52 protein-coding genes, 2 tRNA genes and 1 other RNA gene (2 of these 55 running past the window's edge) are annotated in these 56,363 nt (G+C 62.8%); 23 read left to right on the forward strand and 32 right to left on the reverse strand.

Going from position 1 to position 56,363, the window contains the following annotated elements:
- The 4 genes from proC to metW form a co-directional block, all read left to right on the forward strand.
- A protein-coding gene (proC, locus tag OCT39_RS15180) for a pyrroline-5-carboxylate reductase (RefSeq protein ID WP_263585282.1) crosses the window boundary here: on the forward strand, positions 1–750 show its 3' portion. 75 nt of this gene lie to the left of the window's left edge; the window shows 750 of its 825 coding nt (coding positions 76–825); the start codon falls outside the window, past its left edge; it ends in the stop codon at positions 748–750.
- Positions 751–947: 197 nt separating this feature from the next.
- Positions 948–1,541 (forward strand): YggT family protein, encoded by a 594-nt coding sequence (locus OCT39_RS15185; protein ID WP_263585283.1) that lies wholly within the window; start codon positions 948–950, stop codon positions 1,539–1,541.
- A 37-nt stretch (positions 1,542–1,578) separates the two neighbouring features.
- Entirely contained in the window at positions 1,579–2,775 is a 1,197-nt protein-coding gene (gene metX, locus OCT39_RS15190; RefSeq protein ID WP_263585284.1) for a homoserine O-succinyltransferase MetX, read from the forward strand.
- Positions 2,775–3,368, forward strand: coding sequence for a methionine biosynthesis protein MetW (gene metW / locus OCT39_RS15195; RefSeq protein WP_263587354.1), 594 nt, complete (start codon positions 2,775–2,777; stop codon positions 3,366–3,368). The genes metX and metW overlap by 1 nt, the downstream gene beginning before the upstream one ends.
- Here metW and sfsA read toward each other — a convergent pair.
- Both sfsA and OCT39_RS15205 read right to left on the reverse strand, forming a co-directional pair.
- Positions 3,365–4,096: a DNA/RNA nuclease SfsA gene (gene sfsA / locus OCT39_RS15200; RefSeq protein ID WP_263585285.1), complete on the reverse strand. Its 732-nt coding sequence runs from the start codon at positions 4,094–4,096 to the stop codon at positions 3,365–3,367. The two genes, metW and sfsA, sit on opposite strands and share 4 nt — an antisense overlap.
- A complete protein-coding gene (locus tag OCT39_RS15205) occupies positions 4,093–5,253 on the reverse strand; it encodes an aminotransferase class I/II-fold pyridoxal phosphate-dependent enzyme (RefSeq protein ID WP_263585286.1) in 1,161 nt (386 codons plus the stop codon). Before OCT39_RS15205 ends, sfsA begins: the two co-directional genes overlap by 4 nt.
- Positions 5,254–5,435: 182 nt before the next feature.
- Here OCT39_RS15205 and dksA point away from each other — a divergent pair, with 182 nt between their 5' ends.
- The 10 genes from dksA (at position 5,436) to OCT39_RS15255 (ending at position 17,351) form a co-directional block, all read left to right on the forward strand.
- Positions 5,436–5,873 carry an RNA polymerase-binding protein DksA gene (gene dksA / locus OCT39_RS15210; RefSeq protein ID WP_263585287.1) on the forward strand — a complete coding sequence of 146 codons (438 nt, stop codon included), beginning with the start codon at positions 5,436–5,438 and terminating at the stop codon, positions 5,871–5,873.
- Between the two features lie 93 nt (positions 5,874–5,966).
- On the forward strand, positions 5,967–6,878 hold the full coding sequence (gene gluQRS / locus OCT39_RS15215) for a tRNA glutamyl-Q(34) synthetase GluQRS (RefSeq protein ID WP_263585288.1): 912 nt from the start codon (positions 5,967–5,969) through the stop codon (positions 6,876–6,878).
- 1 nt (position 6,879) lies between these two features.
- The gene (locus OCT39_RS15220) at positions 6,880–7,056 is read left to right on the forward strand and encodes a hypothetical protein (RefSeq protein ID WP_263585289.1); all 177 of its coding nucleotides are present in this window, start codon (positions 6,880–6,882) and stop codon (positions 7,054–7,056) included.
- Positions 7,046–9,991 (forward strand): ATP-binding protein, encoded by a 2,946-nt coding sequence (locus tag OCT39_RS15225; protein ID WP_263585290.1) that lies wholly within the window; start codon positions 7,046–7,048, stop codon positions 9,989–9,991. Before OCT39_RS15220 ends, OCT39_RS15225 begins: the two co-directional genes overlap by 11 nt.
- Positions 9,969–11,345: a sigma-54-dependent transcriptional regulator gene (locus OCT39_RS15230; protein WP_263585291.1), complete on the forward strand. Its 1,377-nt coding sequence runs from the start codon at positions 9,969–9,971 to the stop codon at positions 11,343–11,345. The genes OCT39_RS15225 and OCT39_RS15230 overlap by 23 nt, the downstream gene beginning before the upstream one ends.
- 943 nt (positions 11,346–12,288) lie before the next feature.
- The gene (gene pcnB, locus OCT39_RS15235) at positions 12,289–13,674 is read left to right on the forward strand and encodes a polynucleotide adenylyltransferase PcnB (protein ID WP_263585292.1); all 1,386 of its coding nucleotides are present in this window, start codon (positions 12,289–12,291) and stop codon (positions 13,672–13,674) included.
- Positions 13,674–14,177: a 2-amino-4-hydroxy-6-hydroxymethyldihydropteridine diphosphokinase gene (gene folK, locus OCT39_RS15240; protein WP_263585293.1), complete on the forward strand. Its 504-nt coding sequence runs from the start codon at positions 13,674–13,676 to the stop codon at positions 14,175–14,177. The genes pcnB and folK overlap by 1 nt, the downstream gene beginning before the upstream one ends.
- Positions 14,178–14,279: 102 nt before the next feature.
- Entirely contained in the window at positions 14,280–15,071 is a 792-nt protein-coding gene (panB, locus tag OCT39_RS15245) for a 3-methyl-2-oxobutanoate hydroxymethyltransferase (RefSeq protein WP_263585294.1), read from the forward strand.
- Between the two features lie 53 nt (positions 15,072–15,124).
- Positions 15,125–15,973, forward strand: a complete 849-nt coding sequence (gene panC, locus OCT39_RS15250) for a pantoate--beta-alanine ligase (protein WP_263585295.1) — start codon at positions 15,125–15,127, stop codon at positions 15,971–15,973.
- Between the two features lie 199 nt (positions 15,974–16,172).
- A complete protein-coding gene (locus OCT39_RS15255) occupies positions 16,173–17,351 on the forward strand; it encodes an acetyl-CoA C-acetyltransferase (protein ID WP_263585296.1) in 1,179 nt (392 codons plus the stop codon).
- Positions 17,352–17,543: 192 nt separating this feature from the next.
- On the opposite strand, the gene OCT39_RS15260 is transcribed toward OCT39_RS15255, so the two are convergent.
- From OCT39_RS15260 to rlmE, 16 genes are all read right to left on the reverse strand, one after another.
- On the reverse strand, positions 17,544–18,710 hold the full coding sequence (locus OCT39_RS15260; RefSeq protein WP_263585297.1) for an MFS transporter: 1,167 nt from the start codon (positions 18,708–18,710) through the stop codon (positions 17,544–17,546).
- A gap of 82 nt (positions 18,711–18,792) precedes the next feature.
- The gene (gene pnp, locus OCT39_RS15265) at positions 18,793–20,955 is read right to left on the reverse strand and encodes a polyribonucleotide nucleotidyltransferase (protein ID WP_263585298.1); all 2,163 of its coding nucleotides are present in this window, start codon (positions 20,953–20,955) and stop codon (positions 18,793–18,795) included.
- A gap of 186 nt (positions 20,956–21,141) precedes the next feature.
- The gene (gene rpsO / locus OCT39_RS15270) at positions 21,142–21,411 is read right to left on the reverse strand and encodes a 30S ribosomal protein S15 (RefSeq protein ID WP_074397689.1); all 270 of its coding nucleotides are present in this window, start codon (positions 21,409–21,411) and stop codon (positions 21,142–21,144) included.
- 116 nt (positions 21,412–21,527) lie between these two features.
- Positions 21,528–22,448 (reverse strand): tRNA pseudouridine(55) synthase TruB, encoded by a 921-nt coding sequence (truB, locus tag OCT39_RS15275; protein ID WP_263585299.1) that lies wholly within the window; start codon positions 22,446–22,448, stop codon positions 21,528–21,530.
- Positions 22,448–22,855: a 30S ribosome-binding factor RbfA gene (rbfA, locus tag OCT39_RS15280; protein ID WP_263585300.1), complete on the reverse strand. Its 408-nt coding sequence runs from the start codon at positions 22,853–22,855 to the stop codon at positions 22,448–22,450. The genes truB and rbfA overlap by 1 nt, the downstream gene beginning before the upstream one ends.
- 18 nt (positions 22,856–22,873) lie before the next feature.
- Positions 22,874–25,408 carry a translation initiation factor IF-2 gene (gene infB, locus OCT39_RS15285; RefSeq protein ID WP_263585301.1) on the reverse strand — a complete coding sequence of 845 codons (2,535 nt, stop codon included), beginning with the start codon at positions 25,406–25,408 and terminating at the stop codon, positions 22,874–22,876.
- 26 nt (positions 25,409–25,434) lie between these two features.
- Positions 25,435–26,949, reverse strand: a complete 1,515-nt coding sequence (gene nusA, locus OCT39_RS15290) for a transcription termination factor NusA (RefSeq protein ID WP_252108391.1) — start codon at positions 26,947–26,949, stop codon at positions 25,435–25,437.
- 76 nt (positions 26,950–27,025) lie between these two features.
- Positions 27,026–27,487 (reverse strand): ribosome maturation factor RimP, encoded by a 462-nt coding sequence (rimP, locus tag OCT39_RS15295; RefSeq protein WP_252108389.1) that lies wholly within the window; start codon positions 27,485–27,487, stop codon positions 27,026–27,028.
- A 311-nt stretch (positions 27,488–27,798) separates the two neighbouring features.
- Positions 27,799–27,875 (reverse strand) — tRNA-Met (locus OCT39_RS15300).
- A 133-nt stretch (positions 27,876–28,008) separates the two neighbouring features.
- Positions 28,009–28,095 (reverse strand) — tRNA-Leu (locus OCT39_RS15305).
- Positions 28,096–28,129: 34 nt separating this feature from the next.
- Positions 28,130–28,489, reverse strand: coding sequence for a preprotein translocase subunit SecG (gene secG / locus OCT39_RS15310; protein WP_252108387.1), 360 nt, complete (start codon positions 28,487–28,489; stop codon positions 28,130–28,132).
- A gap of 4 nt (positions 28,490–28,493) precedes the next feature.
- Positions 28,494–29,243, reverse strand: coding sequence for a triose-phosphate isomerase (gene tpiA, locus OCT39_RS15315; RefSeq protein WP_263585302.1), 750 nt, complete (start codon positions 29,241–29,243; stop codon positions 28,494–28,496).
- A 97-nt stretch (positions 29,244–29,340) separates the two neighbouring features.
- The gene (gene glmM, locus OCT39_RS15320) at positions 29,341–30,690 is read right to left on the reverse strand and encodes a phosphoglucosamine mutase (RefSeq protein ID WP_263585303.1); all 1,350 of its coding nucleotides are present in this window, start codon (positions 30,688–30,690) and stop codon (positions 29,341–29,343) included.
- Entirely contained in the window at positions 30,687–31,592 is a 906-nt protein-coding gene (gene folP, locus OCT39_RS15325) for a dihydropteroate synthase (protein ID WP_263585304.1), read from the reverse strand. Before folP ends, glmM begins: the two co-directional genes overlap by 4 nt.
- A gap of 100 nt (positions 31,593–31,692) precedes the next feature.
- Positions 31,693–33,690, reverse strand: a complete 1,998-nt coding sequence (ftsH, locus tag OCT39_RS15330) for an ATP-dependent zinc metalloprotease FtsH (RefSeq protein ID WP_263585305.1) — start codon at positions 33,688–33,690, stop codon at positions 31,693–31,695.
- A gap of 193 nt (positions 33,691–33,883) precedes the next feature.
- Entirely contained in the window at positions 33,884–34,531 is a 648-nt protein-coding gene (gene rlmE / locus OCT39_RS15335) for a 23S rRNA (uridine(2552)-2'-O)-methyltransferase RlmE (protein WP_263585306.1), read from the reverse strand.
- Between the two features lie 122 nt (positions 34,532–34,653).
- Between rlmE and OCT39_RS15340 the strand changes: the two genes are divergently transcribed.
- A complete protein-coding gene (locus OCT39_RS15340) occupies positions 34,654–34,980 on the forward strand; it encodes a YhbY family RNA-binding protein (RefSeq protein WP_263585307.1) in 327 nt (108 codons plus the stop codon).
- Between the two features lie 132 nt (positions 34,981–35,112).
- Here the strand turns inward: OCT39_RS15340 and greA are convergent, their stop codons facing one another.
- The 3 genes from greA to carA all read right to left on the reverse strand — a co-directional run bounded on the left by greA (position 35,113) and on the right by carA (position 40,023).
- Complete coding sequence (gene greA / locus OCT39_RS15345; RefSeq protein WP_252108378.1) at positions 35,113–35,589, reverse strand: transcription elongation factor GreA; 477 nt, start codon at positions 35,587–35,589, stop codon at positions 35,113–35,115.
- Positions 35,586–38,816 (reverse strand): carbamoyl-phosphate synthase large subunit, encoded by a 3,231-nt coding sequence (gene carB / locus OCT39_RS15350; protein ID WP_263585308.1) that lies wholly within the window; start codon positions 38,814–38,816, stop codon positions 35,586–35,588. The genes greA and carB overlap by 4 nt, the downstream gene beginning before the upstream one ends.
- Positions 38,817–38,877: 61 nt before the next feature.
- On the reverse strand, positions 38,878–40,023 hold the full coding sequence (carA, locus tag OCT39_RS15355; protein WP_263587355.1) for a glutamine-hydrolyzing carbamoyl-phosphate synthase small subunit: 1,146 nt from the start codon (positions 40,021–40,023) through the stop codon (positions 38,878–38,880).
- A gap of 28 nt (positions 40,024–40,051) precedes the next feature.
- Here carA and OCT39_RS15360 point away from each other — a divergent pair, with 28 nt between their 5' ends.
- Positions 40,052–40,219 carry a hypothetical protein gene (locus tag OCT39_RS15360; protein ID WP_263585309.1) on the forward strand — a complete coding sequence of 56 codons (168 nt, stop codon included), beginning with the start codon at positions 40,052–40,054 and terminating at the stop codon, positions 40,217–40,219.
- Between the two features lie 127 nt (positions 40,220–40,346).
- Here OCT39_RS15360 and dapB read toward each other — a convergent pair whose 3' ends face one another.
- Both dapB and OCT39_RS15370 read right to left on the reverse strand, forming a co-directional pair.
- On the reverse strand, positions 40,347–41,159 hold the full coding sequence (gene dapB / locus OCT39_RS15365) for a 4-hydroxy-tetrahydrodipicolinate reductase (protein ID WP_263585310.1): 813 nt from the start codon (positions 41,157–41,159) through the stop codon (positions 40,347–40,349).
- 73 nt (positions 41,160–41,232) lie between these two features.
- Positions 41,233–41,517: a DUF2218 domain-containing protein gene (locus OCT39_RS15370; protein ID WP_263585311.1), complete on the reverse strand. Its 285-nt coding sequence runs from the start codon at positions 41,515–41,517 to the stop codon at positions 41,233–41,235.
- Positions 41,518–41,767: 250 nt separating this feature from the next.
- Here OCT39_RS15370 and OCT39_RS15375 point away from each other — a divergent pair, with 250 nt between their 5' ends.
- From OCT39_RS15375 to OCT39_RS15385, 3 genes are read left to right on the forward strand one after another with little or no spacing between them, the layout of a single operon-like run.
- Positions 41,768–42,922, forward strand: coding sequence for an ABC transporter substrate-binding protein (locus OCT39_RS15375; RefSeq protein WP_263585312.1), 1,155 nt, complete (start codon positions 41,768–41,770; stop codon positions 42,920–42,922).
- Complete coding sequence (locus tag OCT39_RS15380) at positions 42,915–43,982, forward strand: FecCD family ABC transporter permease (RefSeq protein ID WP_263587356.1); 1,068 nt, start codon at positions 42,915–42,917, stop codon at positions 43,980–43,982. The genes OCT39_RS15375 and OCT39_RS15380 overlap by 8 nt, the downstream gene beginning before the upstream one ends.
- Positions 43,983–43,989: 7 nt before the next feature.
- A complete protein-coding gene (locus OCT39_RS15385; RefSeq protein ID WP_263585313.1) occupies positions 43,990–44,739 on the forward strand; it encodes an ABC transporter ATP-binding protein in 750 nt (249 codons plus the stop codon).
- On the opposite strand, the gene OCT39_RS15390 is transcribed toward OCT39_RS15385, so the two are convergent.
- The 4 genes from OCT39_RS15390 to grpE form a co-directional block, all read right to left on the reverse strand.
- Positions 44,717–45,616: a DMT family transporter gene (locus OCT39_RS15390; protein ID WP_263585314.1), complete on the reverse strand. Its 900-nt coding sequence runs from the start codon at positions 45,614–45,616 to the stop codon at positions 44,717–44,719. The genes OCT39_RS15385 and OCT39_RS15390 overlap by 23 nt on opposite strands.
- 123 nt (positions 45,617–45,739) lie before the next feature.
- Positions 45,740–46,888 (reverse strand): molecular chaperone DnaJ, encoded by a 1,149-nt coding sequence (gene dnaJ / locus OCT39_RS15395; RefSeq protein ID WP_263585315.1) that lies wholly within the window; start codon positions 46,886–46,888, stop codon positions 45,740–45,742.
- 124 nt (positions 46,889–47,012) lie between these two features.
- On the reverse strand, positions 47,013–48,947 hold the full coding sequence (gene dnaK, locus OCT39_RS15400) for a molecular chaperone DnaK (protein ID WP_263585316.1): 1,935 nt from the start codon (positions 48,945–48,947) through the stop codon (positions 47,013–47,015).
- Positions 48,948–49,078: 131 nt separating this feature from the next.
- Positions 49,079–49,723 (reverse strand): nucleotide exchange factor GrpE, encoded by a 645-nt coding sequence (gene grpE, locus OCT39_RS15405; RefSeq protein WP_263585317.1) that lies wholly within the window; start codon positions 49,721–49,723, stop codon positions 49,079–49,081.
- A gap of 212 nt (positions 49,724–49,935) precedes the next feature.
- Between grpE and recN the strand changes: the two genes are divergently transcribed.
- The gene (gene recN, locus OCT39_RS15410; RefSeq protein WP_263585318.1) at positions 49,936–51,609 is read left to right on the forward strand and encodes a DNA repair protein RecN; all 1,674 of its coding nucleotides are present in this window, start codon (positions 49,936–49,938) and stop codon (positions 51,607–51,609) included.
- Positions 51,610–51,712: 103 nt separating this feature from the next.
- On the opposite strand, the gene fur is transcribed toward recN, so the two are convergent.
- Positions 51,713–52,123 (reverse strand): ferric iron uptake transcriptional regulator, encoded by a 411-nt coding sequence (gene fur / locus OCT39_RS15415; RefSeq protein ID WP_263585319.1) that lies wholly within the window; start codon positions 52,121–52,123, stop codon positions 51,713–51,715.
- Between the two features lie 72 nt (positions 52,124–52,195).
- On the opposite strand from fur, the gene OCT39_RS15420 reads away from it, so the two are divergent.
- A complete protein-coding gene (locus OCT39_RS15420; protein ID WP_263585320.1) occupies positions 52,196–52,696 on the forward strand; it encodes an outer membrane protein assembly factor BamE in 501 nt (166 codons plus the stop codon).
- Positions 52,697–52,702: 6 nt separating this feature from the next.
- Here OCT39_RS15420 and OCT39_RS15425 read toward each other — a convergent pair whose 3' ends face one another.
- Together OCT39_RS15425 and OCT39_RS15430 are read right to left on the reverse strand one after the other, a co-directional pair.
- Positions 52,703–53,014, reverse strand: coding sequence for an RnfH family protein (locus tag OCT39_RS15425; RefSeq protein ID WP_263585321.1), 312 nt, complete (start codon positions 53,012–53,014; stop codon positions 52,703–52,705).
- Complete coding sequence (locus OCT39_RS15430) at positions 53,004–53,438, reverse strand: type II toxin-antitoxin system RatA family toxin (RefSeq protein ID WP_263585322.1); 435 nt, start codon at positions 53,436–53,438, stop codon at positions 53,004–53,006. The genes OCT39_RS15425 and OCT39_RS15430 overlap by 11 nt, the downstream gene beginning before the upstream one ends.
- A 124-nt stretch (positions 53,439–53,562) precedes the next feature.
- Here OCT39_RS15430 and smpB point away from each other — a divergent pair, with 124 nt between their 5' ends.
- Together smpB and ssrA are read left to right on the forward strand one after the other, a co-directional pair.
- Entirely contained in the window at positions 53,563–54,054 is a 492-nt protein-coding gene (gene smpB / locus OCT39_RS15435; RefSeq protein WP_263585323.1) for an SsrA-binding protein SmpB, read from the forward strand.
- A 40-nt stretch (positions 54,055–54,094) separates the two neighbouring features.
- Positions 54,095–54,474: a transfer-messenger RNA gene (ssrA, locus tag OCT39_RS15440) on the forward strand.
- A gap of 155 nt (positions 54,475–54,629) precedes the next feature.
- Here the strand turns inward: ssrA and OCT39_RS15445 are convergent.
- Both OCT39_RS15445 and OCT39_RS15450 read right to left on the reverse strand, forming a co-directional pair.
- Positions 54,630–55,592, reverse strand: coding sequence for a 2-hydroxyacid dehydrogenase (locus tag OCT39_RS15445; protein ID WP_263585324.1), 963 nt, complete (start codon positions 55,590–55,592; stop codon positions 54,630–54,632).
- A 22-nt stretch (positions 55,593–55,614) separates the two neighbouring features.
- Positions 55,615–56,363, reverse strand: the 3' portion of a protein-coding gene (locus OCT39_RS15450) for a tripartite tricarboxylate transporter permease (RefSeq protein ID WP_263585325.1). It continues 712 nt past the right edge of the window; the window shows 749 of its 1,461 coding nt (coding positions 713–1,461); its start codon lies off the right edge, out of view — the gene reads right to left on this strand; its stop codon occupies positions 55,615–55,617.

The following is a 56,363-nucleotide window of genomic DNA, read 5'->3' on the forward strand; positions in this document are numbered from 1 at the left end:
TTTTCCGCGGCACAGATCACCGCCACCGCGCCGAAAGAGGAGGAGCTTGCGCCGCTTCGCGAGACCCTGGGCATTCACACCCATACCGACAACCTCGAGGCGGTCAAAAATGCGGACGTGGTGATCCTCGCGGTCAAGCCGCAGATCATGCAGGACGTATGCGCGGCGCTGAGAGAAACCGTACAGGCAAGCAAGCCGCTGGTCATTTCGATTGCTGCGGGCCTTGAAGCCGCTACAATCGACGGCTGGCTTGGCGGCGAGACGGCGCTGGTGCGCTGCATGCCCAACACGCCCTCGCTGGTTGGCGTCGGCGCCAGCGGTCTCTACGCCAACGCCAACGTCAGTGACGACCAGCGCCGCTTGGCCGGCGAGCTCATGGAAGCGGTAGGCATCGTCGAATGGGTCGAAGACGAAGCGCTCTTGAGTGCGGTCACCGCGGTATCCGGCAGCGCCCCGGCCTACTTCTTTTTGATGTTCGAGGCGATGGAAGAGGCCGCAGTGGCCCAGGGGCTGCCGGCGGCGACCGCGCGGCGCCTGGCGATTCAAACCGCGCTGGGCGCGGCGACCATGGCCGCGCAAAGCGAACACGACCCGGCCACGCTCAAGCGCAACGTCATGTCGCCCGGCGGCACTACCGAACGGGCGATCGAGCACATGGAGTCGGCGAAGCTGCGTGAAACGATCAAAGCGGCCATGCAGTCCTGCGCCGACCGCGCCGATGACATGGCCCGCGAGCTGCGCGGCCACTAGGGTTTGTCTGAAAAGTCGACGAGCGAAGTCAAGACAAGGCAAAAATTGGCGAAAAAACGGAGTTTACACCGTGTAAATGAGTATTCTGAGCCAATTTTTAACGCCGGATTGTCGAGCGCAGTCACTTTTCAGACGGAGCCTAAGCGGCGCCAAACCTTCCACACTAAGCACGACTTAACGCAACGGAGACGCAAGCAATGGGCAGCCAAGTGGGTAGCGCCGGGTTGATGATCGTCAACACGCTCATCAACATCTATTTATTTCTTTTAATGCTGCGTTTTCTGCTGCAGGCCTCGCGCGCGGACTACTACAACCCGATGAGCCAGTCGGTGGTCAAGATCACCCAGCCGGTGGTCGGGCCCTTCCAGGCCTTTTTAGGGCCAGTGGCCGGGCGCTTCGATCTGGCCACACTGGCGGCGGCGTTCGTGCTGAAGGTGGTCAGCATCATCGCCATTTTCATGCTGTTTGGCCTGGGCATGCCGCCGGTGGTGCAGCTTGTCATCGCCGGCATCGCGTCCCTTGCCAACGCTATTTTGAAGATCTACTTCTTCGCCCTGATCGTGATGATCATTCTGAGCTGGGTGGCGCCCAACGCAAGCCACCCGGGCGCGCTTTTGGTGATGCAGCTGGTCGAGCCGATCATGGCGCCGGTGCGCAAGGTGATTCCGCCGCTGGGCATGATCGATCTCTCGCCGATCGTGGTGTTCATCGCCATCAATTTGATCGATGGACTCGTCGTGGGCTCGCTGATTCGCCAGGCGGGCGCGCCCGGCGCGCTGGTCGGGCTGTGAGCGCCTTCACTCGGATTTTGCAGGATTGACGCCATTGATGCCTGAATTGGATACGCGCCCCGGGCGCGACTACCCGCCGGACTCCGTCGGGCTGGTCACACCCCACGTGGCCCGCTTCGACACGCCGCTGCCGCTCGCCTGCGGCCGGGTGCTGCCGGCGTACGAGCTGATTTTCGAGACCTACGGCACGTTGAACGCCGAGCGCACCAACGCCGTGCTGATCTGCCACGCGCTTTCGGGCCACCATCACGCCGCGGGCTACCACCATCTGGACGATAAAAAGCCCGGCTGGTGGGACGCGCACATCGGCCCGGGCAAGCCGATCGACACCAACCGTTTTTTCGTCGTATCGCTGAACAACCTGGGCGGCTGCCACGGAAGCACCGGGCCCGTTAGCCACAACCCGGACACCGGCCGTCAGTGGGGGCCGGACTTCCCCATGGTGACGGTGAGCGATTGGGTGGCAAGCCAGGCGCGCCTGGCGGATCACTTGGGGATCGAGCGGTGGGCGGCGGCGGTCGGCGGAAGCCTGGGCGGCATGCAGGTGCTGCAGTGGACGATCACCCATCCAGAGCGGGTCGCCAACGCGGTGATCATCGCGGCCACGCCCAGACTCTCGGCGCAGAACATCGCCTTCAACGAGGTCGCCCGCCAGGCGATTCGCTCGGACCCGGAGTTTTTCGACGGCTGGTACGCCGAGCACGACACGGTGCCCAAACGGGGTTTGAAGCTTGCGCGCATGGTGGGTCACATCACCTATCTCTCCGAAGACGCCATGGGCACCAAGTTCGGCCGCGATTTGCGTAGCGAGGATCTCAACTTCGGCTTCGACGTCGAGTTTCAGGTCGAATCCTACCTGCGCTACCAGGGCGACGCCTTCTCCACCGCCTTCGATGCCAACACCTATCTGTTGATGACCAAGGCGCTGGACTACTTCGACCCCTCGGCGCTGCACGGCGGCGAGCTGGCCAGGGCCGTAGCGCCGGCGCAGTGCCCGTTTTTGATCGTCAGCTTCACCACCGACTGGCGCTTTCCGCCTTCGCGATCAAAAGAGCTGGTCGATGCGCTGATTCACGCGGGCAAGCCGGTCAGCTACGCCAACATCGAATCCCCCCACGGCCACGACGCCTTTTTGCTGCCCGAGCCGCGCTACGAGGCGCTGTTTAGCGCCTTCATGGCGCGCGCCGCCGAGGAGCTCGGGCTCGATGCCACTCGCCAGGAGCCCCGGTCATGATGCGCACCGACCTCGAGCAGATTTTCGACTGGATTCCCAAAGGCGCGCACGTGCTGGATCTGGCCTGCGGCGACGGCGCGCTGCTCGAGCGCCTGGGCCGCGAGAAAGCGGTGACCGGCTATGGCCTGGAGATCGACCCGGCGGGCATCACTGCGTGCGTGGCGCGCGGCGTCTCGGTGATCGAGCACAACCTGGACGATGGCCTTGGCAACTTCTGCGACCAGAGCTATGACCAGGTGATCATGACCCAGGCGCTGCAGGCGCTGCGCCGACCGGACAAGATGCTCGACGAAATGCTGCGGGTGGCCAACGAAGGCATCATCACTTTTCCGAACTTCGCCTACTGGCGCCACCGGGTGTATCTGGGCCTGCGCGGCTACATGCCGGTGTCGAAGTCGCTGCCCCACGCCTGGTACGACACGCCCAACATTCACCTCTCCACCTTCAACGACTTCGAGCAGCTATGTCGCGAGAAGGGGCTGGTGATCGTCGACCGCGCCGTGGGTGTCGGTGAGCATCGCGGCCACTGGACGTCCAAGTGGTGGCCCAACCTCTTCGGCGAGATCGCCATCTTCCGCGTCCGTCGACGTTAAAGGCGCACGTCCAGGGCGCGCTCGATGAAGATCGATGTCGGCGCGCCCGCCTCCCATCCGATGCCGATACCGTAGGCCAGCACTTCCACCCCCTGCGCCACCGCCGCGTGCAAGCCCGCGGCGTAGGCCGGGTCGATGTGCGTGGCCGGGCCGACATCGTCGATGCCCTGGTGCGCCACGCAAAACACCAGCACCGCGCGCTCGCCGCGCCGCGCCAGCGCCTCGAGCGACTGAAGATGCTTGAGTCCGCGGGTGCTGACCGAGGCCGGAAAGTAGCCGTGGCCGTCGTCCTCAAGGAGCGTCACTTGCTTGACCTCGAGATAGGCGCGGCGCCCGCTCCTTGAGTCCTCGAGCAGAAAGTCGAGCCGCGAGTCGTCGACCGTCACCTCGCGGCGGCGCGTATCGAACCCGGCCAGCGCGTCGAGCTTACCGTCCTCGAGCGCCGTCTCGACGATGCGGTTGGCGCGTCCGGTGTGGATCGAGGCCAGCGCCACCTGGCCGCTCGCCTCCGGCAGCTCGATCAGCTCCCAGGTCCAGGCCAGTTTGCGCTTGGGGTTGTCGCTTGGCGAGAGCCACACCCGACACCCCGGCACGTTGACGCTTTTCATCGAGCCGGTGTTGGGGCAGTGGGCAGTCACCTCGCGGCCGTCGTCCAGCCGCACATCGGCAAAAAAGCGCTTGTAGCGGCGCAGCAGGATGCCCGGCACCAGGGCGTCATGGTAAATCATGCGCGCGCCACGAAGCGGGCCAGGCGCACCAGCGCTTCCTCCAGGCGCGCCACGTCCGCGGTGAAGGCGATGCGCACGAAGCGCTCGCCGCCCTCGACGGCGAAATCGATGCCCGGCGTGATCGCCACGTTCTCCTCTTCGAGCAGCCGCTGGCAAAACGTTTGGCTATCGCGGCTGTAGCGCGAAATATCGATCCACACGTAGAACGCGCCCTGGGGCGCCACGTCCGGCGCCAAACCCAGCGAGGCCAGACCGTCTAGCAGCACTCGGCGGCGCTCTTTCAGCACGGCGCGGCGACGCTCCAGCTCCTCACGGCACTCAGGCGTGAAGGCCGCAAGCGCGGCGTGCTGGGCGGGCGTGGATGCCGCCAGAAAGACGTTTTGGGCCAGCCGCGTCAAGGGCTCGATCGCGCGCTCCGGCGCCACCAGCCAACCCAAGCGCCAGCCGGTCATGCCAAAGTACTTCGAGAAGCTATTGACGACGAATGCCTCGCTTGAAAGCGCCGTGGCCGAAAGCGGCGCACCGTCAAAGTTGAGCCCCTGATAGATCTCGTCGACCAGAAGCTCGCCGCCGCGAGCCGCAACCGCCTCGCACACGCCGGCAAGCCCCGCCCGGCTCAGGGTGTGGCCGGTGGGGTTTGACGGCGTGGCGAGCATGGCCAAGCGCGTGGCCGGCTGCCAGTGACGCTCGACCAGCCCGGCATCGAGCTGCCAGCCGGTGTCGGCGCCGACCGGGATGGCGTCTACCTCGGCGCCGGCCAGCGCCATGAAGTGGCGGTTGCAGGGGTAGTTCGGGTCTGCCATCAACACCCGGTCACCCGGGCTAACCAGCAGTTGGCTTGCAAGCAGCAGCGCTCCGGACGCGCCGGGGGTGACGATGATGCGCGCCGGATCCACCTCGGCCCCGAAGTGATCCCGGTAGTGACCGCTGATCGCCTCGCGCAGCGCCGGCAATCCCGCGGCGGGGGTATAGCGGGTTTTCGCGTCGGCCAGGGCAGCCTGACCGGCGGCAAGAATCGGCGCAGGCGTGGGGAAGTCCGGCTCGCCCACTTCCAGATGGATGACATCGAAGCCCTGGGCCTCGCGGGCCTGGGCCATTTCCAGCAGGTGCATCACGCGAAACGGCGCGACCTGGTCGAGGCGGGGATTCCAGCCCATTTAAACTCCTTGAGCGCTCTATCGATGAGAGGTAGTAAAGTGCGTTAAGAAACTAGACGTTCGTCGTAGACAGCCGGTTGTGCTTGCATGGCGATGCATTTTAGGCTAAACAAGCATCCCTTTGGCGTGAAATCGTGGTGTTGTCGCGATGGAACACAGTCACTCGAGCAAGGGGCACTCCCATGTCTGTAGCGGAACAAAAACCGGAAGCGTCCACATCCTTCACTCCGTACGAGCCGGCGCCGGGTGAAGAGTACATGAACGACAAGCAGCTTGCGCACTTTCGCCAGCTGCTGCTCAACTGGAAGCAGGACCTCATGGAAGAGGTGGACCGCACCGTGCGCCACCTGCAGGAAGACGCCAATAACTACGCCGACCCCGCCGACCGGGCGACCCAGGAAGAGGGCTTTAGCCTGGAGCTGCGCACCCGGGACCGCGAGCGTAAGCTTTTGAAAAAGATCAACGAGACCATCGAGAACATCGACGAGGACGACTACGGCTTCTGCGAGGCCTGCGGCGTCGAGATCGGCATTCGCCGTTTGGAAGCGCGCCCCACCGCCACGCTCTGCGTGGACTGCAAGACGCTTGCCGAGCTCAAGGAGAAGCAGCTCGGCGGCTAAGCACCGCCTCGATGTCCTGAAAGCGGGCACCCTCATGGGTGCCCGCTTTTTTATGGCTTGCCGGGTCATTTCACCTGCCGCATCATGCCCCTCATGACCACTTTTTCTCACTACCGGGGCCGCTTTGCGCCCACGCCCTCCGGCCCGCTGCACTTTGGCTCGTTAGTGGCCGCGCTTGGAAGCTACCTGGACGCCCGCGCCGTGGGCGGGCAGTGGCTCGTGCGCATCGAGGACATCGACCCGCCGCGCTGCCCGCCGGGCACCGACACCACCATTTTGCGCCAGCTCGAGGCGTTCGGCCTGCACTGGGACGGCCCCGTCGTTTGGCAAAGCGCGCGCAGCGACGCCTATCAGGCGGCACTCGAGCGCCTTCGCCAACAGGGGTTGAGCTACCCGTGCACCTGCTCGCGCAAGCAGTGGCAGACGCACCCCATTTACCCCGGCTGGTGTCGCGACGGCCTTTGCGAGCCAGATAAACCCGTGGCCTGGCGGCTTCGAACCGATCTCGGCCAGCGCCCGATCATATGGCCGGACCGCCTCCTTGGCGCGCAGCGCTTCGACCCGGCGGATCTGGGCGACGTGGTGCTCAAGCGCAAGGACGGCCTCTGGGCATACCAGCTCGCCGTGGTGGTAGACGATGCCGATCAACACATCAGCGATATCGTGCGCGGGGTCGATCTGCTCGACAACACGCCCTGGCAGATGCAGCTTCAAGGCGCGCTTGGCTACCCGGTGCCCCGCTACCTGCACCTGCCGCTGGTGATGTCACAGGATGGCCAGAAACTCTCCAAGCAGAATCTGGCGCCGGCGCTTGCAAGCGAGCCGGTCGCCATCGCCCGCCAGCTTTTCCAGGCGATCGAAACGCTCGACCAGGCGCCGCCCGTCGAGCTCAAGGGCGCCGCGCCCGCCGAGCAGCTCGCCTGGGCGGTGGCGCACTGGCGCGTCGAGCGCATAGCGCCTGCTCGCGAGCGCCCCGCTCCCGACGCGCACCAAGAAGAGAGGTGACATGTACGTCTATCGTCTGCTGCTGTTTCTGGTGTTCGGTGGCTATCTTTTGTCGCCGGTGCTGATGGGCGGCTGGAACGAGCCGGGCACCGTGTGGTACCGGCCGTTTTTGATCTGGGGCGCGTTGATCGCGCTGACGCTGTGGCTCGAGCAGAAAAGGAAGCTGGATGAGCGCTGAGCTGATCGTCGTTCTCGGCCTGGGCCTTGGTTATTTCGCGTTTTTGCTCGGCTGCGGGGTAGCGATCGAGCGCGGGCGGATCCCGGTACGCGTGACGCGCCATCCGCTGGTCTATACCCTGGCACTCGGCATCTACGCCAGCGCCTGGGCGGTGTACGCCAGCATCGAGTTCGCCTCGAAGGCAGGCTTTGGCTATCTCGCCTACTACCTGGGCGCGGCCGGTGCATTTTTGCTCGCCCCGGTGCTGCTGGTGCCGATCCAGCGCATCACCCGCACCTACCAGCTCTCCTCGATCGCCGATCTGTTCGCGTTTCGCTTTCGCTCGCGCTGGGTGGGGTCGCTGGTCACGCTGTTGAGCCTTTTAGCGGTGCTGCCGCTTCTGGGCATTCAGGTCAAAACCCTGAGCGAGGCGGTCTTTGAGCTGACGCAAAGCCGCCACAGCGACGGTATCGCGCTGCTGTTTTGCGCCGCTATCGCGCTCGGCGCGATTCTCTGCGGCGCGCGCCACCGCCACCAGCACCGTCACGATACGCTGCTGGGCATCCTGGCGCTGGAATCACTCATCAAACTCGCGGCGATGCTGGCACTCGGCGGCGTGGCGCTTTGGTGGGTGTTCAGCGGCCCCCAGGATCTGCAGCAGTGGCTCGACGGCCCGGGAGCCGCGCTACAGGCCGCCACCCCCCGGCTCGAATCCGCCCAGTGGCGTACGCTGCTGCTGCTGTTCTTCGCGGGCGCCTTCATGATGCCGCATCTTTTTCAGATCACCTTCGCCGAGAACCTGTCGCGCCATACGCTGTTGCAGGCGAGCTGGACGCTGCCGCTTTATCTACTGCTGCTGGCGCTGCCGGTGCCGCTGGTGTGGTGGGCGGCGCAGTCGGTTGCAAGCGACATACCGCTGCCCGCGTACGCCGCTTATCTGCTTTCGAGCCACTGGGGCGTTGGTGCGCTCGCCTTTGTCGCCGGGCTTGCTGCGGCCAGCGGTACCATGATCATGATGGCGCTGTCGCTTTCGGGCATGGTGCTCAACCACGGCGTGCTCGTCGCCCGGCCGCCGGAGGCGCGCAGCAACCTCTACGGCTGGCTGTTGTGGCTTCGCCGCGCGCTGATCGTGGCGGTGGTGGCCAGCGGCTGGCTTTTTGCCGAAGGCATCAGCCGCGATCACACCCTGACCGATCTGGGGCTGGCCGCGTTCGTCGGCATCGCCCAGTGCCTACCGGGGATGCTGGCGCTGCTCTACTGGCCCGGCGCCAACCGCAACGGCATGGTCGCAGGCCTCATTGGCGGCGCGCTGATCTGGCTCTGGGGGCTTTGGCTGCCGCTGCTGGTAAGCACCCCCTTGCCGGCGCTGGTCTTCAGCGACCTGATGCCTCCCGATGCGCCAGACTGGTACACCACCACGCTGATCTCGCTTTCGGTCAACATCGTGCTTTTGATCGTGGTGTCGCTTTTCACCCGCACCTCGGAAGGCGAGCGCAGCGCCGCCGAGGCCTGCTCGGTGGACGCGGTGATCCGCTCCAAGCGTCTGCCGCTGGAAGCCGCCAGCGCCCGCGACTTCCACGCACCGCTGGCCCAGGCGCTGGGCGACGAAGCCGCCGACCGCGAGGTCGCTCGCGCGCTCAAGGCACTCAACCTCGGCCCGGAGGAGCGCCGTCCCTACGCCCTGCGCCGGCTGCGCGACCGCATTCAGGCGAACCTTTCCGGACTGATGGGCCCGTCGGTGGCCCGCGACATCGTCGACCGCTACCTGCCCTACCGCCACGACGACACACCGGGCACCGACGACATCCACTTCGTCGAGAGCCGGCTCGAGGCCTACCGCTCGCGGCTCACCGGCCTTGCCCGCGAGCTCGATGGGCTTCGCCGCCACCACCGCCAGACGCTCGCTTACCTGCCGGTCGGGCTCTGCGTACTCGGCGACGACGACGAACTCACGCTCTGGAACCAGGCGCTGTCCGAGCTTTCCGGCATCAGCGGCGAAAGCGTCATCGGTGCCCATCGAGACAGCCTGCCCGCCCCCTGGCCGGCGCTTCTCGCCCAGGCGCTCAGCGCCACCGGCGCGCCGCTCTATAAACAGCCGGTCAATCTGCACGGCCGCGATCACTTTCTCACGCTGCACAAGGCGGCGTTGAGCGGACTCGATAGCCGTGGCGGCAGCGTGATCCTCGTCGAGGATCACACCGAAATGAAGTGGCTGGAAGAGGAGCTGGTGCACGCCGCAAGGCTTGCCTCGATCGGCCAGCTCGCCGCCGGGGTTGCCCACGAGATCGGCAACCCGATCACCGGGATTTCGTCGCTGGCGCAGAACCTGCGCTTTGACACCGACGACCCGGCGCTGCTGGAAACCGCCGACCATATCCAGACGCTGACCGAGCGCGTGAGCAAGATCGTCAACTCACTGGTCGGCTTCGCCCACGGCGGGCGCCAGGCGCTGGCCCCGCCTGCCGAGCCGGTCGCACCGAACCAAATCACCGACGATGCGCTGCACTTGATCCATCTGGCACGCTCGGGCGAGGATGTCACTTTTGAGAACGCCTGCCCGGCCGCGCTCATGGTCCAGGGGGATCGCCAGCGCTTGACCCAGGTGATGGTGAACCTGCTGGGTAACGCCCGCGACGCCTGCCAGACGCCGGGGCGGGTCACCGTCGAGGCCGGCGAGCAAAACGGGCTCGTGTGGTGGCGGGTGACCGACGACGGCGAGGGCATTGCGCCGAGCGTGAAGGATCACCTGTTCGAGCCCTTCACCACCACCAAAGCGCCGGGGGAAGGCACCGGGCTTGGGCTGTCGGTGGCGTACCAAATCATCAGCGAACACCAGGGCCGGATCGAGTGCGCCTCGCCCCCCAGCGGACAATCGCGCGGCACCGCCATCACGCTGTGGCTGCCGCTTTACCAACAGGATGATCGACCCTCACATGGCCAGGATACTGATTGTTGAAGACGAAGCGATTATTCGCAGCGCCCTGAAGCGCCTTCTGGAGCGAAGCCAGTTCGAGGTCGTCGAGGTAGACAGCGTCGAGCAGGCCCAAACGCATGCCCTATCGGAGTTCGATCTCATCATCAGCGACCTGCGCCTGCCCGGCGCCCCGGGCACCGCGCTGATCGAGGCCGCCGCCCCGGCGCCGGTTTTGATGATGACCAGCTACGCCAGCATGCGCTCGGCCATCGAGGCGCTCAAGCTCGGCGCGGTGGACTACGTCGCCAAGCCCTTTGATCACGACGAACTGCTCGAAACCGTTCAGGACATTCTGCACAAGCGCGCGATGGCCTCGGGCAGCGCCCCTTCGATCACCGACGAACGCGGCACCCAGTCCATGATGATCGGCGACTGCGCCGCCATGCAGCACGTCTACACGCGCATCAAAAAGACCGCGCCGGCGGACGTCAGCGTGCTGATCCAGGGCGAGTCCGGTACCGGCAAGGAACTGGTCGCCAGAGCGCTTCACCAGCAGAGCAAGCGCGCCAAGGCCCCCTTGATCTGCGTCAACTGCGCCGCGATTCCCGAAACGCTGATCGAATCCGAGCTGTTCGGCCACGAAAAAGGCGCCTTCACCGGGGCCAGCGCCGCCCGCACGGGGCTGGTCGAAGCCGCCGACGGCGGCACGCTGTTTCTCGACGAAATCGGCGAGCTTCCTTTGGATGCCCAGGCGCGGCTTCTTCGCGTGCTGCAGGAGGGCGAAATCCGCAAGATCGGCTCCGTCGAAACCCGCCATGTCGATATACGCCTGATCACCGCGACCCACCGCGACCTGCGCGCGCTGTCCAAAAGCGGCGAGTTTCGTCTGGACCTTTACTACCGCTTGAACGTCATGCAGATCGCCCTGCCTCCGCTTCGCGAGCGCGACGAGGACGTGCTGAAAATCGCCGACATCCTGTTGGAGAAGGCCTGCAAGCGCCACGAACGCCAGGGCCTACGGCTCTCCCGAGCCGCGCGCCAGGATCTGCAGGACTACCCCTGGCCTGGCAACGTGCGCGAGCTGGAAAACGCGCTGGAGCGCGGCGTGATTCTCGCCGAGGGCCATTTGATTCACCCGGACGATCTGGGCCTTGGTCCGGTGACTCACCGCTCGGCGCCGGCGCCCGCTGCGCCGGATGCAAAGGAAGCGCTCGAGGACGAAGAGGATCTGTCGCTCGAGGACTACTTCCAGCATTTCGTACTGGAGCACCAGGATCAGATGAGCGAAACCGAGCTTGCACAAAAACTGGGCATCAGCCGCAAAAACCTGTGGGAGCGGCGCCAGCGGCTGGGCATTCCGCGCAAAAAGACCGCCAGGCGCCCGGATCAGGCCTGAAGGCGGCGCCTTCCTGGAACCGCGCTACATCGCTTACAACTAACGTCCAATAGCCTGATTTGAAAAAGAAATATCCTGAATTTCGGTTTCACCCCCTGTTACCTTCCCACACATCCAGGGTTAAAAAACGCCGTTTTGCAGGTAACACTTCAATCGCCTGGCCCGCCCAAAATTTTCTGAAATTTTACAAGCCGATGAAATAGCACTTTTTTTCAACAAGTGGCACGGCAGGTGCAGTATTACTCGGCAAGAAGAATAAATCGGGCAGCGGTTTGATAGCGCTCATAACAATAACAACGAGCCGTACCGCGAAAACCTCGCCACAACAAAAACAACAGGGCGAGGGTGAGACAAGGCACTAACAACAACAACGGGCTAATGTCTCAAAAGTGCTGGCGCTGAGAATGGCGCAACAATAACAACAATCGATAGCAAAGCCCGAAAATGGACGCGACGTACGCAAGAGACGACGAACAACAACAAGCGTTTCGAGCCGTACACCCCCGGAGCCAATAACAACTCGCCGGGAGAGAAAAGTTCGCGGTTGGATTATTGTTTTGAATACGAGGCGGTCAAGGCTCGCTACACGAGGCCCAACAAGTACAGTTTTTGACTGCGGTGCGTATTCAGGGCGATGTGCCATCATGAAGAAAAACAGCAGCATGGATGCTGAACTAAACGAATTGACAGGGGAGGCCCACTTGGCCTCCCCTTTCCGCGTCTGGCCCCTGTGTTTTTTTACGTTGCATCGAGGATCATGTCGCAAATATCGCCCTAAAAGGCTTTAAAACGCTGCGATCCGCCGGCCAACCCGCGGTGGTTTTAGGCAATCCTGGTTTCAATGCTTTGCAAGGCGTTGGGGGTCGGCTACACTCGTCGACTTATCATTTACCAAATCTTTTGTTAAATACCCTACGTTTTAACTGCGAGTCGATACCATCGCATGTTTAGAGGACTTACCCGTTTTTTACCTGGTTCGGGAGAGCAATTGAAAAAGCTGCTCGATTCCCCAGACAGCCCCGTCGAGGCCCTGACGCCCCAAGTCATCCCCCGCTCCGAGCACCCTGTGTCGCGCAAGCAGATCAGCGATGCCGCCTTGAAAGTTCTTTATCGATTGGACGGCGCGGGCTTTGAGGCCTACCTGGTCGGCGGCTGCATTCGCGATGCGCTGCTGGGTGAAACGCCCAAGGATTTCGACGTCGCCACCAACGCAACGCCGGAACAAGTGCGCGACCTTTTCCGCAACTCGCGGCTGATCGGCCGGCGCTTTCGCATCGTTCACGTACGCTTCGGGCGCGAGATCATCGAAGTCACGACCTTTCGCGGCAAGCCTCAAGACGAGCACGGCGACAATATCGCTCAGCAGTCCGACGATGGGCTGCTGCTTCGCGACAACGTCTGGGGCAGCATCGAAGAGGACGCGCTGCGTCGCGACTTCACCGTCAATGCGCTTTATTACAGCATCGCCGACTTCTCGATCCACGACTTCGCCGGCGGCATCGGCGACATCAACGCGCGCACGCTGCGCCTGATCGGCGATCCGGCGACCCGCTATCGCGAGGACCCGGTACGCATGCTGCGCGCGGTGCGCTTTGCCGCCAAGCTCGGCTTCGAGATCGCCCCGGACACCGAAGCGCCGATGTACGATCTCGCCCCGCTTTTGTTACAGATACCGCCGGCGCGGCTGTTCGATGAAGCGCTCAAGCTTTTCATGTCCGGCCAGGGGCTGCTCACGTTCCAACTGCTCAGCCACTACGGCCTGTTCGGCATGCTCTTCCCGGAAGCCGAAGAGGCGATGGCGGACGCGGCCTGGGTCGAAACGCTGATCGAGCAGGCGCTGAGAAACACCGACCAGCGCATCGCCAACGACCGCCCCGTCACCCCGGCGTTTCTGTTCGCCGCGTTTTTGTGGGGGCCGGTAGCGCTTCGCGCCGCTACGCTTGAAAACGAGGGCATGCCCGCGGTTCCCGCGCTGCAAACCGCGTCCCAACAGGTGGTCATGCGCCAGCTCCAGCACATCTCGATTCCCAAACGCTTCGGCATGCCGATGCGTGAGATCTGGGAGCTCCAGGCGCGCCTGCCCCAGCGCCGCGGCAAGCGCGCGTTCCAGAGTCGCGAACATCCGCGCTTTCGCGCCGCCTTCGATCTGCTGCTGTTGCGCGAGCAGGCCGGCGAGATTCCCCGCGGCTTGGGCGACTGGTGGGAAGCGTTCCAGCAGGGCGACGAGCACGAACAGCGCCGTCTTCTGCAAAAGGTCGGCGGCGACCCGGCAAGCCAGGGCGACCGGCGGCGCAAGAAGCGCCGCAAGCCGTCGCGCAAGCCTGACTAATGGGTGGCCTACAAACCGCGCGGGCCTATATTGGCCTTGGCAGCAACCTCGACGATCCGGTGCGCCAGGTAAGCCTGGCGATGAAAGAGCTTGACGAGCTGCCACTGACGTCCGTCAAGGCCGCATCGTCGCTCTACTCGAGCCGCCCGGTCGGGCCGCAGGATCAGCCGGATTTCGTCAACGCGGTCGTCGAACTCGAGACCACGCTTTCGCCCCTTGCGCTTCTGGATCAGCTTCAGGCCCTCGAGCAGCGCCACCGCCGCCGTCGGCTCCGGCACTGGGGCCCACGCACCCTCGACCTGGATCTGTTGCTCTTCGACGATGCCCGCATCGAGCACCCACGCCTGAAGGTGCCGCACCCGCACATGCGTGAGCGCGCCTTCGTGCTGGTGCCGTTACAAGAGCTCGACCCCTCGCTCGCCGTGTTCGAGCAAGCGCCCGACCACTGGCTCCAACGCCTCGATGACCCCGGCCTTCAAAGGATCGGAAACAGTCGGGGCTAGACCTTTTGCCCGCTCGACACCGCGCGCTTTCCCGAGTAACAATCGGGCTCTCTATTGCGAACCGACGAGTGCCCTAGCGCTCCCCAGGACAGAGAGCTCGCCATGAAACCCGTTACCCTCAGCACGCTCGGCGCCCTGAAGCGCGCCAACGAGCCGTTTAGCTGCCTGACCGCCTATGATGTCTCCTTTGCCCGTGCGGCCAGCCGCGCCGGCATCGAGGTGCTGCTGGTGGGCGACTCGCTGGGCATGGTGCTGCAAGGCCATACCAGTACCCTTCCCGTAACCGTCGACGACATCTGCTACCACACCGCGTGCGCCGCCCGCGGAAAGGGCGAGAGCCTGTTGATGGTGGATGTGCCCTTCATGAGCAATGCCACGATTGAGAGCCTTTTGAAGGATGCCGGGCGGCTGATGCGCGCCGGCGCCGAAATGGTCAAGGTCGAAGGCGAGGCGTGGATGGCCGAGGGCGTGCGCGAGCTGACTCGCCGAGGCGTGCCGGTGTGCGCGCATCTGGGGCTAACGCCGCAAACCGTGCACCAGCTCGGCGGCTACAAGGTACAGGGGCGCGATGGCGCGACGGCAAAGCGAATCCTCGACGATGCCAAAACGCTGGTGGACGCTGGCGCTTCGATCATCCTGCTCGAGTGCGTGCCGGCAAGCCTTGGCAAGACCGTGACCGAGGCGCTGTCGGTGCCGGTGATCGGCATCGGCGCCGGGCCCGATACCGACGGGCAGATACTGGTAATGCACGACGTGCTCGGCGTCACCCACGGCCATACCCCGCGCTTCGTCAAAAACTTCATGATGGATGCCGACAGCATTCCGGGGGCCTTCGAGCGCTACCACGCGGCGGTGAAAAGCCGCGCTTTTCCCGCCGCCGAGCACTGCTTCTAACGCGGCCTTGCCCCATTGTTAACTTTTCAGCTTCACTGTCAGGCGACTTCATCATGCGCACACTGCACGACCTGGGCGATTTACGCGCCACGCTGACCCAGCACCGCCGCGCCGGCAAGCGCATCGCGCTGGTGCCCACCATGGGCAATCTTCACGCCGGCCACGTGGCGCTGGTGGAAACCGCGCGCCGCCACGCCGATGTCGTGGTGGCGAGTCTGTTCGTCAACCCGATGCAGTTCGGCCCCAGCGAAGATCTCGACGCCTACCCGCGCACCCTCGAAGCGGACCAGGTCAAACTTACTGAGGCCGACTGTGACGTGCTGTTCGCCCCGTCCACCGCCGCGCTCTACCCCAACGGGCTCCAGGGCCAGACCCGCGTGCAGGTGCCTCTGGTGTCCGAAGGGCTCTGCGGAGGCGCACGCCCTGGCCACTTCGATGGCGTGGCGACCGTCGTGACACTGCTGTTCAACCTGGTGCAGCCAGACATCGCCCTGTTCGGCGAGAAGGATTACCAGCAGCTGGCGGTCATTCGAAAGCTCACGGCGGATCTGCACCTGCCAATCGAGATTCTCGGCGTGGCGACTCAGCGTGCCGAGGACGGGCTGGCACTGTCGTCGCGCAACGGCTATTTAAGCGAGGCCGAGCGCGCCACCGCCCCGGCGCTTTACCAAACGCTCATGTCGGCCAGGGCGGCTCTCGAGCGTGGCGAGCCGGCGCCCAACGTGCTGGACCGGGCGATTGAGGCGCTCGGGGCGGCCGGCTTTGCGCCGGACTACGTGGAGCTCAAAAGCGCCGAGCTCGGCCCGGTCACGCCGCAAACGCGCGAGGCCATTTTGCTGGCCGCGGCCAAGCTCGGCCCGGCGCGGCTGATCGACAACGTCCGCGTCACGCTGGGCCAATAGCCTACTCAACCCGGCGGCGCGCGAGCCAAAGGCGTATTGTCGCAACGCACAACTTTCCCTATGCTGAAAGAACACGCTTGAAACAACCAGGTTGAAACAATCAGGCGCTTAAAATAACCAAACGCTTGAAACAGCTAACGCTTGAAACAAACGAGCGCGTTCACAGGCCCACGGCCTTATTCATATCGGGAGTTCTGTCATGCAAGAAGTGGTCATTGTCGCCGCGCGGCGCACCGCGGTGGGTAGCTTCGGCGGCTCGCTCGCGGGTATTCCTGCAAGTGTTCTCGGCTCATACGTCATCAAGGACATCCTCGCCTCCACCGGCGTCCCACCGGAGCAGGTCAACGAAGTGCTGCTCGGTCAGGTGCTGACCGCGGGCGTGGGCCAGAACCCGGCGCGCCAGGCCTCGATCAAGGCGGGGCTGCCGGACGCCGTCCCGGCGATGACCATCAACAAGGTGTGCGGCTCCGGTCTCAAGGCCGTTCATCTGGCGACCCAGGCGATTCTCTGCGGCGACGCCGACCTGATCATTGCCGGCGGCCAGGAGAACATGTCGCTTTCTCCCCACGTGCTGCCGAATTCGCGTAATGGTCAGCGCATGGGCGACTGGAAGGCGATCGACACCATGGTGCATGACGGCCTGTGGGATGCCTTCAACGACTACCACATGGGCATCACCGCAGAAAATCTGGCCGAAAAGTACGGCATCACTCGCGAGCAGATGGACGAATTCGCTGCCCAGTCGCAGCAGAACGCCTCCAACGCGATCAAGGAAGGCAAGTTCAAAAGCCAGATCGTGCCGGTCGAAATCCCCCAGCGCCGGGGCGATCCAATCGTGTTCGATACCGATGAGAATCCGCGCGAAGTGACCGCCGAGAAGCTCGCCGGCATGAAGCCCGCGTTCAAGAAGGATGGCACCGTGACGGCGGGCAACGCCTCGTCGCTCAACGACGGCGCCGCGGTGGTCATGGTCTGCTCCGCCGAGAAGGCGAAAGAGCTGGGACTCGAGCCGCTGGTACGTATCAAGGCCTACGCCAACGCCGGCGTGGATCCGGCGATCATGGGCATCGGCCCGGCACCGGCGACCCGGCGCTGCCTGGAGAAAGCGGGCTGGAGCCTTGAGGACCTGGACCTGGTCGAGGCCAACGAAGCCTTTGCCGCTCAGGCGATGTCGGTCAACAAGGAGCTTGGCTGGGACGTCTCGAAAGTGAACGTCAACGGCGGCGCCATCGCCCTTGGCCACCCCATCGGCGCCTCGGGCTGTCGCGTACTGGTTTCGCTGATTCACGAGATGATCGCCCGCGATGCCAAAAAGGGCCTCGCCACTCTTTGCATCGGCGGCGGTCAGGGCGTGGCGCTGGCGATCGAGCGTCCTTAAGCTTCTGTGCTCCGGCCAGAAGCGACCCTACGCGAGGGCGCTGTGAATACGTCCCTGTACGCTACTTTCGCCCTCCCTGGCGAAAGACCCTCGCTACGGGTCACTTCTGGCCTCAACTGACAGTGTGCCAGTACAGATAAAACAAATAACCCCGCTTGAAAGCGGGGTTTTCTATTGCCTGCACGTTGCGGATCAGCGAATCCGCCCCCCGTTGACCAGCCGCGACGGCGTGCGCCCGACCAGCACCACGCCGACCAGAAACAGCGCCGCGGCGGCCCACATGGTTGTGGGCAGGCTGGTGGCGTCGACCACTCGCCCGCCGATCAGCGCCCCAAGGCCGATCGACATGTTGAACACGAACGCCATCAGCGCGGTGGCCGCCTCGGTATTCGGCGCGGTACGCAGTATCCAGGTCTGAATGCTCACCGAGATACTGCCAAAGATCGCCCCCCACACCATCAAAAGCAGAACGCCGCTGATCGGACGGGTGCCCAGAAGCGGAAAGCTCGCCACTACCAGCAGCAACAGCACCGGAATGGCCAGCACGGCGGCGTAGGGGTTGCGCGCGGCCTTCATGCCCGCCACCACGTTGCCGATGAGGCCGGCGGCGCCGTAGAGCAACAGCAGCGTGCTGACATTGCGCTGTTCGATGCCGCTGATGTTCTGCAAAATCGGGCTGATGAAGGTGTAGGCGACGAAGTGGCCCACGACCACGCAGGCAGTGGTGAGTACCGCAACGCGCACGCCGCGGTTGAACACCTGCTGGAAGAGCATGCCAAGGCTTACCGGCTCGCGAGGCGGCAGCGTCGGCAGCCACAACCAGATCAGCCCGGCGGTCAGCAGGCTAAAAGCGCCGAGCCCGCCGAACACCCAGCGCCAGCTGCTGATATCACCCAGCAGCGTGCCCAGCGGCACGCCGAGCACCGAGGCCGCGGTCACGCCGCCGAAAATGATCGTCATCGCGCGGGCGACCTTCTCCTCGGGCACCAGCCTCGGTGCGATACTGCCGGCGATGGCCCAAAAACCGCCGATGCTCATGCCGATCAGCGCACGTGCGGCCAGCAGCAGCCCAAAGCTTTCCGCCATCGCCGAGAGCACGCTTCCAAGCGTCATGATGATCATCAGGCCGGTGAGCATCACCCGCCGGTCGAGCCGACCCACCGCCACCGGCAGAAGCGGTGCCGAGAGCGCCGCCACCACCCCGGGCACCGTGACCATCAGCCCGGCGGTGCCCTCGGTAACGCCCAGATCCAACGCCACCTGGGAGAGCAACCCGATCGGCAGCTGCTCGGCGGTCACCAGTAGAAAGATGCCGCTCATGACCGCAATGACCGCCCACCACCTTGCTTGCTGCTCCATGCCCTCTCCTGTCCTGCGTATCCAAACGATTCCGCCCCCGCAGCCAGGGGCTGCGGGGGCGGAGTGAGCACCGCGGCGAGAATTACTCGGCGGCGTTTTCGCTTTCAGCGGTAAAGGCCGCCTTCTCTTCCTCAGTGATCTCCTTGATGGAGAGCTTCACGCGGTTGCGGTTGTCGATATCGAGGACCTTGACCACCACATCGTCGCCTTCGTTGAGGAAGTCGCGCACGTTATTGACGCGTTCGGCAACGATCTGCGAGATGTGTACCAGCCCGTCGGTGCCCGGCATGATGTTCACGAACGCGCCGAAGTCGGCGATCCGAACCACCTTGCCGTTGTAGAGCTTGCCGATCTCGGCTTCGGCGGTGATCGCCAGTACCGTATCGATCGCGGCCTTGGCCGCTTTCTTGTCTTCGGCGTAGATGCGCACGGTGCCATCATCGTCGAGATCGATCGACGCGCCGGTGTCTTCGCAGATCTTGCGAATGGTGGCGCCGCCCTTGCCGATGACGTCGCGAATCTTCTCCGGGTCGATCTTGATGGTGGCCATCGACGGGGCGTTCTCGGACACCTCGGTGCGGCTGTGGTTGATCACGGCGTTCATCTGCTCGAGGATCGCGATGCGCGCATGGTGGGCCTGCTGCAGCGCGGTTTCCATGATCTCTTCGTTGATGCCTTCGATCTTGATGTCCATCTGCAGAGCGGTGACGCCCTCTTCGGAACCCGCGACCTTGAAGTCCATGTCGCCCAGGTGGTCTTCGTCACCCAGGATATCGGTCAGCACCGCGTAACCTTCCGGGTCCTTGACCAGGCCCATGGCGATACCGGCGACCGGCGCCTTCAGCGGCACGCCCGCATCCATCAGCGCCAGTGAGGAGCCGCACACCGAGGCCATGGAGCTCGAGCCGTTGGACTCGGTGATCTCGGAGACCACGCGAATGGTGTAGGGGAACTCCTCTTCGGACGGCAGCATCGCCTGCACGCCACGGCGCGCCAAACGGCCGTGGCCGATTTCACGGCGCTTCGGCCCGCCCATGAAGCCCGCTTCGCCCACCGAGTAGGGGGGGAAGTTGTAGTGCAGCATGAAGCGGTCCTTGCGCTCGCCTTCCAGCGACTCGATCAGCTGTGAGTCGCGCAGCGTGCCGAGGGTGGCCACCGCGATCGCTTGGGTTTCGCCGCGAGTGAACACCGCCGAGCCGTGGGTCTTGGGCAACACGCCGACTTCGATGGAAAGCGGACGCACGGTGGTGTTGTCGCGGCCGTCGATACGCGGCTCGCCTTTCACCACGCGCGAGCGCACCACGCGCTTCTCGAGGCTCGAGAAGGCACCCTTTACTTCGTCGCGGTCGAACTTGTCGTTGACCGGTTCACCTTCGACGGCGCCCAGCGCTTCGATGGCCTGCTCTTTCAGCCCGGCCAGCGCGTCCTGGCGCTCCATCTTGTCGGTGATGCGGTAGGCCTCGCCCACCTTCGTTTCGAACTGCTCGGCCATGGCGCTCTTGAGCGCGGCGTTCTCTTGGGCAGCCTGCCACTCCCAGCGCGGCTTGCCGGCTTCCCGGGTCAGCTCGTCGATGGCGCTGATGGCGACCTGCATCTCCTGATGGCCGTAAAGTACGGCGCCGAGCATCTCGTCTTCGAGTAGCTCCTGGGCTTCGGACTCGACCATCAGCACGGCGTTTTGGGTACCGGCGACGACCATGTTGAGCTCGGAGGTGGCGAGCTCTTCGACGGTCGGGTTCAAAAAGTAACCCTGCTCTTCGCTGAAGCCGACGCGCGCCGCGCCGATCGGGCCGTTGAACGGCACGCCGGAGATCGAAAGCGCCGCCGAGGTGCCGAGCATGGCGGCGATATCCGGGTCGTGGTTACGATCGGTGGAGAGAACGGTACAGATCACTTGCACTTCGTTCATGAAGCCTTTCGGAAAGAGCGGACGAATCGGCCGGTCGATCAGGCGCGAGGTGAGCGTCTCTTTCTCGGTGGGGCGCCCTTCACGCTTGAAGAAACCGCCGGGAATCTTGCCGACCGCGTAGGTCTTTTCCTGGTAATGCACCGACAGAGGGAAGAACGCCTGATGGGGGTTCACTTCCTTCTTTGCCACCACGGTGCACAGCACCACGGTGTCGTCCATGGTGACCATGACGGCACCGCTTGCCTGGCGGGCGATGCGCCCGGTTTCCAGGGTGACGGTGCTGCGACCAAACTCAAACGTCTTTTTTACCGGATTCACGGCGACTTCCTTTAACATGAAATAGCTACTTGTCTTTTCTGGGGTCGTTTTGACTGCCACTATTCTAGGCGCTGTCGCCGTCAACGGCTACCAGAAACCCGAAATAGGCCGCGCACCGGACAGGCATAAAAAAACGGGCCGCCCAGAAGGCGGCCCGTTTCGACTGCACGCAGCGCTTGCCACCCCAAAGAGCGGCAAAGCGTCTTAGCGACGCAGGCCCAGACGCTGAATCAGAGACTGATAGCGTTCGAAATCCTTGCGCTTGAGGTAGTCCAGCAGCTTACGACGCTGGTTTACCATCCGGATCAGACCACGACGGGAGTGGTGATCCTGCTTGTTGGTTTTGAAGTGGTCCTGCAGGCCGTTGATGTTGGCGCTCAGCAGGGCAACCTGCACTTCGGGGGAACCGGTGTCGCTCTCGCCGCGGCCGTATTCGTTGACGATCTCGGCCTTTTTCTCAGCGGTTAGTGCCATCTGTCTCTCCAGTCAGCAATATGCTTAACATTGAATGGGTGAGACCACGCATATTTGCAGTCTCAAGGCTATTTTCGCGCAGATCGCCGCATCCTTGCAACGATTCTCCGACGAATTTACGAACGAGCGACCGTACTCAACAGCCGCTTCGGGGCCACTTCCTGCGGCCCCTTTACAACGCCGAGCCCGATAAACGCGTCGGCGTGATAAAGACGTGCCAAATTCTCCAGGCCCAGCGCCGTGGCGTCGAGCGCCGCGGGCTGGCCGCGAGAAAGACGCTGGTGACCGGTATCGTCTACCGTCAGCGCCGGCAAATGGTCGACCAGCACGTCCACGGGCATGAGCTTCGCCTCGCGGGTGGGCTGATCGGCGAGCGCCTCGATCTCCTCGAGCGTCCACATCGCTTCGCTATCAAACGGCCCGGTCCTGAGCCGTCTCAAGGCGCTGATGTGGGCGCCACACCCGAGTGCCGCGCCGATATCTTCGGCCAGCGTTCGAATGTAGGTACCCTTGCTACAGCTTACTTCGAGCTCGATGGCCGCGCCGTCGAAGCCGATCAAGCGCGCCTCGTGAATGCACACGCGCCGCGCCTTGCGCTCGACCTCCTTGCCTTCCCGGGCAAGCTCGTAGAGCTTTCTACCCTGGTGCTTGAGCGCCGAGTACATCGGCGGCACCTGGTCGATCTCGCCACGAAAGCGCGCGATCGCGGCCTCGATATCGTGCTCGGTGAGCGCGGGCACGTCGCGACGCTCCAGCACCTCGCCTTCGGCGTCGCCGGTATCGGTCATCACCCCGAGTTCGACTCGGGTACGATACATCTTGTCGGCTTCCAGCAGGTGGGCGGAAAACTTGGTCGCCTCGCCCAGGCAAATCGGTAAAAGGCCCGTCGCCATAGGGTCGAGGGTGCCGGTGTGCCCCGCCTTTTGCGCCTCAAACAGACGGCGTACGCGCTGCAGCGCGTGGTTGCTGGAAAGGCCCTTGGGCTTATCCAGCAGCATCACGCCGTTGACCGGCAACCCCTTGCGGCGACGCGCCATTAGCGCGGCTCCTCGCCCTGGGCGTCTTCGCCTTCCTCACCCTGACGCGCGCGGTCAGTGGAGACCGCCTCGTCGATCAGCGAGGAGAGCTGCTGACCGCGCACCACGCTTTCATCGAAATGAAAGCGCAGCTCCGGTACATGGCGAAGCTGGATGCGCCTGGCGATCTGGCTTCGCAAAAAACCGCTGGCGCGCTTGAGCACCTGCAGGTTCTCCTTGATACGCTCGGGCGACTGTTCACCCAACAGGGTGACGTAGATGTCGGCGTAGCCCAGATCGCGGCTGACGGTCGCGCCGCTGACCGTCACCATGCCAAGGCGCGGGTCCTTGATTTCACGCTGGATGAGTACCGCCAGCTCCTTCTGGAGCTGGTCGGCTACCCGGTCGGTACGCTTGAATTCGCGCATGATTGCTCCTCGCGGCCCTTACAGGGTGCGCTCGACCTTGACCTGGTCGAAGACTTCGATCTTGTCGCCGACCTGGACGTCGTTGTAGTTCTTCACGCCGATACCACACTCGACGCCGTTACGAACTTCCTGCACGTCGTCCTTGTAGCGGCGCAGCGACTCGAGCTCGCCTTCATAGATGACCACGTTTTCACGCAGTACGCGGATACGCTTGCTGCGTGACACGGTGCCTTCGACGACCATACAGCCGGCTACCGCACCGATCTTCGGCGCACGGAACACGTCGCGCACTTCGGCAACGCCAACGATCTCTTCTTTCCACTCCGGCGCGAGCATACCGCTCATCGCCTGCTTGACCTCGTCGATCAGGTGGTAGATGACGCTGTAGTAGCGCAGATCCAGACCTTCACGTTCGATGATCTCGCGGGCAGCGGCGTCGGCACGGACGTTGAAGCCGACCACGATCGCCTCGGAGGCGAGCGCCAGGTTGGCGTCGGTACCGGTGATACCACCCACGCCGGAAGACACCACGGCCACCTGAACTTCATCGGTGGAGAGCTCTTCGAGCGCCCCACGGATCGCTTCAAGCGAGCCCTGCACGTCGGCCTTCAGTACGATGTTGACCTTGGCCACTTCGTCCTGACCCATCTGGCTGAACATGTTCTCGAGCTTGGCTTTCTGCTGACGCGCCAGGCGTACTTCGCGGTACTTGCCTTGACGGAAGTTGGCCACTTCGCGCGCCTTGCGTTCGTCCGCCACGACCATGAAGTCATCACCGGCGTCCGGCGTACCGTCCAGGCCCTGAATTTCCACGGGCATGGCCGGACCCACTTCCTCGACCTGTTGGCCGAGCTCGTTGGTCAGCGCGCGCACGCGGCCATAGTGCAGGCCGGCCAGCACGATGTCGCCGCGCTTGAGCGTGCCGTTTTGTACCAGCACCGTGGCGACCGGACCGCGGCCCTTGTCCAGGCGCGATTCGACGACCACACCCTTACCAGGCGCCGACGGAACGGCCTTGAGCTCGAGCACTTCGGACACCAGCTGGATCGCTTCCAGCAGCTCTTCGATGCCATCACCGGTTTTCGCGGAGACGTGAACGAACTGTGTATCGCCGCCCCAGTCCTCGGAAATCACGCCGTGCTGGGAGAGCTCGTTACGGATACGGTCGAAATCCGCGCCGGTCTTGTCGATCTTGTTCACCGCCACGACCATGGGGACTTCGGCGGCCTTGGAGTGCTCGATCGCCTCGATGGTCTGCGGCATGACGCCGTCGTCCGCCGCCACCACCAGGATCACCACGTCGGTCGCCTTGGCACCGCGAGCACGCATGGCGGTAAACGCCGCGTGGCCCGGGGTATCCAGGAAGGTGACGCCGCCGTGGTTGTCTTCCACGTGGTAGGCACCGATGTGCTGGGTGATACCGCCGGCTTCGCCGGTGGCGACCTTGGCACGACGAATGTAGTCGAGCAAAGACGTCTTACCGTGGTCGACGTGCCCCATGACGGTCACGACCGGCGAACGAGTGATCTCTTCACCTTCGTAGGAGATACCCTCGATCATTTCGGTTTCGAGCGCATCGTCCTTGACCAGCTTGACCTTGTGGCCCATCTCCTCGACGACGATCGCGGCGGTGTCCTGATCGATGGTCTGGTTGATGGTCACGGCCGCGCCCATGGTGAACATGGCCTTGATCACTTCGTTGGCCTTGATCGACATCTTGTCGGCAAGCTCGGCAACGCTGATCGACTCGGGGATCGAGACTTCACGCACGATCGGCTGCGTCGGCTTCTGGAAGCCGTGCTTGCCGTTGCCGCTGCCGCCCGGGCCACGGCGGCCGCCGCGGCGTTCGGAGCGCTTGGCCTTTTTGGCCCCGCCGCCGCGCTTACGCTCTTCGCGATCGCCGCGATCATCGTCCTCGTCACGCCCCTTCTTCTTCGCCGCGGCTTTCTTCGGCGGCGCGGTGCGACGGTCGGTACGGCCTTCCTTCGGCGGTGCCGGAGGCATCTCTTCCGAGGGCGCGCTGTCGTCGATCTGAAGCTCCGGCACGTCGATCTCGGGAGCGACGGCTTTGTTGGAGGCTTCGGCCTGCTTTTGACGCTCGGCTTCTTCAGCGCGGGCTTTTTCGGCGGCGGCGCGCTCTTCGGCTTCACGCGCTTGCTGTACCTTGCGCTCGGCTTCGGCTTCGGCCATGTCACCGACCAGCTGACGCGGGCCGCTGTGGACCGGCTCCTGGGCTTTCGGCTTCTCTTCTTCGGCGCGCTTGACGTAGGTCTTTTTCTTTCTGACCTGAACTTCGATCGTCTTACCGCGCTCGCCGGTTTTGATGCGGCTGCGCGTCTTGCGCGTCAGGGTGATCCGGTTTTTACCCGCATCGGCGGCGTCGCTGCCGCCGTGGCTTTTCTTCAAAAAGCTCAAGAGCGTCTGCTTGTCCTCTTCGGACACCGCATCGCTTTCCGAGGCGTGCTTGAGTCCCGCCTCTTTCATCTGCTCTAGCAAGCGGGGCACGTCGCGGCCCACCTTTACTGCAAAATCTTTAACTGTCATATCCGACATTGTGACCCTCCAAGCCCGTGACCTGTTTACTGTGTGTTCGAAGCCGCTTCGCTATCGTCTTCAAACCAGGGCGCACGGGCAGTCATGATCAGTGCCGCTGCGCGCGCTTCGTCTAACTCCTCGATATCGACCAGATCGTCGACAGACTGTTCGGCGAGATCCTCCATGGTAACGATGCCCTTGCTGGCGAGAATGAAGGCCAGATGGCGCTCCATGCCCTCCATTTCAAGCAGATCGTCCGCCGGCTGCGCACCATCGAGTGCTTCTTCCGAGGCGATCGCCATGGTGAGTAGCTCGTCCTTGGCACGTGCGCGCAGCTCTTCGACCAGCTCTTCATCGAACTCTTCGATTTCGAGCATCTCTTCAAGCGGCACGTAGGCGACTTCTTCCAGCGTCGTGAACCCTTCTTCGACCAGCAGGCGGGCAACGTCTTCGTCCACGCTCAGGTGGTGAACGAAGGAGTCCACGAGGCTATCGATTTCCTGCTCGCGCTTGGACTCGGCTTCGTCCTCGGTCATGACGTTGATCCGCCAGCCGGTGAGCTCCGAGGCCAGGCGCACGTTCTGACCGCTGCGGCCGATGGCCTGGGCGAGGTTGTCCTGGGCGACGGCAACGTCCATGGCGTGGGCGTCTTCGTCCACCAGAATGGAGGCGACGTCCGCCGGGGCCATGGCATTGATGACCAACTGAGCCGGGTTATCGTCCCACAGCACGATATCCACGCGTTCGTTTTGCAGCTCCGAGGAGACCGCCTGAACGCGCGAACCGCGCATGCCGACACAGGCGCCGACCGGGTCGATGCGCCGGTCGTTGGTCTTGACCGCGATCTTGGCCCGCGAGCCCGGATCGCGCGCCGCGCCCTTGATCTCGATGAGCTGCTCGGCGATTTCCGGCACCTCGATCTTGAACAGCTCGATGATGAACTGCGGATTGGTGCGCGAGAGTTGAAGCTGGGCACCGCGCGCGTCGGCGTCGACCTTGACCAGCAGCGCCCGTACCCGCTCGTTCATGCGGTAGCGTTCGCCGTGGATCATTTCGTTACGCGCCAAAAACGCCTCGGCGTTCTCGCCCAGATCGATGATCAAACCGTCGCGAGTGGTCTTTTTGACGATACCGGCAACCAGCTCGCCTTCGCGGTCGGCGTACTGGCGCACGACTTCGGCGCGCTCGGCTTCGCGCACTTTCTGCACGATGACCTGCTTGGCGGTTTGCGCGGCGATACGGCCAAAGACGGCGTTCTCGATCTTCTCTTCGACGATGTCACCCAACGCCAGCGGCGGATCGCGCTGCTCGGCGATGGTCTGCTTGATTTCGTAATCCGGGGTTTCGAACTCGTCGTCCTCGACCACCGTCCAGAAACGGTAGGTATCGTAGTCACCGCTGCGGCGATCGATCGATACGCGCACGTTGGCTTCTTCGTGTTCGAAACGCTTGCGTGAGGCGCTGGCAAGCGCCGCTTCGACCGCCTCAAAAATGACGTCGCGCGAAACGCCTTTCTCGTTGGAGATCGCGTCAACGACCATTAAAATTTCTTTACTCATGCGTATGCCTCGCCAGTAAACCTGTCCTTTATGCCTCGCCCAAACCGGGGGGCCGCCGTTTTTTTAATCGTCGAGCCTAGTCGTCGAACTGCGGGACAATGTGTGCAGCATCGATACTTTCGATGGGAAAGCAGTATTCTTCGTCGTCAAGCTGAAGCAACACCTCGTCGCCTTCCACCCCGGCAAGCAGGCCCTGAAACTTGCGCCGACCACTGAAAGCGGTGCGCAGCTTGAGCGCGACCTGGTGGCCCTGAAAGCGCGTAAAATGATCCAGAGTGTACAAGGGACGCGCCATGCCCGGCGACGAGACTTCCAGGCGATACTCGCCAGGAATCGGGTCTTCGACGTCCAAAACGGCGCTGACCTGGCGGCTGATATCGGCGCAGTCTTCGACGCTGACGCCGCTTTCACGCTCGATATAGATCACAAGCCGGGAGTGCTTGCCCTGAGAAAGATGGTCAATGCCCCATAGCTCAAAGCCCATGGCGGCAACAACGGGCTCGACCAGCGCGTGCAGCGCTGCATGTTTCGTGGCCACAGACGAAGCTCCTTTAGCCGTTGCATCAGGCACCTGGCCAGGAGTCATGAGAAAAGCTAGGTGGCTGATTGGCGTTACCTGAAAATGTGTCTTCGACCGCCCGGCCCTGCCGGCACGCCAGACACGCTTGGCTCGCAAAAAGCTACTCTTAAACTGTCAAAAGCGCCGCGATGCAAAGGCGCTACTAACAAAAAGCCCCTTCACAGGAAGGGGCTTTTTAAAAGAAACCTGTAAAACCATTTCGACAAACCGGTGAGATGTGGTTGCCAGCATTCTGAAAACGTCGCTGTGCATACACCGTTTGTAGAAGATGGTAGCGGGGACCGGATTTGAACCGATGACCTTCGGGTTATGAGCCCGACGAGCTACCAGACTGCTCCACCCCGCATCAATCAAGCTGGACGATACTAGCGACTTGCACTGCTTTCGTCAAGCGCCTTTCTCGCCGCAGATACTGCTCGCTCAAACGACATCTGTTGCCAGCTGCGTCGAACGCTGAGAACCCGTTACAGGTATCTCGTTGGTGCCGAAGGCGGGACTTGAACCCGCACGACCGTAAGGTCACTACCCCCTCAAGATAGCGTGTCTACCAATTCCACCACTTCGGCATCAGGGGAGGCTAAATGAAAGCGGCTCAACTACTTACTCGCCGTTTCCCTCTAGCACTGGCGCTGCATTATCCACACTTTCCGAGCCTTCGTCAAGCGTTGGCACGCTTTGTTGTTGCTCGATCAAACGCGAGTCCGGAATACCGGCCTCTGGCGACTGTCCCGCCTGGGTCGCGTAGTAGGCGAGCGCCAGCGAGGTGACGAAAAAACCCGCGGCCAGAACGCCGGTGGTGCGCGACAGGAAGTTACCGCTACCGCGCGAGCCAAAAACGGTTTGCGATGCACCACCGCCAAAGGAGGCGCCGGCATCGGCCCCTTTACCCTGCTGAAGCAGAATAAGTACAACGAGCGCGATCGCGATGACCACGTGAACCATTAAAATTGCAACTTGCATGGCGTTATCCTGCTGACTGACAAATAGCGAAAAAATCATCGGTTTTGAGCGAAGCGCCGCCCACCAAACCGCCGTCGATATCGGGCTGGGCAAGTAACTCAGCCGCGTTCTTTACATTCATACTGCCGCCGTAAAGCAGCGTGAGCTGCTCGGCAAGCGCGGTATTGAATTCTGCCTGATAGGCGCGGATGCCGGCCATCACTTCCTGAGCCTGCTCCGGGGTCGCCGTGCGCCCGGTACCGATGGCCCAAACGGGTTCATAGGCGATGACGACCTTTTGACGCTGTTCGGGGTCGAGCCTTGCCATGGCGTAACCTACCTGGCGCAGCACCACGTCCATGGTCCGTCCAGCATCACGCTCTTCAAGCGATTCGCCCACGCACAGGATCGGCACGAGCCCCACGCTCAGCGCGGCAAGCAAGCGGTCGAACACCTGCTCATCACTTTCCCCGTAGAGCTCGCGGCGCTCAGAGTGGCCAACCAGTACGTAGGTAGCGCCGAGCTCGGTCAGCATGCGACCACTGACTTCGCCCGTATGCGCCCCGGAATCGGCCGGATTGAGCGTCTGCGCGCCAAGCGCGAGCGGCGTATCGCGAAACGCCTGACGGGCCGCCTCCAGGTAGGGAAAAGGCGGAATCACCACGACCCTGACCGCCTCGGACAATGTCGCATCGGCAAATTTGCGGCCAAAGTCCTCGATCAACGACGTGGAGCCGTTCATCTTCCAGTTACCGGCGATCAATGGTGTGCGCATTCGTTGTCCTCTCTCAAGGTGGGGCGAAATGGTATAGGAGCGGCCCTGTCAAGACAACCGCTGTCAACATCAGGGCCTTTTCTGGTGAATCGTCGCGTCAGGCCAGCAGCGCTTCGACGCGCTGGGCGAGATTTTTGGCAAGCCCCATGACATCCAGGTGCGAGCGCCCCTCGACCATCACGCGAATCAACGGCTCGGTACCCGACGGACGAAGCAGCACCCGCCCCTGGTCGCCAAGCTCCGCCTCAAGCCCGCTTACCGCCGCGTCGAGCTCCGGCGCCTTCATGACTTCCCTGGCATCGGTGCCGGCGGGCAGGCGCACGTTGACCAGCGCCTGGGGCACCTTCTCGAACTCACGTAACAGCGTCACCAGCGTTTTTTGCTCACGCATCATCAGCGCCAGCACCTGCAGCGCCGAGACGATGCCGTCACCGGTGGTTTGCGCGTGGGCGCAAACGATATGGCCAGACGACTCGCCACCCAGCTCCCAGCCGTTGGCGGCCATCTTCTCCATGACGAAACGGTCCCCTACCTTGGCGCGCTCGAAGGGAATGCCGAGCTTTTCCAGCGCCATGGCGAGGCCGAAGTTGCTCATCAGCGTGCCCACCACCCCGCCCTGTAGCAGGCCGCGGTCGAAGCGGTCGCGGGCGATCAGATAGAGAATGTCGTCGCCATCGACTTCGCGGCCGTCGGCATCGACCAGCAGCACGCGGTCGCCGTCACCGTCAAAAGCGATCCCCAGATCCGCCCCCTGCTGAATGACCGCCGCGCGCAGCGCCGCTGGATGGGTCGACCCCACGTCGCGGTTGATGTTGAGTCCGTCCGGCGCGCAGCCGATGACGCTTACCTCGGCGCCCAGCTCGCGAAACACGCTCGGGGCAATGTGATAGGTCGCGCCGTGGGCGCAGTCGAGCACGACTTTCAAGCCGTGCAGGCTCAAGCGATCCGGCAGCGTCGATTTACAGAACTCGATATAGCGCCCGGCGGCGTCGTCGATCCGTGCGGCCTTGCCAAGCTGGCCGGCGCCCACGGTGTCGAGCGGTGCGTCCAGCATCGCCTCGATGCGGTCCTCCACTTCGTCGGCAAGCTTCTTGCCCTCGGCGGAGAAAAACTTGATGCCGTTGTCAGCGAAGGGGTTGTGCGAGGCGGAGATAACGATGCCCGCGTCGGCGCGAAAGGTGCGGGTGAGGTACGCGATGCCCGGTGTCGGCATGGGGCCTAAAAGCGAGACGTCGACGCCGGCGGCGGAAAGCCCGGCCTCCAGGGCGGATTCGAACATGTAGCCCGAGATGCGGGTGTCCTTGCCGATCAGCACGCGGGTGCGCCCCTTCTCGCGGCGCAGCACCTGGCCTGCCGCCCAGCCGAGTTTGAGCATGAAATCGGCGGTGATGGGCGCCTCGCCCACCGTGCCACGAATACCATCGGTACCGAAATAACGTCGTGTCATGAGAGGTGTTCCTTGTTGATCGACGGCTCGCAGCCTTCCTGTAAAACTGCCCACGCCATGGTAACGGCATCCACGGTGGGGCCGACATCATGCACTCGTAGTATTTTTGCGCCTCTTTCGACCGCCATCGCCGACAGCGCCACCCCGCCGAACAGGCGCTCCTCGACCGGACGGCCGAGCACCTTACCGATCATGCTCTTGCGCGACATGCCGACCAGCAGCGGCAGCCCCAGTGCCTCGAGTGCATCCATGCGGTTCAAAAGGCGCAGATTGTGCTCGACGCTTTTACCAAAGCCAAAGCCCGGGTCGAGCAGCAGTCGATCACGGGGCAGCCCGGCGGCGTCGCAGGCGGTTACACGCTTGCTCAAAAACTCGGCGACGGCCTGCTCGACGGGCACCTCATAGTGAGGGGCGTGCTGCATCGCCTGGGGCTCGCCCTGACGATGCATCAGACAAACCGGTAGCCCGCTCTGCGCGGCGGCGGCCAGCGCCCCTTCGCGCTCCAGCGCGCGCACGTCGTTGATCATGCTCGCCCCGCGGGCGGCGGACTCGCGTATCACCAGGGCGCTGCTGGTATCGACGGAGACCAGCGCGTCGAGCTCGCGCACCAGCGCCTCGACCACCGGCGCGACCCGGTCGAGCTCCTCCTGCTCGGGCACCGCCTCGGCCCCCGGCCGGGTCGACTCGCCGCCCACGTCGATCATGGCCGCCCCCTCGGCGAGCATCTGTTCGGCGTGGCGCAGCGCATCGTCGAGCGCGACGTGACGGCCGCCATCGGAAAAGGAGTCGGGCGTGACGTTGAGAATGCCCATGACACGGGGAAAGGAGAGATCCAGCCGATGGCGACCGCACTGCAGTGACGACGCCGCTTCGGGCAAGAGCGCTGGGGTAGTTGATTTCATGGTACAGCCTGTAAATAAAAACGTTGCGGCTCGAGGGCGCTCAGCATAGCAAAAAAAAGGCGCCCCGCGGGGCGCCTCGATGATGAACCGGCTCTTTTGATCAAGGGCCAGCCGGGCCGCCCAGCGGGTCGGACGGGCGGCGGCGCGGCTCGTCGTCATCCTCTTCGCTGTCGTCGTTTGAGTCGTGGGTGTCCGGCTGGTCGGCTTTGGGCTGCGGCTTGTCGCCACCTACCGGGGTGCCGCCACCAGAGGAGTCACCGTCGTCCCAGCCTTCCGGCGGACGCGGGTCCTTGCCTTCCATGATGTCCTTGAGCTGACTGGCATCGATGGTCTCGTACTTCATCAGCGCCTCAGTCATGGCGTCCAGCTTGTCACGGTTGTCGTGCAGAATCTGGCGCGCCTGCTCGTAGCAGTCGTCGATGATCTTGCGTACTTCCTTGTCCAGACGCGTGGTGGTTTCGCCGGATTTCAGCTTGCTGCCGCCCTGCCCGGGGCCGCCGAGGAACTGGTGTGACTCGTCCTCGTCGTACATGATCGGGCCCATCTCGTCGGAAAGTCCCCATTTGGCGACCATGTTGTGGGCCAGTTCAGTTGCCCGCTTGATGTCGTTGGAGGCACCGGTGGTCACGCCGTTGGCACCCAGCGTCATCTCCTCGGCAATACGGCCACCGAACAGCGAGCAGATCTGACTGATAATCTGCTGGCGCGACAGGCTGTAGCGATCCTCCTCGGGCAGGAACATGGTCACACCCAGGGCGCGTCCGCGCGGAATGATCGTCACCTTGTAGACCGGGTCGTGCTCGGGCATCACCAGACCAATGATCGCATGGCCGGATTCGTGATAGGCGGTGTTGAGCTTCTCCTTGTCGGTCATGACCATGGATTTGCGCTCGGCGCCCATCATGATCTTGTCCTTGGCAAGCTCGAGCTCTTCCATGCTGACCAGACGCTTGTTGCGACGCGCGGCAAACAGCGCCGCCTCGTTGACCAGGTTAGCCAGATCAGCGCCAGAGAAGCCAGGCGTTCCCCGGGCGATGATGACGGGTTTGACGTCGTCCGACAGCGGCACCTTGCGAAGGTGAACGCCAAGGATATGTTCACGGCCACGAATATCGGGTAGACCAACCGTCACCTGACGGTCGAAACGCCCCGGGCGCAAAAGCGCCGGGTCGAGCACGTCCGGGCGGTTGGTCGCGGCGATCACGATGATGCCTTCGTTGGCCTCGAAGCCGTCCATTTCCACCAGCAGCTGGTTGAGCGTCTGCTCACGCTCGTCGTTACCGCCACCCATGCCGGCGCCGCGCGAGCGACCCACGGCGTCGATCTCGTCGATGAAGATGATGCAAGGCGCCTGCTTTTTGGCCTGCTCGAACATGTCGCGCACGCGCGAGGCACCGACACCCACGAACATCTCGACGAAATCGGAACCCGAAATCGAGAAGAACGGCACTTTCGCTTCGCCAGCGATTGATTTTGCCAGCAGCGTCTTACCGGTACCCGGCGGGCCCACCATCAGCACACCGCGCGGAATCGTACCGCCCAGGCGCTGGAACTTGGTCGGGTCACGCAGGAAGTCGACGAGCTCTTCGACCTCTTCCTTGGCTTCGTCGCAGCCAGCGACATCGGCGAAGGTGGTCTTGATCTGATCCTGAGAGAGGAGCTTGGCCTTGGACTTGCCAAAGCTCATCGGCCCGCCCTTGCCGCCGCCGGCACCGCCCTGCATCTGGCGCATGAAGAACATGAAGATGGCGAGGATCAAAAGGATCGGGAAACTGGCGATCAACAGGCGCATCCAGATGCTCTGCTGCTCAGGCTCCTTGCCCACCACGGTGACGTTGTTGCTCAACAGGTCATCCATCAGCTTCGGATCTTCCGCCGCCGGCCGGATGGTCTGGAACTGCGAACCGTCGGTACGCTCACCCTGAATGGTGTAGCCGTCGATGGTCACGCTGCGGACCTGTTGATTTTGCACCTGCTGCACGAACTGAGAGTAGTTGGTGGATTGAGGTGCGCTTTCCGTACTGAAATTGTTGAACACTGTCAGCAGCACGGCCGCAATGACCAACCACAGAATCAGGTTCTTCGCCATATCGTTCAAGGGGCTACCCTCATTACAAGAATCCGTCAGTTAACCGTCGATACTCAGACCTTACACTAGAGTACTACGTTCAACCATTGCCAAAGCACGTTCGACTTTGGGCCATCCGTGCCATCCCGCTTTTGAGCAGTGTGACACGCTTTGCGCCTGCCGGCTCGGCAATCGCCTTGATAAGTTTTTCGTATTACGGGCGTTAACCGCGAAAGCCCTGGGCCAGGAAGTAGACTTCCCGAGAGCGTGCACGGGAAGCACCGGGCTTGCGCGTCACCACGCGGTCGAACGACCCCTTGAGCTCCTTGAGGTAGGCATCGAAGCCCTCGCCCTGAAACACCTTGGCCAGAAACGTACCGCCCTTGGGCAGGGTTTCTCGTGCAAGTTCCAGGGCGAGCTCGACCAGATACATCGCCTGTGGCTGGTCGATGGCGGCCATACCGCTCATATTGGGGGCCATGTCCGACATCACAAGGTCCACCCGGCGGTCGCCGAGCTTTTCGAGGATCGCGTTCAGCACGCTCTGTTCGGTGAAATCGCCCTGAACGAAGTCCACGCCGGCCAAAGCGTCCATCTCGAGAATGTCGGAGGCGATCACCACGCCGTCGATGCCGACCTTCTCGGCGGCGACCTGGCTCCAGCCGCCAGGGGCGGCGCCCAAATCGATCACCGTCATGTTGGGACGAAAGAGCCTGTCCTTCTCGTCGAGCTCCAGAAGCTTGTAGCTTGCCCGGGAGCGGTAGCCGTCCTGCCAGCTCTGCTTGACGTACTGGTCGTCGAAATGCTCCTTCATCCAGCTGGCGCTGGTCTTGCTGGCGGCGCGTTTTTGACCTGGGGGCTTTTGCTGCATGGGGCGTCTATATCTGGGCGTGAAGAGTGAATGTGAGAAAGTGCCGGGAGGGGCGCTTTCACTCGACGGCGTTTCACCGTAAGATGGAGCGTTAAGCGCAAACCGGGATACCGCAAGATACCATGAGCTTGTCACAGGCACAAAAGAAAGCATTTCGCAGCATTGGCCATCACCTGAACCCTGTCGTGACGGTCTCTGAAAACGGCATCTCCGAGACGTTGCTCGCCGAATTCGACCGCGCGCTCAGAGACCACGAGCTGATCAAGGTCAAGCTGGCCCTGCCCGAGCGGGACGACCGCGCAGCGATGATTCAGGAGCTTGCCACCGAAGGCGGCGCCGAACTCATTCAAACCATCGGCAAAATGGCGCTGTTTTATCGCCGCAACCCGAAGGCCAACCCGAAGCTCTCCAACGTGACCCGCTTCGAGAACCATCACGGCCGCCACTAACGCCTGCTCGGCGCCGCGTCGCACCGGCAAGCACCGCCCTGGTAAAACCTGGCGGCATCAAAAAAGCCCGAAGAGTCATGCTCTTCGGGCTTTTTCGTGGGCCGGCGCTTTGCGCGCCGGCCTTCGAGCGAGCTAAATGTGCTCGACGCTTTCGATTTCGTACTCGACGTCGCCACCTGGCGTTTTCACCACCACCACGTCGCCCTCCTCCTTACCGATCAGCGCGCGGGCGATCGGTGAGGTGACCGAGATGCGCCCGGACTTGATATCGGCTTCGTCCTCGCCGACGATCCGGTAGGTCACCTCGGCGTCGCTATCGAGATTCAAAAGCGACACGGTCACCCCAAAGATCACCTTGCCGGTTTTGGGCAGTTTGGTCACGTCGATCACCTGGGCGCCGGAGAGCTTGCTTTCGATCTCCTGAATGCGCCCTTCGATGAAGCCCTGCTGCTCGCGGGCGGCGTGATACTCGGCGTTCTCCTTGAGATCACCGTGCTCACGCGCCTCGGCGATGGCCGCAATCACCGTAGGGCGCGCTTCGCCCTTGAGGTGATTGAGCTCTTCGCGAAGGCTTTTTTCGCCCGCGACGGTCATCGGGACCTTGTTCATTGACTCGCTCCTGCATGCAAATCCTGAAGGCGCCGCACCGTAATCTGCCGGCCGTACTCCAGCGCCATGCAAACGGCATTGGCGCCCGCCAAAGTGGTCGCATAGGGCACCTTGCGCGCGAGAGCAGTACGGCGAATGATCGAAGAGTCGTTGATTGCCTGACGACCTTCGGTGGTGTTCACGATATAGGCGATCTCGTCGTTCTTGAGCGAATCGACGATATGGGGGCGGCCTTCATATACCTTGTTGACGTGCTCGACCTCGAGACCGGCCGCTTCGAGTGCGGCGGCCGTGCCGCGGGTGGCACATAGCGTGAAGCCCAATGTTAGCAGAGAACGCCCGACTTCGATAATCCCCGCCTTGTCCGGCTCGCGCACGGAAAGGAATGCCTTGCGCGGACCGTCGAGGGCCGGAATCGCCTCGCCGGCGCCAAGCTGCGCCTTGAAGAACGCCTCGGCGAAGGTCTCGCCGGAACCCATTACCTCACCGGTGGACTTCATCTCCGGCGAAAGGATCGGGTCGACGCCCTGGAACTTGTTGAACGGGAACACCGCTTCCTTGACGCTGTAGAAGTGCGGCACGATTTCGCGCTCGAAGCCCTGGGCGGCAAGTGTGGTGCCGGCCATGCAGCGCGCGGCAATCTGAGCAAGCGAGGTGCCGATGCACTTGGACACGAACGGTACGGTACGCGAGGCGCGCGGGTTGACCTCGATGACGTAGATCTCGCCGTCCTGCCAGGCAAGCTGCACATTCATCAGCCCCTTCACGCCGAGTTCGACCGCCATGCGCTTGACCTGATCGCGCATCTCGTCCTGCACATCCGCTGGCAGCGAGTAGGGCGGCAGCGCGCAGGCGGAATCACCGGAGTGGACGCCCGCCTGCTCGACGTGCTGCATGATGCCGCCGATCACGACCTGCTCACCGTCGGAAACCGCGTCGATATCGACCTCGACCGCCGCGCTCAAGAAGTGATCCAGCAGCACCGGCGAGTCGTTGGAGACCTTCACCGCGTTGGTCATGTAGTTCTCGAGCTCGGAGGCGTCGTAGACGATCTCCATGGCGCGCCCGCCGAGCACGTAGCTTGGCCGTACCACCAGCGGGTAGCCGATGGTCTCGGCCTTGGCGAAGGCGTCGTCGAAGCTGCGCGCAGTGGCATTGGGCGGCTGCTTGAGCCCCAGCTTGTCGATCATCTGCTGGAAGCGCTCACGATCCTCGGCGCGGTCGATGGCGTCCGGCGTGGTGCCGATGATCGGCACGCCGGCGGCTTCGAGCTCGCGGGCGAGTTTCAGCGGCGTCTGGCCGCCGAACTGGACGATCACGCCGGCCGGCTTCTCCTTGTCCGCGATCTCGAGCACGTCCTCGAGGGTCACCGGCTCGAAATAGAGGCGATCCGAGGTGTCGTAGTCAGTGGAGACGGTTTCCGGGTTGCAGTTGACCATGATGGTCTCATAGCCGTCGTCGCGCATGGCAAAGGCGGCGTGAACGCAGCAGTAGTCGAACTCGATGCCCTGGCCGATGCGGTTCGGCCCGCCGCCGAGCACCATGATCTTCTGGCGATCGGATACGTCTGCTTCGCACTCCTCCTCATAGGTGGAGTACATGTAGGCGGTGCTGGAGGCGAACTCGGCCGCGCAGGTATCGACCCGCTTGTAGACCGGGCGAATGCCGGCGGCCTGGCGGGCCTGGCGGAACGCCTTTTCGCTGACATTGAGGAGTTTGGCCAGCCGCGCATCGCCAAAGCCCTTGCGCTTGAGGCGGTAGAGCTCCTGAGCGGTGAAGTCGGAAAGGTTACGCTCGGCCACCGCCTTCTCGGTCAGGATCAAGTCTTCCAGCTGAACCAGGAACCAGCGATCGATGTTGGTCAGCGCGAAGACCTCTTCCACGCTCATGCCGGCGCGCATCGCGTCGGCCACGAAGAAGATGCGCTCGGCGCCAGCGGCCTGCAGCTCGCCCTTGATCTGCGCCATCGCCTCATCGGTGAACTGCTCGAAAATCGGGTCGAGGCCGTCGTTGCCGGTCTCCATGCCACGCAGCGCCTTCTGCAGGGATTCCTGGAAGGTACGACCGATCGCCATCACCTCGCCCACCGACTTCATCTGGGTGGTCAGGCGGTCGTTGGCCTGGGGGAACTTCTCGAAGGTGAAGCGCGGAATCTTGGTGACGACGTAGTCAATGGACGGCTCGAAGGAGGCCGGGGTCGCGCCACCGGTGATGTCGTTTTGCAGCTCGTCCAGGGTGTAGCCGACGGCGAGCTTCGCGGCGATCTTGGCGATCGGGAAGCCCGTGGCCTTGGAGGCCAAGGCCGATGAGCGCGAGACCCGCGGATTCATCTCGATGACCACCAGGCGCCCGGTTTGCGGGTCCATGCCGAACTGGACGTTGGAGCCACCGGTTTCGACGCCGATCTCGCGCAGCACCGCCAGAGAGGCGTCGCGCATGATCTGGTACTCTTTATCCGTCAGCGTCTGGGCCGGGGCCACGGTGATCGAGTCGCCGGTGTGCACGCCCATCGGGTCGAAGTTTTCGATCGCGCAGACGATGATGCAGTTGTCGTTCTTGTCCCGAACGACCTCCATCTCGTACTCCTTCCACCCCAAAAGCGACTCGTCGATCAAGAGCTCATGGTTGTTGGAAAGCTCGAACCCGCGGGTGCAGATCTCCTCGAACTCCTCCTTGTTGTAGGCCACGCCGCCGCCGGAGCCGCCCATGGTGTAGGAGGGGCGAATGATGGTCGGAAAGCCGAGCTCCGCCTGGATCTCCCAGGCCTCGTCCATGGTGTGCGCAACCTTCGCCTTCGGGCACTCAAGGCCAATGCGCTTCATCGCCTGATCGAACAGGTCGCGGTCTTCGGCCATGTTGATGGCGTCGGCGTTGGCGCCGATCATCTCGACGCCGTGCTTTTCCAGCACGCCATGTTTTTCCAGATCCAACGCGCAGTTGAGCGCGGTCTGGCCGCCCATGGTGGGCAGGATGGCGTCTGGCTTCTCCGCCTCGATGATCTTCTCCACCGCCTGCCAAGTGATCGGCTCGATGTAGGTAGCATCCGCCATGGCCGGGTCGGTCATGATGGTGGCCGGGTTGGAGTTCACCAGCACGACCCGGAAGCCTTCCTCGCGCAGCGCCTTGCACGCCTGAGCGCCGGAGTAGTCGAATTCACAGGCCTGGCCGATGACGATCGGGCCGGCGCCAATGATGAGAATGGTGTTGATATCGGTACGCTTGGGCATAACGGTTCCCGCAAAAAAGTGGCGATGAGCAGCGAAATAAACGGTTAAAGCGCCGGACGGATCAGCGGCGCGCCTGCATCAGGTCGATGAAGCGGTCGAACAGCGGCGACACGTCCTTCGGGCCGGGGCTCGCTTCCGGGTGACCCTGAAAGCTGAACGCCGGGCGGTCGGTGCGCTCGATGCCCTGCAGCGTGCCGTCGAACAGCGAGCGATGCGTGGCGCGCAGATTCGCGGGCAACGTCGCCTCGTCCGCGGCGAAGCCGTGGTTCTGGCTCGTGATCATGACCGTGCCGGTGTCCAGATCCTGTACCGGGTGGTTGGCGCCGTGGTGGCCGTGGCTCATCTTCACCGTTTTCGCCCCGCTTGCCAGCGCCAGCAGCTGGTGGCCCAGGCAGATGCCGAACACCGGCGTGTCGGTTTCGAGCACTTCCTGAATCGCCTTGATGGCGTAGTCGCAGGGCTCCGGGTCGCCGGGGCCGTTGGCCAGGAACACGCCGTCCGGGTTCATCGCCAGCACCTCCTGCGCCGGGGTTTGCGCCGGCACCACCGTCAGGCGGCAGCCGCGAGCGGCCAGCATGCGCAGGATGTTGAATTTCACTCCGTAATCAAACGCCACCACGTGGTAGGGGCGCTCAATGGTCGTGGTATCGGCGTAGCCCGCGCCCAGGGTCCACTCGCCTTCGCTCCACTCATAGGCCTCCTTGCAGGAGACCTCCGTTGCAAGGTCCATCCCCTTGAGCCCCGGAAACGCCTTCGCGGCCGCCAGCGCTCGCTCGACGGCGTCGTCACCTTCGGCCTCAGCGCCTGCCAAAATCGCGCCGTTCTGTGCGCCCTTGTCGCGCAGAATGCGCGTCAGGCGGCGGGTGTCGATCTCGGCGATCCCCAGCACGTTCTGGCTCTCAAGGTACTCGCTCAGGCTCTGCTGGCTGCGAAAGCTGCTCGCCATCAGGGGCAGATCGCGAATCACCAGGCCCGCCGCGGCGATGGAGGCGGACTCCACGTCTTCGGTGTTGATGCCGGTGTTGCCGATATGCGGGTAGGTGAGCGTGACGATCTGGCGGGTATAGGAGGGGTCGGTGAGAATTTCCTGGTAGCCGGTCATGGCCGTATTGAACACCACCTCCCCGCTCGTAACGCCGTCGGCGCCGATGGCAATGCCGTGGAACACGCTGCCATCTTCCAGGGCCAGTATTGCGGGTTTGCTCAATGCGGGGTTATTCAAGGCTCGTTCTCCCATGCTGGTGGGAGCCTGTGGGCGCAGGCTCGGCGATCCGGTGTCGGCGTTTGCGGGCAAACGTCGGGTCGTAAAAAAGCGGGACGAAGCCGACAAATTAAAAATCGGTTTCATCCCGCTTGTTGTTCTTGCGTGGCAGGGCCATGTGATACGAACGGCTTTCAAGTGAGGCCAGTGCAACAAGCGCAGCGCTTTGCCGTTTAGTTCTTGCTCACATGTCTATCGCCCGGCCAAAATTTTTGGAATGTTACAGCATTTTCGCCGCCCGGGCTAGCACTTTTGGCCACCATGACGGCTCAAACGTCCGCCAGCCCCAGCACGTCCTGCATATCGAAGCAACCGGCCGGTTGTCCCGCTACCCAGCGCGCAGCGCGCACCGCGCCCTTGGCGAAGGTCATGCGGCTCGAGGCCTTGTGGGTGATCTCGATGCGCTCGCCTTCGGTGGCGAACATCACCGTGTGCTCGCCAACGATGTCGCCGGCGCGCACGGTGGCAAAGCCGATCTCGGTGTCGCTGCGCGGCCCGCACTGGCCGACGCGCTCGAACACGCCGTGCTCCTTGAGCGTGCGGTCGAGGCTTTTCGCGACGACTTCGCCCATGCGGATGGCGGTGCCGGACGGCGCGTCGACCTTGTGGCGATGGTGCGCTTCGATCACCTCGATGTCGTAGCCTTCGTCGCCCAGCGCCCGGGCGGCGGTTTCCAGAAGCTTCAGCGTCAGGTTCACGCCCACGCTCATGTTGGGGGCGAAGACCATCGCCACGCGGTCACGGTAGCCATCGAGCGCGTCAAGCTCGTCATCGTTCATGCCGGTGGTACCGATCACGATGGCCTTGCCGTGCTCGGCGCAGAACGCAAGGTTTGAAAGCGTCACTTGCGGGGCGGTGAAATCGATCAGCACGTCGAACTCGTCCTTGATTGCATCGAGTGAGTCGACGGCGGCGACGCCGCACTTGCCGGAGCCGGCAAGCTCTCCGATATCGGCGCCGGTCAGCGAGCTTCCCGGCTCGACGATACCGCCGGCAAGCGTTGCGCCGGCATCTTCATTCACGGCGCTGACCAGCGTGCGGCCCATGCGCCCGGCAACGCCCACGATAGCGACTCGCGTCATGTAATCTCCTTGAGGGCGCGCGGCCCGGTTGGGTGAAATGGCGCGAGTATATCAGAGGCGCTCGACGCCGGACTCAGTTCTCCCAGACGATTTCCAGCGTCTCGTCTTTCGCCATACGCACGAGGTGGTTCTCGACCACACCTTCGAGCTGGTCGAGAGAGGCTTCATCGAGCGTTTCAATAGACACCGAGAGCTTGTCGGCGTCGGCGTACATCAGACAGGTGCCCTTCTCCGCAAAGACGATTCTGGCATCGCTTTCGGTGTATTCGACCTCGAGCTTGTGCGACCAGTGCTTGCAGAGGCGGTTGATCAGGCGTCCACCGGACTGGGTGGCAATTTCGGCGCGAGAAATCGGCATGCAGCTCTCCTTGAACAAGAAACATTCACATTATCTCAATTTCACCGCCTTCGATACACGCCGAGCCTACTGGCGGGCGCGCAACGATTCGTTGCGCCATTCAGAACAGTTTCGTGCCAGACCCTGTACAGCTTCACAAGATTTCTCGATAATGCCGCCATGTAAATGCGAATCATACCCAGTTTGCCGAACCATCCGGAACGTCGAACGACTGTTGGGGTCATCCTTACTCACTCTTCGGAACCCGCCCATGAACGTCACTTTTTCAAAGTCCACGGTTTTAACGTCGGGCCTATTAACGTCGCTGACGCTGGCCACGACGCTTGGCGCTCTGCCGGCTCTGGCCGACCCCATCGAGGTGGTCGACATTGCCGGGCGCAGCGTTAGCCTGGAGGGCCCCGCCGAGCGCGTCATCCTGGGCGAAGGGCGTCAAATCTATCTGCTGGGCCTGCTCGAGCCCGAGGCACCGTTCACGCACGTGGTGGGCTGGCGCGAGGACTTCTCCCAGGCGGACCCGGACAACTATGCCCGCTACGCCGAGCGCTTTCCCGAGATGACCGACATTCCCACCTTCGGCGGCTTCAAGGACGGCACGTTTGATGTAGAGCAGGCCGCCTCGCTTTCGCCGGACGTGGTCTTCATGAACCTCGAAGCGAAGGCCGCCACCGAAGATGCCGGCTACGACGACAAGCTCGCCCAGCTCGATATCCCGATCGTCTACGTCGACTTTCGCGAAGACCCGGTGGCCCACACCATTCCCTCGATGCGCCTGATCGGCCAGATCATGGGCGACGACGCTGCCGCCGAGGCGTTCATCGACTTCGCCGAGGAGCAGCTCGCTCGCGTAACGGACGTCATCGATGAGGCCGACCCGGCGCGGCCGAGCGTGTTCATCGACCGCGCCGGCGGCTACTCCGACGAGTGCTGCATGAGCTTCGGGCCCGGCAACTTCGGCGAGTACGTCGAGCTCGCCGGTGGCAGCAACATCGCCGACGGTATCATTCCCGGCAGCTTCGGCACGCTCAACCCGGAGCAGATCATCGCCGCAAGCCCGGAGCACGTGGTGGTGACTGGCGGCAACTGGGACGCCTACGTGCCCGGCGGCGCCTGGGTGGGCATGGGCCCGGGTGCCGACATGGACGCCGCGCGCGACAAGCTCGACGCATTGACCGAGCGCACCGCCATGACCGGCGTACAGGCGGTAGCGGACGGCAACGTGCATGCCATCTGGCACCAGTTCTACAACAGCCCCTACTACTTCGTCGCGATCCAGCAGTTGGCCAAGTGGCTGCATCCAGAGCTGTTCGAGGATCTCGACCCGGAAGCGACCATGGAAGAGCTTCACGAGCGCTTTCTGCCAATCGATTATGAACCCGGCTACTGGATGTCCCTGAATGATGAGTGACAGCGCCGTGACCGCGCCGACGACCCAGGGGCGCAGCCACTATAAAAGCCAGGTCGTGCGCCGCCAGCTGATCCTTGCAGCGCTGGTGGTCGCCCTGTTTTTCAGCCTGTGCGTCGATCTGGCGCTTGGACCTGCGCGCTACAGCCTCACGGAAGTCATCGCCGCCCTGCTGACGCCGGGAAGCGTCAGCGACCAGGCGCGGGTGATTCTCTGGGAGATTCGCATGCCGGTAGCGCTGATGGCGCTGGTGGTGGGCGCGAGTCTGTCAGTGGCCGGCGCGCAGATGCAGACCATTCTGAGCAACCCGCTGGCGAGCCCCTTTACGCTGGGTATTTCCGCTGGCGCGAGCTTCGGCGCCGCGCTGGGCCTGGCCTTTGGCGTCGCCATCGTGCCCGCCGCCATCGAGTTCGTGGTGCCGATCAACGCTTTCGTGATGGCGATGTTCACGGCGTTTTTGATCCACGCACTGAGCCTCAAGCGCGGCGTCACGGTGGAAACCATCGTGCTGCTGGGCATCGCCATGGTGTTCATTTTCAACTCGCTCATGGCGCTGATCCAGTTTTTCGCCAGCCAGGAAGCGGTGGCCGCGGTGGTGTTCTGGACCATGGGCAGCCTGACCAAGGCGACCTGGCCCAAGTTCTGGATTGCGCTTGGCATACTGGCCGCCATCCTGCCGCTTCTGGCGCGCCACGGCTGGGCGCTGACCGCCATGCGCCTGGGCGACGCCAAGGCTGAAAGCATGGGCGTCAAGCCGCGCTCACTGCGCCTGGAAGTGCTGGTACTGGTGTCGCTTCTTTCCGCCGTGGCGGTGGCGTTCGTCGGCACCATCGGCTTCATCGGGCTGGTCGGACCGCACATCGCGCGCATGCTGCTGGGCGAGGATCAGCGCTTTTTCCTGCCAGGCTCGGCGCTGTGCGGCGCGCTGATTCTCTCGGTGGGCTCGGTGATCTCCAAGCTCATCATCCCCGGCACGATCATTCCGATCGGCATCATCACTTCACTGGTCGGCATCCCGTTTTTCCTGTTTCTGGTGCTCAACCACAAGAAGACGTCATGGTGACTCGCTCATGGTAACTCTCACGCTTGACGGCGTATCGGCCCGCTACGGGCGGCGCACCATCGTCGAAGACATCTCCACGCCCCGCTTTCACGGCGGCCAGGTCGTCGCGCTGCTGGGCCCCAACGCGGCAGGCAAGTCGACGCTGTTTCGCCGTATTCTGGGGCTGGTGGCAGGCGACGGCACGGTCAGCATCGAAGAGACAACCGCCGAGCGCCCGGTGGCCTACATGCCCCAGGACACCGGCGCGAAGGCGGTGCTGAGCGTGTATGAATCGGTGCTGCTGGCGCGCATGCAGGGGCGAAGCCTGAAGGTACAGCCGGAGGATCTCGAGCAGGTGGACCGGGCGCTTGCCGAGCTCGGCATCGCCTCGCTCGGCGGGCGCGATATCGGGGATTTGAGCGGCGGCCAGCGCCAGCTGGTGAGTGCGGCCCAGGCATTGGTGCAGGAGCCGGAAATCCTGATGCTCGACGAGCCCACCTCGGCGCTGGACCTGAACCGCCAGATCAACCTGCTCACCGTACTGCGACGGCTGGCCGACGAGCGCGGCATGCTGATTCTGGTCGCGCTTCACGACTTGAATCATGCGCTGCGCTTCACCGACGCCGCCATGGTGCTGGATTATGGCCGCCTGATCGCCTGCGGTGCCACCGAGGACGTCATCACCCCGGCGCTTCTGCGCCAGGTCTACCGGGTGGCGGCGCGCATCGAGCCCTGCTCGAAGGGCCGCCCCCAGCTCATCGTCGAAGAGGCCGTTTGAAGCGCCGGCCTTCGAGCGAGGCCAGCGCCACCCCGGCCAGCATCAGCGGCAGCGCCAGAATGAAACCGCTGGAGATGGGAATGCCGAACAGCACCCAGTCCGCGGCGATCGGCCAGACCAGCGCCACGTACTCGAACGGGGCGAGCTTCGACACCTCGGCGTAGCGAAACGCCAGCGTCATGGCGATATGCCCCGCCCCGCCAAACAGCCCCGAAAGCACCAGCAGGGCGAACTCGGTCTCGGTCAGGTCGGCCCAGCCCAGCGGCCACGTGGCAAGCCCCGCCAGCGACGACACCACGATGAAGTAAAACGCGATGGAGCCGGCGGTTTCGGTGCGCGAGATATGCCGAATGGTGAGCAGCGCGCCCGCCGTCAAGAGCGCCCCGGCGGTGCCCAGCGCGTAGCCCAAAAGCCGCCCATCGCCGCTGCCCGCGCTTAGCTCCGGCACAACCAGCACCGCCATGCCCGCCAGCGCCAGCGCGATGGCCCCCATGCGATAGAGCGAAAATTTCTCGCCCAGCAGCAGCACGCCCCCCACCGCCATGAAGATCGGCGAGAGCTGCACCAGAAGTGTGGCTTCCGCCACCGGCAAAAACGCCACCGCCGAGAACGAGAAGAACATCGCCGCCGCTCCCAACCCCGAGCGCAACAGATGCCCAAGCGGGCGCCGGGTCGCAAGCCCCTGAGGAAACTCCCGGCGAATCGCCAAAAAGATCACGATCGGAATCAGCGCGAACAGCGAGCGGTAAAAGATCGACTGGCCCACCGGCACCGCCTCGCTCACCGCCTTGATACACACGAACATGCCGGTGAACATCACGCCTGACAACACGCGTAAGAAAATGCCCAGCCCCGGGCGATCCTGTAATCCAGTCATGACCGACTTCCTCGAAAACAAAAAAGTCCCCGGTGGGCACCGGGGACTTAGTACGCTAATGGCGAACGTATCGCGACGCTAGCGGAACAGTTGTACCATCGCGACGGGCATGCAGGCATGCTCCTACGGCTTCATCTCTTCGAAAAACTTCTTCACGCTGTCGAAGAAGCCGGTTTTCTTCGGCGAGTGGCTGTGGCTGTTGCTGTCGTCGAAGCTTTTCTGGAGCTGGCGCAGCAGGTCCTTTTGCTCTTCGTTCAGATTCACCGGGGTTTCGATCACCACCTTGCAGAGCAGGTCGCCCGGGGCGCCGCCGCGAACCGGCTTCACGCCCTTGCCGCGCAGGCGGAACAGCCGGCCGGTTTGGGTTTCCGGCGGAATCTTGAGCTTCACGCGGCCGTCGAGTGTGGGCACTTCCAGCTCGCCGCCGAGCGAGGCGTCGACGAAGTTGATCGGCACGTCGCACTGCAGGTGCTTGCCGTCGCGCTGGAAGATCGGGTGCGACTTGATCGCCACCTGCACGTAAAGATCGCCAGCCGGGCCGCCGTTCACACCAGATTCGCCTTCGCCGTTCAAGCGAATGCGGTCGCCGGTATCCACGCCGGGCGGAATCTTGACCGAGAGCGTGCGAGTTTCGCGCACGCGGCCTTCGCTGTTGCACTTGTGGCACGGCACCTTGATCTGCATGCCGGAGCCGTGACAGGTCGGGCAGGTCTGCTGCACGGCGAAAAAGCCCTGCTGCATGCGCACCTGGCCCATGCCCTGACAGGTCGGACAGGTGTCCTTGCTGGTGCCGGGTTCGGCGCCGTCGCCATCGCAGCGATCGCAGGTGATATGGCGCGGAACGCGAATGTCGACGGTGGTGCCAGCGACCGCGTTTTCCAGATCGAGCTCCAGGTTATAGCGCAGATCCGAGCCGCGCGCCGGCGCGTTGGGCCCACGACGACGCCCGCCGCCACCGCCGAAAATGTCGCCAAACACGTCGCCGAAGATATCGCTGAAATCCCCCGCGCCGCCACCGCCGCCGCCAAAGCCGCCACCGCCCTGGCCATCGACGCCGGCATGGCCGAACTGGTCGTAGGCAGCGCGCTTTTGCTCGTCGCTGAGTACTTCGTAGGCATCGGATACGTCGCGGAATTTCTCGGCGGCGGTTTCGTCATCCGGGTTACGGTCAGGGTGGAATTTTTGCGCCAGGCGGCGGTAGGCCTTTTTGATCTCTTTCTGATCGGCCCCTTTTTCGACACCCAGGACTTCGTAGTAATCGCGCTTGGACATGGGTCCTACGCCTCCTGGTTAGGGTATGCTCTTGACGGTACGAACCGTGATCATCGTTTTGGTCCTGGAAACAGCAACGCGGGAGCTGGCTCCCGCGTTGCTGCGATCCTTACAGAAAGAGCGGTTACTGCTTCTTCTGCTCGTCGTTGACTTCTTCGTACTCGGCGTCGACAACGTCGTCTTCCGGCTTGGACTGGGCCTGTTCGCCCTCCTGACCTTCCGCAGCCTGAGAGGCATCTGCCTGCTCGGCATACATCTTCTGCGCGAGCTGGCCAGAGGCCTCGGTCAGCGCATCCAGTTTCTTCTGGATGTCGTCCTGGTCGTCGGTTTTCACCGCGGCTTCCAGGTCGCTGATGGCGGTTTCGATGTTTTGCTTCTCTTCATCGGTCGCCTTGTCGCCGGCTTCTTCCAGCGTCTTGCGCGTGGCGTGAATCATGCCGTCGGCCTGGTTACGTAGCTGCACGAGGGCTTCGAACTTCTTGTCTTCGTCGGCGTGAGCTTCGGCGTCGCGCACCATCTGCTCGACTTCTTCGTCCGACAGACCGCTCGAGGCCTTGATGACGATGGACTGCTCTTTACCCGTCGCCTTGTCCTTCGCGGAGACGTTCAGGATGCCGTTGGCGTCCAGATCAAAGGCCACTTCGATCTGCGGCACGCCGCGCGGCGCCGGCGGAATGTCGGCCAGATCGAAACGACCGAGCGACTTGTTCTGCGAAACCTGCTTACGTTCACCCTGCACGGCGTGAATGGTCACGGCCGTCTGGTTGTCATCCGCGGTGGAGAAGGTTTGGGTCTTCTTCGTCGGGATGGTGGTGTTCTTCTCGATCAGCGGCGTCATGACGCCACCAAGGGTTTCGATACCCAGCGTTAGCGGCGTTACGTCGAGCAGCAGCACGTCTTTCACGTCGCCGCCCAGTACGCCACCCTGAATCGCAGCGCCTACGGCTACGGCTTCGTCCGGGTTGACGTCCTTGCGCGCTTCCTTGCCGAAGAAGTCAGCGGCTTTCTGTTGAACCAGCGGCATGCGCGTCTGACCGCCGACGAGGATGACGTCGTCGATTTCAGAGGCAGAAAGACCGGCGTCTTTCAGCGCCATCTTGCACGGCTCGAGCGAGCGCTGAACCAGCTCTTCGACCAGTGACTCGAGCTTGGCGCGCGTCACTTTCACGTTCAAGTGCTTGGGACCGGTGTTGTCTGCCGTGATGTAGGGCAGGTTCACGTCGGTCTGCTGGGCGCTTGAAAGCTCGATCTTGGCCTTCTCGGCGGCTTCTTTCAGACGCTGCATGGCCAGATTGTCGCCGGACAGATCAATGCCGCTGTCGGACTTGAACTGCGATACCAGGTAGTTGATCAGCGACAGGTCAAAGTCTTCGCCGCCCAGGAAGGTGTCGCCGTTGGTGGCGAGTACTTCGAACTGGGTTTCACCGTCGACGTCGGCCACTTCGATGATGGAGATATCGAAGGTACCGCCACCCAGGTCATAGACCGCGATGGTCTTGTCGCCGCGCGACTTGTCCATGCCATAGGCGAGGGCCGCAGCGGTCGGCTCGTTGATGATGCGCTTGACGTCGAGACCGGCAATGCGGCCAGCATCCTTGGTGGCTTGGCGCTGGCTGTCGTTGAAGTAAGCTGGCACCGTGATGACCGCCTCGGTGACCGTTTCGCCGAGGTAGTCTTCGGCGGTCTTCTTCATCTTCTTGAGCACTTCCGCGCTGACCTGCGGCGGTGCCATTTTCTTGCCTTTGACTTCGACCCACGCGTCGCCGTTATCGGCTTCGGCGATCTTGTACGGCACCATCTTGATGTCTTTTTGAACGACGTCGTCCTTGAAACGACGGCCGATCAGACGCTTGATGGCGTACAGGGTGTTTTCCGGGTTGGTGACCGCCTGGCGCTTGGCGGACTGGCCGACCAGCGTTTCACCGTCATCGGTGTAAGCGATGATGGAGGGAGTGGTGCGGCCGCCCTCGGCGTTTTCGATGACCTTGGCGCTGTCGCCGTCGAGAACCGCCACGCAAGAGTTGGTGGTGCCCAGGTCAATACCAATAATACGTCCCATAGCAAAAACCTCGAATTCGGTGGTGACAAAAACTGTTGCAATCGGTCTGCGGTGATTACCGCGGGTTGGCCTTTATCTGGGGGCCGCCGTGAACTTTTCAAGGGGGGAATTTGCATTATCCCCCAACTCGACTAGCCCGCTTTCTGGCTGACCACGACCATCGCCGGGCGCACCAGGCGTCCGTTGAGCAAATACCCCTTCTGCACGACTTCCATTACCGTGTTGGGCTCGAGTTCCGGGTTGGGCACCATGGTCAGGGCCTCATGAACCTGCGGGTCGAAGGGCTCGCCACTGGGTTCGACGCTTTCGACGCCGAACTTGTTGAGCACGTCGAGCTGCATCTTGAGCGTCATGGACACACCTTCACGGTGCGCATCAGAGGCATCCTCTTGCATGCTGTCGAGCGCTTTTTCCAGGCTATCCACCACCGGCAGCAGCTCCTTGACGAACTTCTCGAGAGCGAACTTGCGCGCCTTCTCCGCTTCCGCTTCGGCGCGGCGACGCACGTTCTGGGCCTCGGCAGACGCTCTGAGCGACTGATCCTTCGCCTCGGAAAGACTCTGTTCGAGCTCCTCGACGCGGGCCGCCAGCACCTCGGCTTCCGGGTTGCTCACGCCTTCGGCGAACGTTTCGGTACCCAGCGGCGACTCATCGTCCAGTACACCTTCGAGATCGCCTTCGATCAGGCGCTCTTCGTCGGCCTGCTCGGTTACTTCGGCGTCCTGCTCCTGGCGGGCCAGCTCGTCATCGATCGGGGTTTGCGGTTCTTTCGCCATGCCGTACTCCTGAATGCGGTCGCGGCGCGTAAGCGCCCGCTGGTTGAAATAAAGTGTGTGAGATAAACGGGTTCATTAGTGCGTATGCACGCTATATGGGGGCCTTGTTTGGCATCTCAAGAGGGGCATTGAAGTGAGTTGTCGACTACTGTATAAAACAACAATCATTGTATAAGCATCCAGTTTCTATAGAGCCCTGCCCGGGAGGCCCTATGCTGACTCAGCTCGTCATTCAGGATTACGCCATCGTTGACCGTCTGGAACTCGATTTGACCGACGGCATGACTGCCATCACCGGGGAGACCGGGGCGGGTAAATCCATCCTGCTCGGCGCCCTGGGGCTTTGCCTGGGCGAGCGCGCCGACGCGGGGAGCGTGCGCCACGGCAGCGAACGCACCGACCTTTCGGCCAACTTCGACATTGCCCGCCTGCCCGCCGCCGCCGAGTGGCTCGAGGCGCGCGAGCTCTCCTCTCAGGAGTGCTTGCTTCGCCGCGTGGTGACCGCCAGCGGCCGCTCCAAGGCGTGGATCAACGGCCAGCCGGCGACCATTGCCGATCTCAAGACGCTTGGCGAGCTGCTGATTCAGGTCCACGGCCAACATGCCCACCAGGCGCTGATGCGCGAAGAGACTCACCTGGCGCTTTTGGACGACTACGCCGGTCTCAAGGGCAAGCGCCAGGCGCTGGCCGAGACTTTCAAGGAGTGGCGCGCGACCCGCGCACGGCTTAAAAAGCGCAGCGAAGCGGGGAGCGAAGTCGAAGCGCGGCGCCAGCTTCTGCGCTACCAGGTCGAGGAGCTCGACCAGCTGGCGCTGGGCGAAGGTGAGCTCGAGGTGCTCGAAGAGGAGCAGTCGACGCTTGCCCACGCCGAAGAAACGCTGCGTGAAACCCAGTTCGCCGTGGAGTGCTGTGAAAGCGATGACGGCGGCGCACTTTCGCTACTCAATCAGGCTTATGCCCGGCTCAGCGCTCTGCCTGGCAGCGACAAGGGCGTGCTGGCCAACACGCTAGCGATGCTCTCGGACGCCCGCATTCAGGTCGAAGAGGCCACGGGCGAGCTCGCCCGCTTTGCCAGTGTCACCGAGCTCGACCCGGAGCGCCTGTCGTGGGTCGACGAGCGCCTTACGGATGTGCATCGCATCGCGCGCAAGCACCACGTCGCCCCGGAGGAACTCTACGCGCTGCACCAGTCGCTTGCCCGCGAAGTGGCCCAGCTGGAGGCAAGCGATGAAGACCTCGAGTCGTTAAGCAGTCAGGTCGCCGAATACCGTGAGCGCTACCGTCAGGACGCCAGAGCGCTTTCCGAGGCGCGTCAAAAAGCCGCCGGCAAACTGAGTAAGGAAGTGCAGCAGCAGCTCGCGTTTCTGGCCATGGGCAAGGCGCGCTTCGAGGTGGCCGTTTCGAGCCGCGAAACGCCCGCTCAGGACGGGCTGGATCAGGTACAGTTTTTGATCAGCGCCAACCCTGGCCAGCCGGCCCGCCCGCTGACGAAGGTCGCCTCTGGCGGTGAGCTTTCACGCATCAGTCTGGCCATCCAGGTGGTCGCGGCCAGCCACTCCACTATCCCGAGTCTGGTGTTCGACGAAGTGGATGTGGGCATCTCTGGCGCTACGGCCGAAATCGTCGGCCAACTGCTGCGCCGGCTCGGTGAAAAGGGCCAGGTGATGACCGTTACCCACCTGCCCCAGGTGGCCGCCCAAGCGCATCAGCACCTGCATATCGAAAAGCAGGCAAAACGCGACAGCACCCTGACGCACATGGCGCTGCTCGATGAAAAAGGGCGGGTGAGCGAGCTGGCGCGCATGCTGGGTGGGGTCAAACTCTCGGAGCAGACGCTGGCCCACGCCCGCGAAATGCTCAACGCCAGCCAGCGCCCACCGCACTGAAAAGCGACGTTCGATAAAAACCAAAACGCCCCTGCCGCGATCGCGGCAGGGGCGTTTTTTGGCGTGCACCGTTTTTGTTATACGGCCGAAAGTACTGTGCGTATCAGGCTTTGGGACGCACGTAGAGCACCAGCGCGTGATCGATCAGCTCGAAACCGTGCTCTTCGGCGATCTCCTGCTGACGCCGTTCGATGACCTCATCGACGAACTCGATAATCTCACCGCTTTCCAGGCACACCATGTGGTCGTGGTGGTCTTCCTGGGTCATCTCGAAAACCGCATGGCCGCCGTCGAAATTGTGACGAATCACAAGGCCCGCCGACTCGAACTGAGTCAGTACGCGGTAGACGGTCGCAAGCCCCACATCCTCGCCCGCATCGATGAGTGTTTTATACACTTCTTCTGCGCTAAGGTGGTGTTGGCCCGAAGCATTTTCGAGAATCTGCAGGATCTTGACACGCGGCAGGGTCACTTTTAGCCCGGCTTTGCGTAGTTCATGGTTCTGATCGGCCATGGTTGCTCTTCGCAGTAACAGGTTAGGTCGGGTATCATCGACCGAAACCACGATAGTGAAGAACAGGACCAAATGCAAAAATTGACTCGTATCATTACGCTTTCCGTTGCCCTGACCGTCGTCAGCGGCTGCAGCTACGTCGGCGTCTACAAGCGCGACATCCCCCAGGGCAATCTGGTGACCCAAGAAATGGTCAGCCAGCTACAGCCGGGCATGACCCAGGAGCAGGTCACCTACGTAATGGGACGCCCGCTTCTGGAGGCGCCTTTCGACTCCCGCGAGTGGGACTACGTCTACCGGTTGGACAAGGCCTACGCTGGGGTGGAGCAGCGCCGCGTCACGCTGACCTTCGATGACACAGGTCGACTCGTTAACATTGAGCAGCAGGGCGATCTCTCCCGCTCCCCGTCGATCAGCGCCAATCGCGGCGCCGGCCCGGCGCTGGAGACCGCGGACCCGGTCATGCCGCTTCTGACGCCGAACCAGCAAACGCCGACGCCCACCCCGGAGAACGCACCGGCGGCCACACCCGCCGCCACGCCGGAGCCAACCCCGGTCATCGTGACGGAGTAAGAAAGGCTACCGCCTTGCTTGGCGCTCGGCACGCGCCAGGCGGGCGGCCTTCGGGTCGATCTCGAGCGGGCGATACACTTCGATGCGATCCCCCGGACTCAGCGTGTGGCGCTGCGGCTCGCGTAGCGCCTTGCCGAAGATACCCAGGGGAGCGTGAGCAAACACGTCTTCTGACTGCTCGGGAAATAGTGTCGGGAGGTTGGCTTTCATCACCGCTTCGCGGGCGGTGGTGTGGGGTGTGACCTCGACCACGACCAGGTGCTGTTTGGCGGGCGTGGCAAACGCCACCTCAACGGCGAACAGCGGCTCAGCGGCCATAGAGCTCGTCCGCGCGTTTGGTGAACGCATCGACCAACTGCCCGGCAATTTGCTGAAACAGCTTGCCAAAAGCCATGCCCAGCAGCCGATTGGCAAACTCGAACTCCATTTCCAGGCTAACCTTGCAGTTGTCTTCTCCCATGGGAGTAAACAGCCACCGCCCTTTCAGGCGCTTGAACGGGCCGTCGACGAGCGAAAGCTCGATACGCTCCGGTGCGTAAAGATCGTTACGCGTGGTGATGGTTTGTTCGACGCCGGCACGACCCAGCGTCATTTCGCCAATCAGGTGCGACTCGTCGCGCTCGAGCAAACGGGCACGGCGGCACCCGGGCAAGAATTCCGGGTAGTGTTCGAAGTCATTGACCAGGTCGAACATCTGTTGGGGGGTGTGCCGCACCAGGGCGGAACGATTAACGGTTGGCATTGACCTCTCCGCTGACTTCACAGTGCCCACAGCGTATCATGGGAAACATTATTTAGACCTTGAATGGTACCACGCCTCCCCCAATAACGAAGGGGGGCTACCGACAGATTAACGATGAGGTTTCATGGCCACTAAGAAAGGCAAGACCAAGGGCCCCAGCAGCAGCGTGATCGCTCAAAATAAGAAGGCGCGGTTCGAATACCATATCGACGAAACCTTCGAGGCGGGTCTGTCGCTGGCCGGCTGGGAAGTCAAAAGCCTGCGTGCGGGCAAGGCGCAGCTCACCGATACCTACATTCTGGTGCGTAACGGCGAGGCGTTTTTGCTTGGCAGCCACATCATGCCGCTCAACACCGCCAGCACCCACGAGATCGCCGACCCAACCCGCACGCGTAAACTGCTGCTTCACCGCAAGGAGATCGCCAAGATCTTCTCGGTCACTCAGGACAAGGGCCACACCTGTGTACCGCTGAAGCTTTACTGGAAGCGCAACATGGTCAAGTGCGAGCTGGCGCTGGTGACCGGTAAACAGCTGCACGACAAGCGCGCCACCGAAAAGGATCGCGACTGGAATCGTCAAAAAGGACGAATCATGCGGGAACATAACCGCGCGTAGCTGGTCAATTCCTGTTGAACACGTTAGAATGCTCAGTTCTGGGGGCGACATGGTTTCGACGCCGGTGACAAACCCTGCGGTGCATGCCGAGAGCGTGATGTATCTCGTAAATACCACATCACGAAAAATAGTCGCAAACGACGAAAACTACGCTCAAGGCGCGCTGGCAGCTTAAACCCTGCTAGCTTCTTGTCTGGCCCTGCGGTGATGTGCCTATTCATCGCCAAGGGGATATGAGCTAAAGCTGATAGGACCGCGGTTGGCGGTGTCTTCTCGTCAACCGTCAAACTTTAGAAGGCTCGCGTAGCTGGATCCTGATCGTCGGAGCCAGTCGCGCTAAAGCAAAAGACGAAATCTAAGCATGTAGAGCCAATGGGCGAGTGCTGGCGGACGCGGGTTCAATTCCCGCCGCCTCCACCAACACCCCACAAAAAAAGCACCTTCGGGTGCTTTTTTTGTGCCTGGTGATCAAACGCTGCTCGAACTAGAAACGGTTAGCGCTCGTGGCCGCAAGATCGAGGGGCTTGCTCGCCCGACGCATGAGCCGAGCGAATCAACAAGCCGCGAGCCACACGTTATACAGCCGTCACCGCCTGCTCGCCACTCAACACGCGATTGACATTGTCTGCGGCCAAATCGCACATCGCGTTGCGCGTTTGAAACGTGGAGGAGCCGATGTGGGGCAAGCAGACCGCGTTGTCCAGCGTCATGAGCGGAGACTCTGTAGAGAGCGGCTCTTTTTCGTAGACGTCCAGACCGGCACAGTGCAGCGTGCCATCCTGCAGACAGGCAATCAGCTCGCTTTCGCGCACGACCTTGCCGCGTGAAATGTTCACAAACACGGCGTGCGGGCGCGTTAACGCGAACTGCTCCTGGCCGATCAAGCCTTCGGTCTGCGCATCCAGCGGGATCGTCACACAGATGAAATCCGACTCCCGGAACAGGGTTTCCAGATCAACGCGCTGCGCTTGCAGCGTCTCTTCCACCTCGGGTTTGGCCGAGCGGTTATAGTAATTGATCTGCATGCCAAAGCCGTCGTGGCCTCGTTTGGCGACGGCCTGTCCAATGCGCCCCATCCCAACGACGCCCAGCGTTTTACCGTGCACATCGACACCAAAGTCACGGCGCGCCAGCGACGAGGTCCACTCGTGGTTGCGCACCTTGCGCAGCATTTCACCGGCACGCCGCGCGGCCATCATCATCAGCAGAAAACCGGTGTCTGCGGTCGACTCGGTCAACACATCCGGCGTATTGGTCAATACGATTCCGCGCTGATGCATCGCCTCGATGGGATAGCTATCGACACCGACCGAGACACTGGCGACCACCTTCAGATTGGGCGCCTTATCCAACAGCGCCTCGGTAAATTTCACGTTCGAGCCAAGATAGGCGTCCGCGTGCTCCATGGCCTGTTCAAAATCGGCCTTGTCCTGCTCACTGGACAAGCGGGTAAAGTGCGTCAGGTTATAGGAGGCTCCCAACGTCTCAATCAGTTCCGGATACAGCTCGTGAACAACTACCAGGTTTTGCTTTGCCATGACATAAATTCCCTATTCTCGATCAACTTGATGGCGCGGATTTCCAGGAACTGCGCAGCGACATCACCAAAAACACCACCGCCAGAAGTAGTAACGCCACACTGACCGGGCGGGTAAAGAAAGGTGTCCAGTCGCCGTCGAAAACCTGTAGCCCACGGCGTAGATTGGTTTCGGCCACGTTCCCCAGTATCAAACCGATCACCGCCGGTGCCACGCCAAACCCGAAACGGTTCAGAAAAAAGCCCAGCAGGCCAAGGCCGACCATGAGATACACATCGAAAAAGTCCCGGTTGACGCTGTAAACGCCAATCGCGCAGAACACGAAAATAAGCGGGAGCAAAAAATGCTGAGGAACCTGCAGGATACGTACAAACGCCTTGATGCCCCACCACTGGGTAAACAGCATGAAGATATTGGCCACGATAAACGCAGCGAAAATGGCGTACACAAGCCCGGTCTGCGTATCGAAAAGCATCGGGCCGGGCTGAATGCCCTGAATCAACAAACCGCCCATCAATACGGCCGTCGCTCCCTCACCCGGAATACCCAAGGTCAGCATGGGAATCAGCGCGCCACCGACCATTGAATTATTCGAGGACTCCGACGCCACCACCCCTTCCGAGCAGCCCTTGCCAAATTGCTCGGGCTGTTTGGACATCCGCTTTGCCTGATCATAAGCCAGCAGTGACGCGATACTGCCGCCTGCGCCGGGCACCGCCCCCGTGCCCGTGCCTATCAACGAGCTCGCGCCCAACAGCTTCCAGTTACCCA

This window comes from Halomonas sp. GD1P12 (genome assembly GCF_025725645.1).
Classification (GTDB): domain Bacteria; phylum Pseudomonadota; class Gammaproteobacteria; order Pseudomonadales; family Halomonadaceae; genus Vreelandella.

Coding starts and splice junctions, on each gene's coding strand:
- metW (WP_263587354.1), top strand. CDS start 2,775: ATGCGCACCGACCTCGAGCAGATTTTCGACTGGATTCCCAAAGGCGCG.
- fur (WP_263585319.1), bottom strand. CDS start 52,123: ATGGCCGATCAGAACCATGAACTACGCAAAGCCGGGCTAAAAGTGACC.
- OCT39_RS15340 (WP_263585307.1), top strand. CDS start 34,654: ATGAGCTTGTCACAGGCACAAAAGAAAGCATTTCGCAGCATTGGCCAT.
- OCT39_RS15390 (WP_263585314.1), bottom strand. CDS start 45,616: ATGACTGGATTACAGGATCGCCCGGGGCTGGGCATTTTCTTACGCGTG.
- truB (WP_263585299.1), bottom strand. CDS start 22,448: ATGGCGCGTCGCCGCAAGGGGTTGCCGGTCAACGGCGTGATGCTGCTG.
- rpsO (WP_074397689.1), bottom strand. CDS start 21,411: ATGGCACTAACCGCTGAGAAAAAGGCCGAGATCGTCAACGAATACGGC.
- rlmE (WP_263585306.1), bottom strand. CDS start 34,531: ATGCAGCAAAAGCCCCCAGGTCAAAAACGCGCCGCCAGCAAGACCAGC.
- nusA (WP_252108391.1), bottom strand. CDS start 26,949: ATGAGTAAAGAAATTTTAATGGTCGTTGACGCGATCTCCAACGAGAAA.
- OCT39_RS15430 (WP_263585322.1), bottom strand. CDS start 53,438: ATGCCAACCGTTAATCGTTCCGCCCTGGTGCGGCACACCCCCCAACAG.
- sfsA (WP_263585285.1), bottom strand. CDS start 4,096: ATGATTTACCATGACGCCCTGGTGCCGGGCATCCTGCTGCGCCGCTAC.
- OCT39_RS15260 (WP_263585297.1), bottom strand. CDS start 18,710: ATGGAGCAGCAAGCAAGGTGGTGGGCGGTCATTGCGGTCATGAGCGGC.
- glmM (WP_263585303.1), bottom strand. CDS start 30,690: ATGACACGACGTTATTTCGGTACCGATGGTATTCGTGGCACGGTGGGC.
- OCT39_RS15255 (WP_263585296.1), top strand. CDS start 16,173: ATGCAAGAAGTGGTCATTGTCGCCGCGCGGCGCACCGCGGTGGGTAGC.
- greA (WP_252108378.1), bottom strand. CDS start 35,589: ATGAACAAGGTCCCGATGACCGTCGCGGGCGAAAAAAGCCTTCGCGAA.
- gluQRS (WP_263585288.1), top strand. CDS start 5,967: ATGACCACTTTTTCTCACTACCGGGGCCGCTTTGCGCCCACGCCCTCC.
- OCT39_RS15220 (WP_263585289.1), top strand. CDS start 6,880: ATGTACGTCTATCGTCTGCTGCTGTTTCTGGTGTTCGGTGGCTATCTT.
- OCT39_RS15370 (WP_263585311.1), bottom strand. CDS start 41,517: ATGCCGATTTCTCGCGCCGAAATTGCCACCCAGTCCGGTGGACGCCTG.
- OCT39_RS15205 (WP_263585286.1), bottom strand. CDS start 5,253: ATGGGCTGGAATCCCCGCCTCGACCAGGTCGCGCCGTTTCGCGTGATG.
- metX (WP_263585284.1), top strand. CDS start 1,579: ATGCCTGAATTGGATACGCGCCCCGGGCGCGACTACCCGCCGGACTCC.
- dnaJ (WP_263585315.1), bottom strand. CDS start 46,888: ATGTCCAAGCGCGATTACTACGAAGTCCTGGGTGTCGAAAAAGGGGCC.
- OCT39_RS15385 (WP_263585313.1), top strand. CDS start 43,990: ATGGTAACTCTCACGCTTGACGGCGTATCGGCCCGCTACGGGCGGCGC.
- folK (WP_263585293.1), top strand. CDS start 13,674: ATGGGTGGCCTACAAACCGCGCGGGCCTATATTGGCCTTGGCAGCAAC.
- OCT39_RS15360 (WP_263585309.1), top strand. CDS start 40,052: ATGCTGGTGGGAGCCTGTGGGCGCAGGCTCGGCGATCCGGTGTCGGCG.
- tpiA (WP_263585302.1), bottom strand. CDS start 29,243: ATGCGCACACCATTGATCGCCGGTAACTGGAAGATGAACGGCTCCACG.
- dnaK (WP_263585316.1), bottom strand. CDS start 48,947: ATGGGACGTATTATTGGTATTGACCTGGGCACCACCAACTCTTGCGTG.
- OCT39_RS15425 (WP_263585321.1), bottom strand. CDS start 53,014: ATGGCCGCTGAGCCGCTGTTCGCCGTTGAGGTGGCGTTTGCCACGCCC.
- dapB (WP_263585310.1), bottom strand. CDS start 41,159: ATGACGCGAGTCGCTATCGTGGGCGTTGCCGGGCGCATGGGCCGCACG.
- OCT39_RS15185 (WP_263585283.1), top strand. CDS start 948: ATGGGCAGCCAAGTGGGTAGCGCCGGGTTGATGATCGTCAACACGCTC.
- OCT39_RS15375 (WP_263585312.1), top strand. CDS start 41,768: ATGAACGTCACTTTTTCAAAGTCCACGGTTTTAACGTCGGGCCTATTA.
- panB (WP_263585294.1), top strand. CDS start 14,280: ATGAAACCCGTTACCCTCAGCACGCTCGGCGCCCTGAAGCGCGCCAAC.
- recN (WP_263585318.1), top strand. CDS start 49,936: ATGCTGACTCAGCTCGTCATTCAGGATTACGCCATCGTTGACCGTCTG.
- folP (WP_263585304.1), bottom strand. CDS start 31,592: ATGAAATCAACTACCCCAGCGCTCTTGCCCGAAGCGGCGTCGTCACTG.
- secG (WP_252108387.1), bottom strand. CDS start 28,489: ATGCAAGTTGCAATTTTAATGGTTCACGTGGTCATCGCGATCGCGCTC.
- dksA (WP_263585287.1), top strand. CDS start 5,436: ATGTCTGTAGCGGAACAAAAACCGGAAGCGTCCACATCCTTCACTCCG.
- carB (WP_263585308.1), bottom strand. CDS start 38,816: ATGCCCAAGCGTACCGATATCAACACCATTCTCATCATTGGCGCCGGC.
- OCT39_RS15380 (WP_263587356.1), top strand. CDS start 42,915: ATGAGTGACAGCGCCGTGACCGCGCCGACGACCCAGGGGCGCAGCCAC.
- OCT39_RS15445 (WP_263585324.1), bottom strand. CDS start 55,592: ATGGCAAAGCAAAACCTGGTAGTTGTTCACGAGCTGTATCCGGAACTG.
- OCT39_RS15230 (WP_263585291.1), top strand. CDS start 9,969: ATGGCCAGGATACTGATTGTTGAAGACGAAGCGATTATTCGCAGCGCC.
- smpB (WP_263585323.1), top strand. CDS start 53,563: ATGGCCACTAAGAAAGGCAAGACCAAGGGCCCCAGCAGCAGCGTGATC.
- rbfA (WP_263585300.1), bottom strand. CDS start 22,855: ATGCGCGAATTCAAGCGTACCGACCGGGTAGCCGACCAGCTCCAGAAG.
- OCT39_RS15420 (WP_263585320.1), top strand. CDS start 52,196: ATGCAAAAATTGACTCGTATCATTACGCTTTCCGTTGCCCTGACCGTC.
- pnp (WP_263585298.1), bottom strand. CDS start 20,955: ATGTTAAAGGAAGTCGCCGTGAATCCGGTAAAAAAGACGTTTGAGTTT.
- panC (WP_263585295.1), top strand. CDS start 15,125: ATGCGCACACTGCACGACCTGGGCGATTTACGCGCCACGCTGACCCAG.
- grpE (WP_263585317.1), bottom strand. CDS start 49,723: ATGGCGAAAGAACCGCAAACCCCGATCGATGACGAGCTGGCCCGCCAG.
- pcnB (WP_263585292.1), top strand. CDS start 12,289: ATGTTTAGAGGACTTACCCGTTTTTTACCTGGTTCGGGAGAGCAATTG.
- infB (WP_263585301.1), bottom strand. CDS start 25,408: ATGTCGGATATGACAGTTAAAGATTTTGCAGTAAAGGTGGGCCGCGAC.
- OCT39_RS15225 (WP_263585290.1), top strand. CDS start 7,046: ATGAGCGCTGAGCTGATCGTCGTTCTCGGCCTGGGCCTTGGTTATTTC.